Here is a 56,350-nt window from a genome sequence, read left to right as displayed (position 1 = left end):
GTGATGACCTGATGGCGCAAAATATTCCGGTAGTGCTCTGTCCCCGGCACCTGCCCCACCACCGCCATATGCGGCCTGCCGGAGCGCCAGAGATAGAGCGCCAGGGAGACCAACACGCCGGCGACCACCCCGGTCTCGACACCCAGCGCCAGCACACCGACAAAGGTGATGCCCCAGGCCGCTGCGTCGGCCTTGCTGTAGCGCCAAAGCCGCCGAGCGATGGCAAAATCCACCAGGCCCAGCACGGCGACGATGATGGTCGCGGCCAGAACGGCATTCGGCAGATAGCGGAACCAGTCGGTCAGCAGCAATGCCACCAGCGCCAGCAGCGCAGCCGTAACGACGCCCGCCAAGGGCGTGCGCGCGCCGGCGGCAAAGTTGACCACCGAGCGGGCAAAGCCCCCGGTGACGGGATAGCCGCCGCTGAAGGCCGCTGCCAGATTGGCTGTCCCCAGGCCGATCAATTCCTGGTTCGGCTCCACCTTCTCCCGCCGCTTGGCGGCCAGGGACTGCGCCACCGACACGCTTTCCACGAAGCCGACCAGACTGATCAGAATGGCCGCTGGCAGCAGGGAGAGCCAAAGATCGGTGTCGAAAGTCGGGACGCTAAACGGGGGCAGCCCGGCCGGAATCGCGCCGACCACCGCCACGCCCGCTTGCTCATCAAGCCGGAACAATCCCACCAGCAGCGTCCCGCCCACCACGGCCAGGATCGGCGCCACCCGCCCGGCAAGCTGCGCCTGCCCTTCGGAGACGCCCCAACCACGCAGCCAGGGAACCAGGAAGCGACGCGCGGCATAGAGAAAGGCGACCGCCCCCAGCCCGATAGCCGCAGTGACCGGATTGATCTCGCCGACCTGGTACAGCAGCCCCTCGAGAAGGCGGTCGATGCGTGCGCCCGACAGTGAGAGCCCCAGGATCTGGCCGAGTTGGCTGAAGGCAATCAGGAGCGCGGAGGCGGAGATGAAAGCGGAAACCACTGGATGACTGAGCAGATTGGCGAGGAAACCGAGACGCAGAAGTCCCATCACAGTGAGGACGAGGCCGGAGATCAGCGCGAGAATCAGCGCCGCGGCAAGCTGTTCCTCGAGGGTGTTCAGCCCCAGCTGGCCGATGGCAGAGGCGGTCATCAGGGAGAGCACGGCCACCGGCCCTACGGCCAAGGTACGACTGCTGCCGAAGAGAGCGTAGACGACAAGCGGAAGAATGGAGGCATAGAGGCCGACTTGCGGTGGCAGGCCGGCCAGCAACGCATAGGCCAGGCTCTGCGGGACCAGCATGACGGTCACGATCACCCCGGCAATAAGATCGCCAGACAGCTCGCTGCGACTATAGGTGCGCAACCAGATCAAGGCGGGGAAGTAGCGTTGCCACATAGCGCATCCTTCCGGGTAATGCGGCTGGGGATAATGACGGGCGAGCCGATGAGCCGATAGGGGGACGGCGAAACCTGCGACGCTTTGACAGCATCCAACCCATGGTAATCTGGGGCTGGTGACCGCACATAGCCACCAACGCAGATTACATTTGATCGAAATCGCTTTGCGAACAGTCCAGGGACTTTTTGGGCGCGACAGTCCGCCGGACGAAGGAAAGGAGCAACGATGTCTACAGCCGCAGAGATCCGCAAACCCAGCGTTCATGCGCATTTCGACGAGGGAACCAACACGGTCAGCTACATCGTGGGCGATCCAGAAAGCGCAACCTGCGCGGTGGTCGACCCCGTTCTGGACTTCGATCCCAAGGCCGGGCGCACTTCCACCGCATCAGCGGATGCGGTCGTTGAGAAGGTGCGCGAGCTCGGCTGGACCGTCGAGTGGATCCTGGAGACTCATGCCCACGCCGACCACCTCTCGGCTGCGCCCTACATCAAGCAGCACCTGGGCGGAAAAATCGCAATCGGCGAGCACATCCGCGAAGTGCAACAGGTGTTCCGGGACATATTCAACCTGGAAAAGGAATTCCTGCCCGACGGCCGTCAGTTCGATCATCTCTTCGCCGAAGGCGACCGCTTCACGATCGGCAAGATCGAGGCCTCGGTGCTGCACACCCCCGGCCACACTCCGGCCTGCCTCACCTACGTGATCGGTGATGCGGCGTTTGTGGGCGATACACTTTTCATGCCGGACTACGGCACCGCCCGCTGCGATTTTCCCGGCGGCAGTGCGCGCCAGCTCTATCGCTCCATCCAGAAAGTTCTGTCGCTGCCGGACGAAACCCGCATCTTCCTCTGCCACGATTATCCGCCCGAAAGCCGCGAGCCGACGTGGGAGACAACCGTGGCCGAGGAAAAGGCCAAGAACATCCACGTGCATGAAGGGGTGACAGAAGAGGAGTTCGTGCAGATGCGCGAGACCCGCGATGCCACGCTCAGCATGCCAACTCTCATCCTGCCCTCGATCCAGGTGAACATCCGCGCCGGCGAACTGCCGCCTCCGGAAGACAACGGCACGCGCTACATGAAACTGCCAATCAATCAGCTATAGCTGCCGAGGACGCGCGAGCAGCGCCCACAGAATACGTCTGCCTTCGGACGATTTCCCCTCGTCACCTGTCATTTCTCCGCTACACTTCGACACCAAGAGCGCGGGGGATGGCATGCACGAGCGACGGGAGCGGCTTCCCTGGAGAGTGGCCGGCTTCTATGCCGGCCTTAGTCTGCTGTACATCCTGCTATCCGACTGGGTCGTCGAATCCAGCATGGCGCCCGATTGGCGTCCCAGCCTCAACACCTTCAAGGGCGTAGCTTTCGTTCTGGTGACGGCTGTCATCATCGCCTTGCTGATCCGGCGCGAATTGCACCGTCACGACCAGATGGAACGCGCGTTTGTCAGGGCGCAACGCATGGAGGCGGTGGGGCAACTGACCGGCGGTCTTGCCCATGATTTCAACAACCTGCTTACCGTTATCCTCGGCAACCTCGAACTGATCCAGGACACTGTAAAGCCTGGAAGTCCGACGGCGGCACGCGTCGAGAATGCCCTGCTTGCCACGGAGCGCGGATCCGATCTGACCCGCCGACTGCTCGCCTTCTCGCGGCGTCAGATTCTGGAACCGAGGCTCGTGAACGTGAACGCGAGCCTCAGGGACATGGAACCCCTGTTGACCACCTCTCTGGGTGAAGGCATCGAGATACAGTTCCATCCGGCGGCCGATCTGCCCCTGATCCGGGTCGACCCGGGCGAACTAGAGCCGGTCGTCTCTGATCGGATTCGCGGAGCGATCCGAACAGAGACGTGAATCGGCTCTAGCACTTTAATTTAGACCGGATTCACGCATTTAATCCGAACCCGGAGTGGTTCAGATTAAATGCGATCCGGTCTAGAAAGCGCCATCCTGAACCTCACGATAAATGCGCGCGACGCGATGCCCGAGGGCGGCGCCATCTCCCTGACCACCAACGCCATCCACCTGGCGCGGGTCTACGCGGAAGGTGGATGGCAGATCCCCGCCGGGCACTACGTCATGATCGCGGTGAACGATCAGGGCCATGGCATGTCGGAGGATGTGCAGAACCGGCTGTTCGAGCCCTTTTTCACCACCAAACCGGAGGGCAAGGGCAGTGGACTGGGACTTCCCATGGTCCATGGCTTCGTGCGCCAGTCCAACGGCTACATCATCGTCTACAGCACTGTCGGACATGGATCGACGGTGAAACTCTATTTCCCCTCGGCGCATAAGAGTCCCGCCGAAACGCCCGCAGCGCGATCGAAGCCGCAGCCGAGCAAGGGCCATGAGGCCGTACTTCTGGTAGAGAACGACCGCGGCGTACGCGACATAATGCAGGCCTTCCTGACTCCGCTTGGCTATCAGGTGCTGACCGCCGAGCGGGCGGCCCAGGCACTCGACATCCTGGACCAGCAGAAGCAGGTGGACCTGTTGATGACCGACATCATTCTCGGCGGCCGGCGCACGGGCATCGAGCTTGCCCAGGAAGCTGGCAAGACTCATCCCGATATCGCGATTGTTCTGGTTTCAGGCTACGCAGACCCCACAATCACCGGCCAGCTTGCCGGACTGGCACGCATCGGCTGGCTCGCCAAACCCTTCGGCCAGGATGCCCTTGCGGAGCGGGTCCGCGCGGTGCTCGACAGCTAGACCAGGCAATATCGTCGACCAGTCAGGCAAGGACGTTCTCTGACTCCACCTACTCGCGTTCGTGCCGGCCTTCCTCGATCTCCTCGATGATCTTCGCCGTGAAGGCGTCGAGATCATCCGGGTTCCGGCTCGTCACGATTCCGTTGGAGACGACGACTTCCCGGTCCACCCAGTTGGCGCCGGCATTCTTCACATCGGTGCGGATCGAGTGGTAGGAGGTCATCTCACGCCCCTCGACCACGCCCGCCTCGATGAGGAGCCAGGGCGCGTGGCAGACAGCGGCGACGATGCGGCCGTTCTGCACAAAATCCCGAATGAGCGCAACGGCCATGTCGTTGACCCGCAGGAGATCCGGGTTGATCTGGCCGCCCGGCAGGACGAGTGCATCGTAGTCCGAGGCATCGACACTGCCGAGCGCCTTGTCGGCCTCTACCTCGGAGCCCCAGTCGGTCTTGTCCCATCCCTTGATGGCTTGGCCGTCGGGAGTCACGACATGCACCGTCGCGCCGGCGCTCCTGAGCTTGTCGCGCGGCACCTCGAGTTCGGATTGCTCGAAGCCGTGCGTTGCAAGGATGGCGATTCTTGCGTTGCTGATACTGGGCATCCTCTCGCTCCTTTCGCATGTTTCAGCCGCGTTGCCGCGGCGGTCACTGCTCAACGCGAGACAGCGCCATGCGTTCCGGATGCGGGTGTCTGAGCCCGCTCGCCCCGCAAGGGCGAAACAATAGCGCAACTGTGATACTAGGTTTGCGCCGGATGCCGCCTCCAGCGCTACTTCCCCTGCATGTCCTTGTTGAGTTCCCCGGCATACTCCTTGAAGTCGACCTCCAACGTGTAGCGGGCGGCATTGAGATAACGCTTCGCGACATTGCCGCGATGACGTTCGATCTCCTGGTCCATCTCGTCCTTGGGCGGCAGAGCAATCTCGCCGGACAGGACCTTGGCCATCCAGCGCGCCTGGATCTCGACCAGAGGAATCGTAGGCCCGACCGGCTGGACCAGGCCCGCGAAGAACAGCCCCGGATGATCGCGCGAGACGATCCGGCGATAGAGGGCCGGCGGGCGCGTATCCTGGATGCTGAAGACCTCCGGATCCAGGAAGGGAAAGGTGGTCTTATAGCCGGTGGCGTAGATGATTGCGTCGACCTGCTCACGCGTGCCGTCGGTGAAGAGCACCTCCTCTCCGTCCAGCAGTTCCACGTTCGGCTTCATGCGGATCCAGCCATGGCCGAGGTAGGACAGCAGATCCTGGCTGAGCGTTGCGTGCTCGCGCCAGATCGGATGCTCCGGCCGCGGCACGCCGAAGCGCTCCTGGTTGCCGATCGCCAGGCGGGCGAAGTGACGCAGCACCCCACGTGCCATCGGCACCGGCATCTTCAAACGCCGCACCAGGAACCCCAACCAGCGATCGGTGGGCAGACCGGCGATATACTTCGGCATGATCCAGGCGCTGCGTCGCGTGGAGAGCAGCACCTGGCGAGCCCGGCGCGCCAGATCCACGGCGATGTCCACCGCCGAGTTGCCGATTCCGACCACGAGCACGGTCCGATCCTCATAAGGATCGGCCTTGCGGTAGTGATGCGAATGGGTTTGCGTCCCGGAAAAGTCGCCGGGGAAATCGGGATACTTCGGATCCGACAGATGGCCGTTGGCGATGATCACCGTCCGATAGCGGCGCACCTCGGCGGGTGCATCAGGGGCATCGACCGCCCGCAGATGCACGTTCCATCCCCCCTCGCCGTCCGGTTCCACCCGCTCCACCCGCGTGCGATAGCGGATGGCATCATGGAGACCAAATGTGTCGGCATAGCGCTCCAGGTGCTCCAGCACCTGCCCGTGCGACAGGTAATCCGGCAGGTGATCGGGAATCTGGAAGTCGGGCCAGGCGAGGCTCTGGCGGCTGGAATCGATGTGAAGGCTGCGGTAGGCAGACGAGGTGCCGCTGTCATTCTCGTAGCGCCACATCCCGCCCATGTTCGACCCGAGATCGTAGCAGTCGTAGGCAACGCCTGCGTCCTTCAGGGCCTTGCCCGCCGTCAGTCCGGACACGCCGGCGCCGATGATGCAGATGTCGGCCGCTGCGGACTCACTGGGCATCACTGACACCTGATCACGACTGTTGAGACCCTCCATCGGCTCAATCACTCCCAATGCCAATAATAAAAAATACTCTTCGTTCAGTGGCCTCAGGCCCGCACATGGTCGCAAAGAATGCTGTCGAAATCAGGATCCGGCAGGAGGGGTGGGGCCAGTTCGACCTCGCTCACGAATTCTCGCGGCCAGCTCGCAACCACGCGCTCGAGTGCCGGGTCGGGCGCCACGGTCAGGCGTTCGGCCGCCTCGGTTCCAGCGACCCGCCCCAGGGCGGCAGCGATATCCGCGACCGAGACCGTCAGACCGGGCTGGTTGACCGCCCGGCCTTCGCTGAAGGCCTCCGCCGGCACATCATGGAGACGCAGCAGGTTCTCCGCCACCCGGCCTGCAGAGACCACGGGAAAGCGCGTATTCCAGCCCAGCGGCGAGGTGATGGCGCGACCGGCCAGGGGTTCGCGGGCCAGGGCACCGATCAGGTCAGACACGGCACCGCTGTGCATGCCGCCGCCAGGCTGGCCCGGCCGGATCATCACCACAGGCAGCCGCAATGATCTGCCGTCCACCAGGCCGTGGCGCGAGTAGTCGTTGATCAGGAGCTCGGTAATCGACTTGGCGGTGCCGTAGGAGGTTTGCGGTCGCTGCGCCTGCCAGTCGTCGACCCGCTCAGGCAGCCGGCCGCCGAAGACGGCGATGGAACTGGCGTAGACAAAGCGCGGCCTCGCACCCTGCCGACGGCAGGCCTCCAGCATGCGGAAAGGCAACAGCATGTTGACCGCCCAGCCGGTATCGAAATCCCGTTCGGCATCGAGCGTCAGCGTGGCTGCCAGATGAAAGACGCTGTCGACACCGCCCGCGAACAGCCCCTCCACGAAATCCGTATCACGCAGGTCACCGGCCCGACTTGTCAGCTTGATCGACGCATTGGTCTCGGAAACGAGCTTCTCGAGCACCGCCGCGTCCCGGTCCACCAGCAACAGTTCCGTAATGGCGCGCGGCGTACCCTGTGCATCCGCCAGCGTTCCCTGCTCCGCCAACCGGGTCACTAGCCGTCGGCCAATAAAGCCCCCGGCGCCTGTCACCAGCACCCGCATTTCCACCTCCTGATTTGACGATTGTCGCACACCGGCCAGGGGCCCGATCGCATGGGCATGCGGGCGCGACTCTGGTGGCCGGAGGGTGCCAGCAGCCCCCCCGATGGGCAAGCAACCAACAGGCGCAAAAGCCATTCGCCTTGCGAAGCCTGCCATGGTCCACTGAACTTTCGTTTCAGGGCCAAATTTTCTCAGGAAGGTCTTGCAAGGCACGTCCGGCCCGGCTATCTCAGGCGCCACAACGGCCATGGGTCTCAGCACCCCAGACGTCCCCTTCGTCTAGAGGCCTAGGACACCGCCCTTTCACGGCGGCAACAGGGGTTCGAATCCCCTAGGGGACGCCACTTCTTGGATCGTTTCTTCCAAAAAGCAAATATACCTCCAAACGAAGGAGGTCTCCGCTCGTGTCCAGAGGGAGGATTATTGTGTGCCTGGAGCAGCAGCACGCATTCGATTCTGAGATCTTGTGGTCCAGATTGCGTGCGATCCGGTTTGGATGCCGCTGCCGGTGATCAACCTCCCAAAGGGGCTCATGGGACCGAGGTTGTGGTTCCAAGCTGACTGCAGCGCCTGCTATAAGGGTGGCCGGCGCGGTTCAAGGCGCCCGTACAAGGAGGCTGCTTGATGGAGCTCTTCGTCGGCGCGCTGATCGTCGCCGTGATCCTTATCGCTTATGCTTGGTATGTCGTCTTGATCCGGCGGCGCAACCGGGCGCTCGAAGCGCTCTCTTCAATCGACGTGCAGCTACGCAAGCGCCACGATCTCTTGCCGAACATCCTTAAGCTGGCCCAAAGCTTCATGAGCCATGAGCGCGACCTCTTGACCCGGGTCACCGAACTGCGCAACGAAGCGCGCAAGACCTATGATGCCAGCAACCCTGAAGCCGTGCGCCAGCATCTCGAGGCAGAAGGCAAGCTGCAGTCCAGCATGCGCCAGCTCTTCGCTCTGGCCGAGGGTTATCCAGAGCTGCGCTCCAGCCAGACGATTCTCGAGGCGCAGCAGAGCTTCGCCTCGGTGGAAGGTCACATTGCCGCAGCGCGGCGCTTCTACAATTCAGCCGTGACCGAGCTCACCAACGCCGTGCAGATCTTTCCCGGCTCGCTCATCGCGCGCCAGGCGGGCGTTCAGCCCCTACCCTTCTTTGAACTCGAGGATGCGCATCTGCGCGACCCTGTCGATGCCGGCGATTACCTGGCTGTCCGCTGAAGCTGTTGCTCATGGAAGACTATGAGAGCTTCTACGAAGCCAGCATTGCGCCTGAGATCCGACAACTTGAAATAGAGCGCCGGCGAACGCTCAAGAGGGTTTTCGCACTCGGTGCAGTCGTGCTGGCCGCGATATTTGTCTTCGTCTTCCACACGCCAATCTCCGTCTCTGCCGGAGTCAGCGAAGATTTTGTGATGATTGCAGCGCTCGTTGCCGGCTTTGGCGCAGTCGCCCCGATCTTTCACCTTAAGGGCAGGATGCGTCGGAAGCTCAAGACGGCGCTGGTTGAGCCCACCTGCCGCTTCCTCGGCCTCGATTACAGCCTCGATGCTGGCAGTTTCCCCCTACCCCGCTTCGTGGATGTGAAGATTCTCCCCGGCCATGACCGCGTTCACCTGCAGGATCACATCCGCGGAGCGCATGCGGGGGTGGACTTCGAGCTCTGCGAGGCCGTGCTCACCAAGCGGGTTGAAAGAAACGACGGGAAGGGGGGAACGAAGACGGAGAATCAGACGGTCTTTCAGGGGCTGCTGCTGAACTATCGCTTCCCCAAGCCCTTCACCGCGCGCACCCTCGTGCTTCCCGACAGAAGCTGGCTCGGAAACAGGATCGCCGGTTTCAGGCATGGAGAGCGAGTCAGGCTGGAGGATCCGCGATTCGAAAGGATCTATGAGGTCTTTTCAGATGATCAGGTGGAAGCACGCTACCTTTTGACACCCGGCTTCATGGAACGCCTCACGGACTTGGCGGATCATCTCGGCGCCTCGGGCGCCCTTTCCTTTGCCTTCGAGGCGCAGAACCTTCTGATCGCCTTCAACAGCAAGCAAAAGCAATTCGAAGGGGGCAGCCTCTTCACCCCTCTGGAAACGCCCGAGCGAGCAAAGGCGCTGCTGCAGGAACTGAAGCTGATCTATGAACTGATCGAGCGGCTCAAGCTCACCGACCGCAGCCATCTCTAGAGTAGAGTCCCCTGCTGCTCGCATCCCATCGGCAGCCTCATGATCGACGTGAGACCTCGGCAGCACTCGGCAGGCCCAGGCGCCGCGCCACCACCTCGAGGAGCGCGCAGAGAAGAAAGCCAATCGACAGACCCGAAGCGTTGTAGACGAGGTCGATCCAGGTGGCGCTGCGCCAGGGCAGGAAGAACTGCACCGCCTCGATGACCAGACCGAAGGCGAACAGCAGTCCAAACCAGAGCAGGCGTCCCCGCCAGGTCGGCGCCAGCAGGAAGACAAGACACTGCGCGCCAACGAAAGCCGCACCGTGGACCAGCAGCGAGCCACTTTGCCGCGCGAGAGCGGGCGGCTCGATGGCTGCACCGACCATCAGCGCCAGCAAATATCCCGCGAGCGCGAAACCGGCGACAACCCGGAGCCGCCCGGCTTGGCCCATACCCTGGGATCGGCCGGACCGGCCGTCGTCTCGTCCCGCCTCAGCCATGCGCAATCGCGGTACGCCGCCAAAAGGCTGCGTCACTGCGCATCAGGTTCGCTCTGTACGAGCCGGGCGGGTATGAGATCGAAGGGTGCATAGGCGTCGCTCTGTTCGGGGTGAAGGCGGCGGGCATAGACCGCCGCAACCTCGATGACGACCTTTACATAGTGGCGGGTCTCGTCGAAGGGAATGAGTTCGATCCAATCAAGCAGACCGATCTCATCGCGACGGGGGTCGCCATGGGCGGACAACCAGGCATCCACCCTCCCCGGTCCGGCGTTGTAGGCCGCCAGCGCCAGGGGAAGGGAACTGCCGTAGCGCTGCAGCATCTCTTCCAGATAGGCGCGGCCCAGGCGCAGATTGTAGGCCGGGTCAGCGGTCAGGCGGGCGGGATTGTAGGCTTCGCCCAGTCGGGCAGCCACTTCGGCCGCGGTCCCGGGCATGAGCTGCATCAAACCCCGCGCCCCCACCGGACTGACCGCTTCCGGATTGAAGGAGCTTTCCTGGCGGATCAGTGCCAGCAGCAGCGGCCGGCGCCGGTCAACCGGCAGCCCCATGCGCGGAGTGGGATAGAGCAGGTCCGGGAAGGTCCAGCCGGCAGAGTACGCCGCCCGCGCGGTGCGGATCGCTTCATCATGCCGACCGATCTCCTGCGCCAGGTCACCCAGGAGATGCCAGGTCCCGGCTTCCTCCATGCCATTGCTGCGCAGATGCCGGAAGAAGGGCGCGACGAGATCCCGGCGCCCGGCCGCTGCCAGGCGGCGAATCACCCGCACCATAGGGCGGGCATCGAAAGCCGAACGAGCTGCCTGGCCGACCTCCCAAGCGTCGCCGTCCGCCTCGCGCCATTGACTCGCATCGCTGCGCAAGGCCCCCATCAGTCCGTAGAAGGTGCCGCTGTACTGCGCGGCCACGTCGAACCACTGCTGTGCCCAGTCCGGGCGCTCACTGGCCAGTGAGGCTTCTCCGCACCAGTAGGCCCCGCGAGCAATGGCGCCGGCGCCGCTGCCCTGGTGAAAGAGGCGATCGAAATGGCTGTAGGCCGTGTCCGGATCGTCCAGCCGGCGCAGTGCGATCCATCCGGCGAGAAACTCGGCCTCGTCATAGGCCCGCCCCTCCGGGATTCCGTGACGCGCCGCGATCCGGTAGGCCGCGTCTGCATCATCCGTCGCCAGCAGACGACGCACCGCGCGCCGGCGCACCTGCCAGCGGTCCGCCGCCTCGCGGGACAGGACCACAGGCGGCGGATCGAGCAGGTCCATGGCGGTTTCCTGCGGATCGCGCTGCATGCGGTACCAGGCCAGATCGAAGATCAACCCGCTCTGCCGCAGCACCTCTCCCGGAATAGCTTGAGCGAGTCTCTCTCCGTCGTCGTCGAGAATCTGTAAGAGCACCCGTGCCCTGAGGAGACGATGCTGTTCTGCATCGATCGCACCGACAGCACCGGCGTCGTCCAGAGCCACCAAGGCGGCGTCCTTCTGGTTCGCCCGCAGCAGCCGCTCGACCCGGATGCGGTGATCCACCGATTCCAGGTGCCCCCCGTACTCGGCCAGAATTGCAGCATCACTCACGGCGTCGGGATCCAGGTCGCGCCAGGCCCGGCGCGCCTCGGCAATGGCGGCCGCGTCTTCTCCCGACCGGCGCAAGGCACGGGCATAGGCCAGCGCCGCCTGCGGTGTTACGGGCGCGAAGTCCGCAAACCACGCCAAGGCCGCACGATCACCGAACTCGGCCGGCAGTCGCTGTTCGACCGCTTGCTGCAGCCGCTCCGCATCCGGCCAGTCAGGATGGCGGCGCAGGAAGTCCTCCAGCGTGGAGCGCTCCACCGCATCCGGTCGGCGGGTCAGTAGGCGCCAGAGCGCGATGCTGCGGTCGAGCGGATCCAGTTGTGGCAGACGTGCCTCAAGCGCATCGCTGCGCCCGGCCTCGGCGAGCGCCAGAGCCTCTGCCAAAGCCTGGCCCGATTGCTGCGCCGAGACTGAGGCCGGCAGGGCGCCGGCACAGGCCAACCCCAGGACGAAAAGCAGCACCCGGCGGAAGGAACCGCGGTGGCTGCCGACTTCATCAGAGACCAACCCAAGCCTGATCACGCGGCCTCCTCCCTTAACACGCTGACGTTGGCGACAGTGCATCGCGCAGCTTCGCACTGCTGTGGGTGCGGAACCGAATGTCCGGCAGCGCCCAGGCCCGCAGCGCTCAGGCGTCCGTGCGCCAGCTCTGCGCCACACCCAGCGCCAGCAGCACCAGCCAGGTGACGGTCACGGCAGGAAGCTGCAGGCTGAAATCACTGAGCGCATGCACCCCAACAAGCAGGCTGGCGGCCACAGCGGTCAAGGGATAAAAAGCGTCGCGGCGGCGACCCAAAACGGGTGCCGCCGCGAAGGTATCCAAGACTTTTGGGTTCGACCAGTGTTCTTTAGAGATGCCCGGTTATCGTAAACATAATCTGGTTGGACCTGTACTCTCTTCCGCTTCGATTGCTGTTCTTTCTTCTATGCGAAGCGGACAACTCAGCGGTCAAATTTCTATTCCACAGATATGTAACACGCGGCCCTGCCTCAAAATAATCATCCGCTATGTTCACGCCATTATATTTATAATGTGCATACTGGCCGTAGCCACCAATCAGCAGGTTTCGGAGTAGCTCATGGTCAACCCGCGCATGTACTGCACTCCGGGTGTAGCTGGACGCAGCTGCGTTCTGTGTTTCGAAAACGCCACGGTCGAGATTCAGTTCGAATGAGGTCAAGCGGGTGACGTTCCAGAGCACATTCCCGCCAAACCAAGGCCCGCTTACACTATCCTGTCGGTTTGACGCGTAATCTTGGTTCATATACCCGGCATAGACTGATCCGGTGATGATGCCCCCCGCGTCAAACCCGGTTCCAATCGCAACCCGATAGCCATGGGAATCGCGATTTCCACCGGCGTGCGTATCGTAGCGGCGGACGTTGTATCGCGCCTCAACGTAGGGGATGACGTTGGGCAGAAGCTCATAGGCGACGCGCGTATGTGCCTCATACACATTATGATCGCGCTCACTTTGACTCAGGGTTCCGCCACCCGATAGATCAACCGACCGATAGTCGTAGCGCGTATAATCTGCCCCGACACGAAGGGAGAGTCGGCCAGCACCGCGATAGGCGCTGATTCCAGTGTTGTATTGGTAGTAAACTGAGGGCTCGTCGTTCGCCAAAGGCACATCCGGATCACCCCGGCCCTCATGCCGCCTTTGTACCGACATATGCCCTTCCAAAAAGGTCTCCCGGAGCAAATCAACGCGCCCGGCGAGACCTAACTGGCCATCCACGTAGTTCTCTTTGCTGTTATCAAAATAAAACCCTGCTTCCGCCCCGACATCAAGCGACAACGCATGCCGCGACCAGTCTGATTGTACAGAAACATTTGGACTTACCCGGGAAATAAAATCACTTTCCCTGTTATTCTTTGTTGCATAAATGTTGTCGTTATACTCGCCGCCCATGCTCAAGCTTGGGCGGATCATAAAGGATCCTGCACGCAATCCCAGCGGCTCCAACTCCGGCCTCGATCTTTCGTAAATCGGAACACCGCGCTCATCTTCTATGTCTTCTTCCTGAGCTGAAACAGTATCGCACAAGAAGGCCAACACTATCGCCGAAAGCACGCTGGCGCCAACAGTCACCCTGATGCGAGAAGTTGTCACTGCACTCTACCTCCCCTCTCAACTCGATGCTCATCTCGGCAAGCGTTTCATTGGCAGCCTCGACCGAAATAATGCCAATAAGTTCCGGACCCCGCTACCCAGTATGGCGAACTTGCGGTACCCGCATTACCCGCTTCCGATCGTTGCCCTGAATCCTCGGCTGCCCCGTGCACCTTGAGGGCAGCATAAGCGCGAGTAGCATCGCCGCAACAACCCATACGGTATAGCATACTCAGCAAGGGGTACCATTTTATGGAGATTTCCTCACTTATTTTTTTTTGAGGCAAACTGTCTCCTCGCCCGTCACCTCAGAACGCAGAAAGCCCCTCGGACCTTCGTCCGAGGGGCTGAGTACCGTGCGTTAAACGTCAGCGATGTTGTTGAAGCAACAAACTACACTGACAGCGAAGCCATGGCTTAGGTGGGACGTACTCTACCCCTCCGGCTCCTCATAATCCGGCATCGCTTCGATCTCTTCCTCGGTGAGATCGGTGGAGTACTCGTCGTCGTCATTCTGGACCAGCTCCACCCGATCGAAACCGACTGCGACCTCCTTCTCCATGAAGCCCAGGAAGCCGCCGAAGCCGACCAGCAGACCTTGCGGCTCACCGTCGGAGTCGATCAGGAGGTCGTTGATCGTGGCGATGCGTTCGCCGTCCGGGTTGACCAGATGGCCACCGACGATGTCTTCGGCCGGCACGCCTTCCACCACGATCCCTTCAGCATCGCCGCCGTGGGGATGCAGCTGGCTCAGGTCGACAGGCGCCGTGCTTTCCATGGCGCCGCTCGTGTCGGTGCTCGGGGCCTCGTCCATGGAGCTGTCCTCCATGTCCGTGTCCATCTCGGTGTCGGTATCCATGCCGGTGTCGGGCGCCTCGGAATCATCGGCGACAGGCGGAGCGGTGTCGCTATCCATGCTGTCCGACTCCGATATATCGGGGGACTCGCCGTTATCGGAGCCCTCCTCGGTCACGCCCATATCCTCGGTGGTCGTCTCTTCCATTGTTTCGGACGTGGCGGCCGGCTCTTCGTCGCTTTGCGCCAGCGCCGCGCCCGAGGCAAACAGGAAGGCCGATGCAGAAACCGCGGCTAACAGGGTCTTTTTCATCTTTACTCTCCACGTCCATTGACGGTCGGAAGCGGCAGGGGCCGGGACGGCGCACCTGCCGACGTTACATATCCCAAACCCTGAGCACCGCCTTCCGGTTCCAATCCGCTCCGCAGACAGTGCTGGCAGCCGCGAGGAAAATGCGGCCCGTCCCCTGCTTACCCTCTGGTAATTCACGCCAAAGCAAGTGATCATGGCCACCGTCGCGACAAGGCTGGCCGGCGGGTCGGCACAAGGGTCCGGACTAGGGGGAGGCACGATGCTTACAATTGCCGAGGAATTCCTGCTGCTCTCACATGATGAGCAGAGTGGCCGCATGCTCTATGCATCGCAGCCCATCACGCAGATCGCGCTGGTCGGCGCGGTGCTGATGGACCTGGCCATGCACGATCGGATCGACAACGATCTGGAAAAGCTAATGCTTGTCGATGCCACGCCGCTGGGCGAGCCGGCGCTCGACCACGTGCTGGCCCGGATCGCCGAAGAGAAGGACCAGGAGCGCTCGGTGCGGGACTGGATCGATCGGCTGGCACCGGAAGCGGAGACGATCCGGGAGCTCTCGCTCCAGCGCCTGATCGAACGCGGCATTCTGCGTGAGGAGGAAGGCCGCTTCCTCTGGGTCTTCTCCACCCGGCGCTACCCGCTGATCGACAACAAGGAGCAGACCGAGGTTAAGCTGCGCATCGCGCAGATCCTGATGACGGATGACATTCCCGACGCCCGGGACGTCGCTATCCTCAATCTGGCCGACGCTTGCGGCCTGCTGCACGAGGTCTTCAGCAGCCACGAACTCTCCCGCCTGGAAGAGCGCATCGAGCAGCTGACCCGCCTCGACCTGATCGGCCAGGCAGTCAACGCCACGATCGAGGAGCTGCGCGCCGCCCTGGTCACGGTCATGCCGCGCTGATCCATGCTGGCACTGCTTCTGGCCCTGCATGCCCTGGCCGCCGTTGTCTGGGTCGGCGGCATGTTCTTCGCCTATCTGATCCTGCGCCCTTCGTTGGGCACCTTCGAACCGCCCCAGCGTCTGCGCCTCTGGCACGGCGTTTTCGGGCGCTTCTTTCCCTGGGTCTGGGCCGCTGCGGGCATCCTGCTGGCCAGCGGCTATGCCATGATCTTCGGCCATTTCAGTGGCTTCGGCGGGGTCGGCGTGTCCGTGCACATCATGCACCTGACCGGCCTGATCATGATGGCGCTCTTCGCCCATCTGTTCTTCGCGCCCTGGCGCCGCTTTCGGCAAGCCGTGGAGCGGGAAGACTTCGCCGTCGCGGGGCAGCAGCTGAACGGCATTCGCCGGATCGTCGCCATCAACCTCGCGCTGGGTCTTCTGACCGTGATCCTCGGCGCCGGCGGTCGTTACTGGTAGGCGGCAGCGCATGACCGACAACGGCGACATTGCCGGGCACTACGCGAGGGGGGGACGCCTGAGCGAGAAGGTCCTGCAACTCGCGCGCCAGCACCGGGTCAGCCCCGAGGGGCCGCTGACCGTCGCGGACCTGGCAACCTTCGATCAGTTCCATCTGCGCGCACGGCAAGGGACCGCGGAACTCGCCGAACAAGCGCAGCCGGCGCCGGGCAGCCTGGTGCTCGACATCGGCGCCGGCATTGGCGGACCCGCGCGTCAGCTTGCCGAAAGCTGCGATGTCACAGTGGTCGCCCTGGACCTGACCGAAGCCTACTGCCGCGATGCCGCAACCTTGTCGGCGGCAGTCGGCCTGGAACGAGCGGTGCTGGCCTGCTGCGCGGATGCCGGGCGTCTGCCCTTTCCCGACGCGACCTTCGATCTGGTCTGGACCCAGCACGCCGCCATGAACATTCCCGACAAACAGGCGCTCTATGGGGAGGCCGCGAGGGTGCTCAAGCCAAGAGGACGTCTGGCGCTGCACGACGTCATGGCGGGACCGGCCGGGCCGCCGCACTATCCTACCCCCTGGGCCGGCCAAGCCGAACAATCCTTCCTCCTGCCGCCGGAGGATATCCGGGCGCTGATCAAGGGGTGCGGCCTGAGCGAGCTGTCCTGGGAGGATCGCACCGAGGCGCTGCTGGCCGAGGAGCGTGACCAGGCCGCGCGACAAAGCGGCGCAGCCCGGCCGCCAGGGCCCTATATGCTTTATGCGGGTTTTCTCGAACTGTCGCGCAACCTGCGCCGCTCCCTCGCGGAAAACCGCGTCCGCCTCGTGATGGGGCTTTTCGCCAAGCCGGTGTGATCCTGCGGTGTAGTGACCGCACGACGCCCCGCTCCTTGGAGCAGGACGCCAACCGCCGGCCGCTTTTCCCTTGATTTCTCCCCCCTAGTCCGTACATCAGAAACCGGACTGATTAACTCCGATTTAGGAGCGCCGGATGTTTCGGCTCAACCGCCTGACTGATTATGCCGTTGTGGTCATGGCCCGCATGGCCAACGACGGCTGCAAGGTGCGAACGGCGCCGCAGATCGCGGAAGACACCGGCGTACCCGTGCCGACGGTGTCCAAGGTGCTGAACGCCTTGGCCCGCGACGGGCTCATCGTGTCGCAGCGTGGCGCTGCCGGCGGCTATCGCCTGGGCGCGCCGCCGGAGCGTATCACGGTGGCCGCGATCATCCAGGCACTGGAGGGCCCCATTGCTCTCACCGCCTGCGTCGACGGACAGTCCGGGCATTGCGAAAGCGAGTCCCTCTGCCCCATGCGGGGCAACTGGGATCGCGTGAACAACGCGATAAGAGGCGCGCTGGAAGGCGTTACCCTCGAAGACATGACGGCGGGCCTTTTCGTCCCCATGGGCGAGCGACGGCCGCCGACCGCGCTGCAGCAGGCAAGCGGCAAGTAGAAAGGTCCGGAAGAACCCCCAGAGGGTCGAAAAGGAGAGATCATGGCGGCAAGTGTCGAGACCGTCGAAAAGGTACAGTCGCTGGGCGAACGCTATAAGCATGGCTTCGTCACCGACATCGAGATGGAGACAGCGCCGAAGGGTCTGAGCGAGGACACCGTGCGCTTCATCTCGGCCAAGAAGAACGAGCCGGAGTGGCTGCTGGAATGGCGCCTCAAGGCCTTCCGCCACTGGCTTGAGATGCCGGAGCCGCAGTGGGCCAAGGTGGACTTCCCGCCCATTGACTATCAGGACGCCTACTACTTCGCGGCGCCGAAGAGCGACGACGACAAGCCGAAGAGCCTCGACGAGGTGGATCCGAAGCTGCTTGAGACCTATGAGAAGCTTGGCATTCCCTTGAAAGAGCAGGAAATGCTGGCCGGCGTCGCGGTGGACGCCGTGTTCGACAGCGTCTCCGTGGCCACCACCTTTAAGAAGAAGCTCGAAGAGGCCGGCGTCATCTTCTGTGCCATCTCGGAAGCGGTGCAGAAGCACCCCGAGCTGGTGCAGAAGTACCTGGGGTCGGTGGTGCCAGCGGCGGACAACAAGCACGCCTGCCTGAATTCGGCCGTCTTTACCGACGGCTCCTTCGTCTACATCCCCAAGGGCGTGCGCTGCCCGATGGAGCTCTCCACCTACTTCCGCATCAACGCGGAGAACACGGGCCAGTTCGAGCGCACGCTGATCATCGCCGACGAAGGCAGCTATGTGAGCTACCTGGAAGGCTGCACCGCGCCGATGCGCGACGAGAACCAGCTGCACGCCGCCGTGGTCGAACTGATTGCGCTGGACGATGCGGAGATCAAGTACTCCACCGTTCAGAACTGGTACCCCGGCGACGAGAACGGCGTCGGCGGCATCTACAACTTCGTCACCAAGCGCGGGCTGTGCGCCGGGCGCAACTCCAAGATTTCCTGGACGCAGGTGGAAACGGGTTCCGCCATCACCTGGAAGTACCCGAGCTGCATCCTCAAGGGCGACAACTCGGTGGGCGAGTTCTACTCCATCGCCATCACCAACAACATGCAGCAGGCCGATACCGGCACCAAGATGATCCACCTGGGGCGCAACACCCGCTCGCGCATCATCTCCAAGGGCATCGCGGCCGGGCGTTCGGCCCAGACCTATCGCGGGTTGGTGAACCTGGGCGGTGGCGCGGAACACGCCCGCAACCACACCCAGTGCGACTCCCTGCTGATCGGCGACCGCTGCGCGGCCCATACCGTGCCCTACATCGTCAGCAAGAACCGCAGTGCGCGACTGGAGCACGAGGCAACCACCTCGAGCATTTCCGAGGATCAGCTCTTCTATTGCCGCCAGCGCGGCATCAGCGAGGAAGACGCGGTTGCCCTTGTGGTGAACGGTTTCTGCCGCGAGGTCTTGCAGCAGCTGCCCATGGAGTTCGCCGTCGAGGCCCAGAAGCTGGTGGGCATCAGCCTCGAGGGCTCGGTTGGATGATTGCGCGTTCCGCCAGGAGCGCCAAGATGAGTTCGCAGGTCAGGAAGAATTGCTAAATGCTTGAAATCAAGAACCTTCACGCCACAGTCGATGGCACGGAGATCCTCAAGGGTATCGACCTGTCTATCGGGGCCGGCGAGGTACACGCCATCATGGGGCCCAACGGCTCGGGCAAGTCGACCCTCTCCTATGTTCTCTCGGGTCGCGAAGGCTATGAGGTGACCGAGGGCGAAGTGCTGCTCAAGGGTCAGAACCTGCTGGATCTGGCCCCGGAAGAGCGGGCGGCGGCCGGCGTCTTCCTCGCCTTCCAGTACCCGGTGGAGATCCCCGGTGTGCCCAACACCACCTTCCTCAAGGAAGCGGTCAACGCCGTGCGCAAGTCCCGCGGCGAAAGTGCGCTCGACGCCATGCAGTTCCTCAAGATCCTTCGCGCGAAGGTCAAGGAACTGGGCATGTCCGACGAATACCTGAAGCGCGCTGTCAACGCCGGCTTCTCCGGCGGCGAGAAGAAGCGCAACGAGGTGCTGCAGATGGCCATGCTGGAGCCGGCGCTCGCCGTCCTGGACGAAACCGACAGTGGCCTCGACATCGACGCACTCAAGGCGGTGGCCGATGGCGTCAACGCACTGCGCACGCCGGAGCGCTCCATGCTGGTGATCACCCACTATCAGCGCCTGCTGGACTACATCGTGCCCGACCGGGTGCATGTGCTCTCGCAGGGCCGGATCATCCGCAGCGGCGGACCGGAACTGGCCAAGGAGCTGGAAGCGAAGGGTTATGCCGACATGGTCGAAGCGGCGGCGTAAAAAGGCAAAGGTTTCAACATTATGGCCACAGAGGCTTTGACAGTAAGTGAGATCGAGGGACGCTGGCGCGATCTCGCCGGAACGCTCCCCGGCGCGGGCATCGACTGGCTGGATGACTTCCGAGCCCAGGGGCTGGAACAGTTCCGTGCCAGCGGCCTGCCCGGCCCCAGACTGGAAAGCTGGAAGTACACCAACCTGCCCCGCGCCCTGCGCGATCGCAGCTACACACCGGCCGCGTCGGCGCAGCGGACCAGCCTCGATCGCGTTGCCTCGCTCCTGCCGGCGGAGAGCGCGCGCCTGCGGTTGGTCTTCCTAGACGGCCGCTTCTCGCCGGATCACTCGCAGCTCGCCGGTCTTCCGGATGGCGTCACCCTGGCACCGCTTTCCCAGGTCCTTCGCGACACGCCGCAGCGGCTGGAAGGCCTGCTGCAGGCGGCCGAGTATGACCGGGAGCGCACGCTGCAGGCTCTGAACGACGCCCTCTTCGATGAGGGCCTGCTGTTGAGCGTGGCGTCCGGCATTCAGCTCGACACGCCGGTGGAGGTGATCTTTGTCGGTGGCACCAGTGAAGCTGCGGTCGAGAGCCATCAGCGCCTGGTGGTCAGCATCGGCCGCGGCGCCCAGGCCACGCTGGTCGAGCATCATCAAAGTGTGGGCAGCGGCCATGGCCTGCTCAATCTGGTCTCCGACATCCATGTGGCGGCCGGGGCTGGCCTGACGCATCTGCGGGTCCAGGAAACCGGCAAAGAGAGCGTGCATCTGGCAGGCACCCACCTGCAGCTTGAGCGGGACGCCCGCTATCGCAGCCTGGCCTTCACCAGTGGCGCGGCCCTCTCGCGGCACGAGATCGATGCGACGCTTCTGGGCGAGAATGCCGACATCACCCTCGATGGCGCCTATCTGCTGCGCGGGCGCCAGCATGGTGACACCACCAGCGTGATCCGTCACACCGTGCCCCATACTGCTGCACGCCAGACCTACAAGGGAGCCCTCGACGACCGGGCCCGCGGGGTTTTCCAGGGTCGGATCGTCGTGGAGCAGGACGCTCAGAAGACCGACGGCCGAATGCTGAACAAGACGCTGCTGCTCTCGGAAAAGGCCGAGATCGACAGCAAGCCCGAACTGGAAATCTTTGCCGACGACGTGCAGTGCGCCCATGGCGCCACCGCCGGTGAGCTCGACGCGGACGCGCTTTTCTACCTGCGCAGCCGCGGGCTCAGCCAGGAAGGCGCTCGGGCCCTGCTGGTGGAAGCTTTTGTTGCTGAACTGATCGAAGACTTCCCTCTGGAAGCCCTGCGCCCGGCCCTGCTGGAACGGTTGCAGCACTGGCTTCTGGGCACGAACTGAGGCGAAGAGGAGAGAAGCCTTACATGTCGACCCTGACGCAGGCCGCGCCCGGCGGCAACTCGGTGAAAGCGCTGGATGTAGAGCGGGTGCGAGCCGACTTCCCGATCCTGGAGCGCGAGGTCTATGGCCGGCCGCTGGTCTATCTCGACAGCGCCGCCAGCGCCCAGAAGCCGCGCGCCGTGATTTCCGCCATGACCGGGATCATGGAGACCTGCTACGCCAACGTGCACCGCGGCGTGCATCGCCTCAGCCAGGAGTCCACGGACATTTTCGAGGGTGCGCGCACCAAGGCGGCGGGCCTGCTGAACGCGGCAAGCAGCGATGAGATCGTGTTCACCCGCGGCGCCACCGAGGCCATCAATCTCGTGGCCCACAGTTTCGGCAACGCCTTCCTGGAAGAGGGCGACGAGGTCATCATCAGCGCCCTGGAGCATCACTCCAACATCGTCCCCTGGCAGCTGCTGCGCGATCGCAAGGGCATCGTGCTCAAGGTCATTCCTCTGCTGGACGATGGCACCCTGGATCGCGAGGCATACAATGCGCTGCTTGGGCCGCGCACCAAGCTGGTCGCCCTCACCCACATCTCGAACGCGCTGGGGACGGTGGTGCCGGTCAAGGAGATGATCGCCGAGGCCAAGGCCCTGGGCGACATCACGGTGCTGATCGACGGCTGCCAGGCGGTGCCGCACATGGCGGTGGATGTGCAGGATCTCGGTGCCGATCTCTACACCTTTTCCGCCCACAAGCTCTACGGCCCCTCGGGCATCGGCGTGCTCTACGGACGCAAGGACCTGCTGAACGCCCTGCCGCCCTATCAGGGCGGCGGCGAGATGATCTCCTCCGTCACCTTCGAGAAATCGACCTGGAAGGCGGCCCCGCACAGGTTCGAAGCCGGCACGCCGGCCATCGTCGAGGCGGCCGGTCTGGGCGCGGCCATCGACTACGTGCAGGGCCTCGACTACGCGGCCATCCAGGCGCACGAGCAGGGTCTGCTGTCCTATGCCACGGCCAGGCTCTCGGAAATCGAGGGACTGCGCATCTTCGGCACCGGTGCCGACAAGGCGGCGATTGTCTCCTTCACCCTGGATCAGGCCCACCCGCACGACATCGGCACGATCCTCGACCGCGCCGGCGTGGCGGTACGCGCCGGCCACCACTGCGCGCAGCCGGTGATGGACCGTTTCGACGTCGCCGCCACGGTGCGGGCATCCTTTGGACTCTACAACAGCGAAGCGGAGGTCGACGCCCTGGTCGCGGCCGTGCTCAAGGTTAAGGAGCTTTTCGGCTGATGCTCGAAGAACTGCGTGAACTTTACCAGGAAGTCATCCTTGATCACGGCAAGCACCCGCGGAACTTCCGACACCCGGATGACGCCAACCGCAACGCCCATGGCTACAACCCCATGTGCGGCGACACGCTCTTCATCTACCTGACGGTGGACGAGGACGGCGTGATCCAGGACTGCGCCTTCAAGGGCAAGGGCTGCGCCATCTCGCTGGCTTCGGCCTCACTGATGACGGAAACCCTCAAGGGCCTGAAGGAAAGTCAGGCTCGGGCACTGTTCGAACGGTTTCATTGGCTGTGCACTCACGACGAGCCGCCGGAGCATGAACCGGAGGATCTGGACGCGGACGCGATCGAGCGTCTGGAGGTTCTCGCCGGCGTGCGTGATTTTCCGGTGCGGGTCAAATGCGCCACGCTTGCGTGGCACACCATGACGGCCGCTCTCGACGGACAGCAGGAGGTCTCCACGGAATGAGCGAAGATCAACGCGACAAGCTGCGCAGCGACGGCCTGCCGGAAGACTTGCCAGCCCGCCCGCACTACAATCCATATCTGTGGGCCGGGGGCGGAACGGCTGAACAGGTGGAGGAAGGCTTTACTGCCCGTGCCGGCGAACCGCGGCAGGAAGGCGAGCCGGTTGCGACGCAGGAGCAGATCGTCGAGGCGATGCAAGACGTCTACGATCCGGAGATTCCGGTCAACATCTACGACCTGGGCCTGATCTACGACCTCACCATTGCGGCCAATGGCGACGTGGGCATCACTATGACGCTCACCGCGCCGGCCTGCCCCGTCGCCGGCGAGATGCCGGGCCAGGTGGCCGACCGGGTGGCGATGGTCGAGGGCGTTGGCCTGGTCTCGGTCACGCTCACCTGGGATCCACCCTGGGACAAGGACCGCATGAGCGAAGACGCCAAGCTCGCGCTGGGGATCTTCTAATCCGGCCTGGCAATGGTTACATTCGGGAGGAGCAGAAAGGACGAGTGTCTATGACTGGCAGCGTACTGACCTTGACGGAACGCGCCGCCGAGCGCGTCAAGCACCTGATGACCAAGAGCCCGGAGGACGGGGTTTTGGGACTGCGCGTCGGTGTGCGCACACGCGGCTGCTCCGGCCTGAGCTACTTCGTCGAGTACGCTAAGGAGCAGAAGAAGTTCGAGGACGTCGTCGAGGACAAGGGCGTCAAGATCTTCGTCGACCCCACCTCGGTCTTGTTCATCCTTGGCAGCGAGATGGACTTTGTCGAAGACAAGCTCGAGTCCGGTTTCGTCTTCAAGAACCCGAACGAATCGAGCCGCTGCGGCTGCGGAGAAAGCTTCGCGGTCTGACGTTCCGGCCGAGGCGGGACTTCACGCCTCGGCCCGTGCCTGGGATAGCGCCGCTCGCCAGAGTTCGATTCCGGCTCATCACCCCCTAATCCGGGGCTCGCGGGCGCGGCCTCTTCCCATGGTTATCGTCCCCGCTCATCTCCCAATCGAAGATTTCCTGGAAGCCTCCCAGTAACGGGTGTGCGGCGAATTTGCTGCGCATGCGTTCGCACCACCACGCGTCCGCTATTGCTTGATCCCTCGCGGTACTTGGGCAGACTGTGCCCACGCCGCCCCGGAAATCATCAAGAGGCGGACAGAACGCCGACACCCGATTGGGAGGAAATACCATGAAGAACCTGTTGCTGGGCACCGCGCTCGGCCTGCTGGCCGTGTCCACGGCCTCGGCCGACACCATCACGGTGGTTACGTCCTTTCCCCAGGACCTGACGGGGCCCTTCAAGGCTGCCTTCGAAGAGGCACATCCGGATCATGAACTGGAAGTGATCAACCGGAACACCAACGCCTCGGTTGCCTTCCTCCAGGAAACCCGTGACTCCAACACCACGGACATCTTCTGGGCCTCGGCCCCGGATGCCTTCGAGGTCCTGAAGTCGGAGAATCTGCTGGCTCAGGTCGACATCCAAGCCGAGGGCATCCCGCACGAGATCGGCTCCTACCCGATCAACGATCCGGATGGCTTCTATTACGGCTTCGCCGCCTCCGGCTACGGCATCATGTACAACACCCGCTATGTCGAGGCGAACGAGCTCCCAGTCGCTCAGGAGTGGGAAGATCTCATGCGCGCCGAGTACAACGGCCATGTAGCCATGTCCGCACCCTCGCGCTCCGGCACCACGCACTTGACCGTCGAAACCCTGCTGCAGGGTGACGGCTGGGAAGACGGCTGGGCCAAGTGGAAGTGGATCGCCGGCAACATGAACACCGTGACCGAGCGCAGCTTTGGCGTGCCTGACGCGGTGAATTCCGGCAGCGCCGGATACGGCATCGTCATCGACTTCTTCGGCCTCGCCTCAAAAGCCACGGGCTTCCCGGTCGAGTTGGTTTATCCCAGCGTGACCTCGATCGTGCCGGCGAACATCGGGGTCATCGAGAATGCGCCCAATGAAGAAGGTGCAAAGACCTTCGTCGAGTTCGTGCTGTCCCCCGAAGGGCAGCAAGTGCTGCTGAATCCCTCGATCATGCGCCTGCCGGTCAACCCGGAGGCCTATGCCAACGCGCCTGAGGGTTTCCCCAATCCCTTCGACGAGGATTTCGCGCCAGGCGCCATCGCCTTCGACGTCGACAAGTCCGGGGCGCGCTACAATCTGGTCAACTCGCTCTTCGACGTGATGATCACCTACCGCCTGGACGACCTCCGCGACGCAGTGTCAGCGGTGCAGGAGGCCGAAGCGGCGCAGGCCGACAGCGGCAACGAGGAAGCCCAGGCGCTGATCGCCGAGGCCCGCGCACTCATCGAGGCGCTGCCGATCACCGAGGAAGAATCCCTCGACCCCTCCTTCACCGGCGTCTTCCAGGTGGCCCGCAAGACGGAAGACACCGAAGTGGTGGGCCGTCAGGCCGAGGTGGAGCAGGAGTGGGACAGCTTCGCGGTCGATAACTACCGCAAGGCCAGGGAACTGGCCGAGCAGGCCGCCGCACTGTAAGCAGTCCTCCTGTCGGCCCGCCCTGCCCTCGCGGCAGGGCGGGCCCTTTTCTGCCGTGCTCCCGGAAGGCTGTTGATGAGCGCCACCTCAACCCAGTCGTCACGCTTTACCCTGTTCCCGCGCCTGTCCGGGGCAGCGGTGGCGGGCATCCTGATCGCCATCCTCCTGATGGCTTTTCTCGTCCTGCCGGTTGCGCAGGTGATCTACGTGGCCTTCCTGGACGCCCGGACGGGTGCGCTGACGCTCCAGAACTTCGAGGACTTCTTCAACACCACGCTGTTCCAGCAGAGCTTCGTCAATTCCTTCTACGTCTCTGCCATGTCGGTGGTGGTGGCGACCATCATCGCCTTGCCCCTTGCCTACATCACCACGCGCTTCAACTTCGCCGGCACGGCGATCATTCAGAGCCTCGGTTTCATCCCCCTGATCATGCCGCCCTTCGTCGGTGCGGTCGCCATGTCACTGCTCTTCGGGCGCAACGGCACGGTCAATCTGCTGCTTAACCAGTATTTCGGCTTTCGCATCCCCTTCATGGAGGGGCTGAACGGCGTCATCCTGGTGCAGTCGATCCACTACTTCCCTTTCATCCTGATCAATCTCTCTGCCGCACTGCGCAACATCGACCGCTCCATGGAGGAGTCCGCCCAAAACCTGGGGGCCTCGGGCCTGCGACTCTTCCGGCGCATCGTCTTTCCGCTCGCCATGCCGGGCTATCTGGCAGGCGCCGCCCTGGTCTTCATCAAGGTGTTCGACGACCTGGGCACGCCTCTGCTGCTGAACGTCAACACCATGCTGGCGCCGCAGGCCTATCTGCGAATCACGGGTGTGGGCATCAACGACCCCATGGGCTACGTGATCTCCTTCATCCTCGTGGCCTTCTCTGTCTTTTCCCTCTGGGCCTCCTTCCTCTTCATGCGCGGCAAGGACTACGCCACGACGCAGAAGGGCGGCGGCGGGCTGTCCAAGCGCGAGCTTTCGACCAAGGAGAAGATCCTGGCCTACGGAGTGATCTTGCTGATCCTGGCGCTGGTGCTTTCGCCGCACTTCGGCCTGGTGCTGTTGGCCTTCGGCACGATCTGGTCCTTCAGCCCCCTGCCCGACGGCTTCACGCTGCAGCACTTCCACACCGTCTTCACCGAGTCCGCGCAGTACATCTACAACACCCTGCTCTATGCCGGCACGGCGGCGATCCTGGACGTGGTGGTGGGCACCGCGATCGCCTACATCGTCATCCGCACCGGCCTGCCCGGCCGCAAGTGGCTGGACTACATGGCGACCGCTGCCCTGGCGGTTCCCGGTGTCGTGCTCGGCATCGGCTACCTGCGGATGTTCCACGGCATCCAGCTTCCCTTCGGTCTCGGCCCCATGGCAAGCTGGTGGGGCATCATCATCATCGCGCTGATGATCCGGCGCCTGCCCTATGCCCTGCGCTCCTGCATGGCGGCGCTGCAGCAGCTTTCGCTGGCTCTTGAGGAGGCCGCTGAGAACCTCGGCGCCAGCAAGTCGCGCACCATCCGCCGGGTGGTGGTCCCGCTGATGGCCGGCGGCATCCTTGCCGGCTTCGTCACCAGCTTTGCCACGGCCGCCGTCGAACTCTCCGCCACAATCATGCTGGTCAGCCGCGCCAGCGAGGCCCCGCTGGCCTACGGCATCTATCTCTACATGCAGTCCCCGGCCGGGCGCGGCGCGGGTGCGGCGCTGGGCATCCTCGCTGTGGTGATCGTGGCCCTGGGCACCTATCTCTCGCACCGCATCATCGAACGCGACCGCCTTCGCACCGGCCGCGGGGAGGCTGAGCAGTGACGGCTGGCGCGTCGAACAAGGAGAACAGCATGATCCGCGAGACCGCCAGGATCCGTATCGAGAATCTTCATCTCTCCTTCGGAACCACCAAAGTCCTGGCCGGTATCGACATGGAGATCAAGCCGGGTGAGTTTTTCGCCTTCCTCGGTCCCTCCGGCTCGGGCAAGTCGACCCTGCTGCGCGCCATCGCCGGCTTCGGGCCGCGGCCGAAGGGACGCATCCTGATCGGCGTTCACGACGTGGTCGACCTGCCGCCCTGGAAACGCAACGTCGGCATGGTGTTCCAGTCCTACGCGCTCTGGCCGCACATGTCGGTGCGCGCCAATGTCGCCTTCGGCCTGGAAGAGCGCCGCCTGCCCCGCCGCGAGGTCGGCCCCAAGGTGGAGGCAGCGCTGGAACTGGTGGGCCTCTTGGACCTGGCCGAGCGCATGCCCTCGCAGCTTTCCGGCGGGCAGCAGCAGCGGGTGGCGCTGGCACGCACCATTGCCATCGAGCCGCAGGTGCTCCTGCTGGACGAGCCACTCTCCAACCTCGATGCCTCACTACGCGTGCAGATGCGCCGTGAACTGCTGGCCCTGCAGCGCAAACTGCAGCTCACCACCATCTTCGTGACCCACGACCAGGAAGAGGCCAACACGACCTCCGACCGCATGGCGGTGCTCGACGGCGGCGTCATCCAGCAGATCGGCACGCCCCAGCATCTCTACGACCACCCCACCAACGGCTTCGTCGCCGGCTTCCTCGGCACGGCGAACATCATCGAAGGCCGGGTGCAGGACGGAAACTTCGTGACCAAGAGCGGCCATCGCCTCCCCGTCCCCGCGCCGCCCGAGGGCGCCGACCGCATCGTCCTGCGCCCGCAGAACATCACTCTGACCGAGGAGCGTGGCGAAGGCATCTTGCCGGGCCGCATCCGGCACCGCGAGTTTCTCGGCAGCCAGATCCGCTACCTGATTGAAACGGCCGACGGCACGATCATCGTCGATACCCAGCACGGCCCCGACACTGACGACCATCCGGCCGGAAGCGAAGTGGCCCTGCGGATCGATAGCCGCAACGCGCCGCTGCTCACCTGAGTGCCTGCCATGACCAGCATCATCTTCGACCTCGACGGCACCCTGATCGACAGTGCGCCCGACATTCACGCCGGCGTTGCCAAGCTGCTTCAGGAGGAGGGTCTGGCCCCGCTCGATCTGGCCACCGTGCAGAGCTTTATCGGCAATGGCGTGCCGGTGTTGATCGAACGGGTCATGCAGCACTGCTTCGGGTCGGTGGATCCGGCCAGGCGGGACAGCTTCATCGAGCGCTTCATGGCCCACTACAACGCCGCGCCGACCGCGCTCACCCGGCTCTACCCCGGGGTGAAGGGCGCGCTCATCCGGTTGCAGGATGACGGGCACGCGATCGGGCTGTGCACCAACAAGCCCGCCGCCATCTCCAAGGCCATTCTTGCCGGCCTGGACGTGGCGCAGCATTTCCGGGCCATCATCGGCGGCGACAGCGTCGGCGCAAAGAAGCCCGATCCGGCACCGCTGCACGCGGCTGTCGAGGCGCTGGGCGGCGGGGCGGCTATTTACGTTGGCGACAGCGAGATCGATGCCACCGCCGCAGCGGCAGCCGGCCTGCCCTTCCTCCTCTTCACCGAGGGCTACCGCAAGCGCCCGGCGGCCGAGATCGCGCATCTGGCGAGCTTTGCCGACTTTCAGGGCCTGCCGGCCCTGATCGACGCTGTTGCAGGTGAGCTTCGCGCGGTGGCGCCACAATAACGCAAGGCGCCCCGCTGCCCTCAGCCGACCTCCAGGCCGAAACGCTCGACCACCTGATCCTGGATCAGGCCGGCGTGGAGCATCAACAAGACCAGGCGCGCATCCAGACTGTCCCCCTGGGACAATGCGGTCTCGATCCGGGCTTCAACCGCCTCGAGGGCTGCCATGTCCTGGTCGGCAACGAAGCCCTGGGCGCCCAATTGGCAGTAGACCAGCAGGGCGGCGGCATGCTCATGCACCGATTCCGCCGGGCTGCGCTCACCGGTTGCTTCCTGCAGCAGTTTGAGCGTCGTGAGCTTCGCCGCATCGGGCATCAGACGCGGATGCAGCCCCTGCGCCCGCAGCGCCCTGTCCAGGCGCTGCAGGTCCTTCGAACGCCCGAAGAGTCCAAATAATCCAAGCATGCAGCCAGCATAGCAGAGGCCGGCGCTGCCGTCTCACCCAGCATGGCGCAAAGCCGACCCGCGTGGCGGGAGCTAAACCGCCTGGGTATAGAACTCACCGTCGCGTTCACAGACTTTATAGCGGGTGGTCTCCGACCGACCGTCTTCGAGGCGGATGGTCTGCTCCTGGACCTGGCAGCTGTCACCACTGTCCGCCACCTGCGACTGGGCGACCGGGCGGACGGTTCCCTTGGTGCCGGTTTCCGGGTTCTCCCAGGACTGGGACTCGCCGGAACGGTAGCTGTGTATGGTGGATTCCTCGGCCAGTTGCTTGTCGCGCTCATCCAGATAGGCGCCGATCTGCTGCCCGATCAGAACGCCCACGCCCGCGCCGACCCCCGTGGCGATCAGCCGCGTGGAGCCGCTGCCGATCTGGGACCCGATCAGTCCGCCGAGCAAGCCGCCGGCACCTGCGCCCACGGTCTGATTGGTGCTGCTGGGGCAACCAGCAAGGGCCACGCCTGCAGCGAGCAGCGTGGCGGCCGCGAAGGTTTTCATCATCACCCATCCTCCTCAGAACTTCAGGTCGATTTCGGCAGTGCTCTCGCTAGCGGAGCCTTGCATCATGCTGGAACGGTTGGCTTCGACCGTCTCCTCCAGGGCAAGGGGATCGGCAAGCCCGGTCAGGAGGCGCAGCGCTCGCCCATCCGGCCCGGCAACGATGAGGGCGAAGAGGGTCTCGGGGCAGCGGGCGCCGCTTAAGCCCGGCCCAATGAAGCCGCTCACCCTGAAGGGGAAAGCCCCGTTCTGCGAAATGGTGCGGGCTGCGCCGCCGGGATGGGCAGCGTGTGCCCGTGGCAGTTCGAGAGCCTCTTCCGTCCCCTGCCAGGGATGATGGTCCACTCGCCATTCCTGCCGCGCCAGCATCGAGAGACTGTTTTGGCAGCGGCGATCGGCCTTCTCGCGATCAGCATGCCAAGCGAGGAGCACGGCTGTTGTCGCGTCGGAGCGAATGTCCGCCCTCCCGTAATGTTTGGTCAGAAGTTCTTCTACGTTCGATAGCGGCGGACCGCTCGTCCCGAAATCAACCCATCGTGTGAGAGCCGTCACGCGCTCGGCAGCCGTTGGAGGTTCGCTATAGACCATCACCGCCTCCCGGCCATCGCCGGAGCGGACCATTAACGCTTCGTTGAAGGGGTCCCAGAGATTGCCCTCTTGTGCGGCGCTGCGTTCCGCACGCTCGGTGCGAAAAACCACTGCTTCGCTCAGTGCCTCGCTCAGCAGCGCGATCGCTTCTTCCAGAGGACTGCCGAGCGCTATGCCGAGAATGGAGAGCGGAGCCACCCGGTCTTCAACCTGCGTCGAAACAGCTTCGGCGTCGTGTTGATCCGCTGACCGCTCCGCCGACATGGCCGGCGCGTTCGGAGGTTCCTGCTTTCCGGGAATACCTCGGTAGAGCACACGTGCCGGATCGCGCACCGCCAAGGTTGCGCCCCGATCCAGCACTTCGAACTCCAGGACGCCAAGCTCAAGCCGTCTTGATGTCGCTTCCTCCACCACCACGCGTGCGCGCAGTGCGTATCTTGGATGGGACGCATTGGTAAGCTGCCATTGCCGAGCTTCCTCGGGCTCCATCGGGACGTCGAACTGCGCACGATCGGCAGGCGCCAGAGTGACGGTGCTTCCATAGCTGCGCTCATGGTCATCCAGGCTGAGAGAACGCACAGGGAAGCGCTCCGTGCCGAAGTCGTACTCGCCGAAAGTCACCTCGCCGATCACCCAGAAGCCTTCGCCTCCCGGGTCGAAGTTTCTTGCTTGCGCAACGACGTCCTCCGCGCGCTGGCGTCTCGTGAAGGCATCGAAGCGATTGCCAAAAGACTTGGAGAGCGCTTCGACGGCATCACCGTTGGTCATGCGTGCATGCAGAACAGCCATGTAGCCTTCCGGGGGAAACGCGATTGTTTCCGGCTTGGCATCCGGCCGTTCCTGGAACTCGGTGCGCGCCAATTCCTCGCCCGTCTCGCGTGCAAGCAGTCGCGCGGATTCCGGCTTGGCATCCAGAAGCAGGACCGAACGTCGGTTCAGTTGAACGAGGCGAGGGTTGGCGAAGGTCAGGTGCATCTGTGGCCGCACCACGAGGTTCGGGTTGATCTCCGTGCGATCAAACTGGATTGCATAGGAGTCCGCGGCCGCGGGCAAAACCAGAACCAGATGGTCCACCGGCAGGGGATGGTTCTGCCGGTTCGGGATCCGTTCCGAGTACAGATACTCTTGGGGAACGCCGATTTCCGCGGCGAGGTTGCGTTCATCGTTGCTTCTGTTGCCGTCCAGCAGCGCTAGGCGTCCCTCCGCCTGCTGCGCGGATGTCAGTTTCATCGGACCTGTTTCCAGACGTAGGGTTGCCGGCAGCGCCGCTGCCCGATTGCGCGTCCACTGCTCAAAGTGAGCCAGCAACTCATCGCTTATCCGATTTCCGGGATCGCCAAGGCCACGTGCCGCAATGCTGCCCCCGAAGAAGTCGGGCCAGTCTGCCAGGTCGTCTCCCGCTTCCATCCGCACCCTGGCGCCCGCCCACTGCCGCCATTCGTCAGGGGATGGCTCGACCAGCCCGGACTTCAACATCGTCAACATCAGGGTGGCGCTGTCGGTCAGGCTCGGAACCGCGAGCGGTTCTGCCGCCACCGAGGCAGGATCGTGCGCTTGGAAGTCCAGCCTGCGCAGAGGTGCCATTCGATCGCTATCGGTAGCCGAGAACAGGACGAGGCCTTCGGTCTTGATCTCCGCATTGAAGATTCGGCTATGGACACTCTGCTCCCGGGTTGGGGACACTGCAGAGATTGACATCTCGATGCCGAGGCGGGCCGTCGGCCGCCCGGAGACCACCCTGTTTCCGGACTGCCTCCGCTGTACCAGATGCTGGTCGCGGAAGGAGACCGCCTCATCCATGCTAACGGCAATGCCCACAGGCGTGCCATCCAAGGGGACAACCGTCCTAAAGCCGCTTTGGCGAAAGACATCGGGTTGGCTGCAGGAGCGCTCCAAAGGTTGGGAGAACGGAAAGAGCGATCGCTCGAAATCATACTCTGCCAAGCCTACATTGCAGTACAGCAGCAGGCGCAGCGGCAACTCGGGCGTCACCTCGAAAAGTTGCGCTGAAAAGTCCGCTCGGAAAGTTTGGAGGAGCCGTCGGCGCGCAAATTCGTCGAGATTGTATTGAACCTGCAATCCGACCCGGCTGCTTCTTCCGAAGATTGTCTCGTAATCGACACCCGCTGCTTCAGCCAGACGGCGCTTCTGCTCGCTGTTGAGTCGCTCCATGTAGGCGTAAGCGCCTTCATCGGTGTCCAGGATGCCAGGAGCCTCTGCCAGGGCCAGCATCGCGAGGTGATGCTCCAATCGCGCCCTGTCCTCACCCGCCCAGCGGCGCTCGTTCTTGACGATCAGTCGGCGCGGGTCGAGCGTCGGCCTGCCGGCCACAGCCTGCTCCGGTGCTGCGTCGAACGCGACCCGCAGCAGTTCGACCTGCAGCCCTTCGTCTTCGTAGAAAATGAGGGTTTCGGGTGAGAGCGTAAGGTCAAACGCGTTTTCCCGCCGCTCCTGCGGTGCAATGCCAACGACCGACGCCTCAACCGCTGTAAAGATACGATTTCCGCGACCGAGCCGAACGCGCAGCGCCTCGGCTTCCTCCGGCGTCTTGTCGATATGGGTGGGGGCATCGGTGAGGAAGAGTTCAGCGCGCACTCGCTGTGACTTGGTGTTCACATTGGCGCAGCTGTGCTCCAGAGAAAACCGCTGCTGCTCGAAGTCATAGTCTCCAAGTTGACCACCGCAGATGATCGCCACTGGCAGCGGCAGATCCGGCGCTTCGGCAACCAGCCTAGCCTGACCCTCGCTTCTATAGCCCTGCAACAGTCTCTGAAACTCGAACTCGTTGAACCCGAGTTGCCGCGCATCTCTGGCCATAAGGCGCCAGCCGCGATGCTCCAAGTTCTTATGCTGGAGTTCGGTCATCGCGGACAGGGCGTCCACGATGATGCGCCGCCGCAGCTCACGCGGCAGGAGATCGAGATAAGCTAGGGCCGTGTTGTCGTCAGCCGTGATCTCCGGTGCAGCACGCAGGGCCAGACGGTCCAGCAATCCGCCGGGCTCACTCTGCTTTACCTGCTCGGGCGCCCGGTGCCCGGCCGACAGCGCTACTCTTCCGTTGACCAGCACGAGATTGTGAGCGGCCGCAAACTCGCGGAGCTCGCCTGTCGCAGCTGCTGCAGTCGCTACAGGCGCCTCCGTCGGCGCTGTCGACGCGGACGGCGCCGGGGACGCCACGGGGCCCGCCTCAGCGACGGGCGAGATCGCAGCCGGCGGTCGTGTCGCCAGTTCGGCTAGCTCCGCTTCCGGCGCTTCGGAGGCTGCGCCGCGCTCGCGTCGCAGGGCGAGCAGCACGTCGGCTGACGGCGAATCGCTACCAGTCAGTCCGCGCGAAGCGCGCCAGGCGCGGATAGCCGCCCGGGTGCGCGGTCCTGCCATGCCGTCAGGTGAACCGGCGTCGAAGCCGAGGCTGTTGAGGGCGCTCTGGATCTCGAGGGTGCGCTGACGCTCGTCCAGCGGCACCAGATCGCCCTGAGCGGGGGTGGACAACACCCGCAGTTCTCCGGACGAGGCCCCAGCGGCCGCGCGCCAAACCGGCATGCCGCCGACCGTGCCGACCAGTTCGATTTCCCGCGCCTGCGGACACTCCAGCGGCAGCAAACTGCCCAGGATCGCCACGGCGCGGCGCACCTGGAAGGCATCGCCGGCAAAGCTTTCCCGGACAGGCGTACGCAGTTCGACGTAAATCCGCTCCGCACACCACTCGCCGTCGGCTACATGTGCTTCGATCGCCCCGTCCTGGAGCAGGCGGCGCGCCTCCACCGACCCGGGCAGCAGCGCAGCCAGAATGACGGGAAGTGCCAACATCGTCAGCAGACGCCGCATCGCCTCTCTCCGAACCTGCCTCAAGCAGGATCAGGGTCGGGCCAGCGGCGCGCAGGCACAAGCTATGCGAAAGGGGTATTACTCTGTAGCAACCGAGGGAACGAACGCGATCTTGCTCCCTTCGGTCGGACCGAACGGTCAATCGCCCTCGGCGATCTCGGTCAGGGCTTCAGGGTCCAGCAGTTCGATCCAGCCATTGCGCTCGGTCGAGATCAGGTGCTCGCGGCGCAGGCGGGAGAAGACGCGGCTCACGGTCTCCAGAGTCAGGCCCAGATGATCCGCAATGGCCTCACGGCGCATGGGCAGCCAGAGATAGGTGGTGGAATCGCCGTTGCGGGCCGCCCGCTCGGAGAGCTCCAGCAGGAAGGAGGCGACCCGTTCCACGGCGGTCTTGCGCCCCAACAGCAACTGGCGCCCCTGCACCGCAGAAAGTTCATCACTGAGGTGGGACAGGAGTCCCTGGCCGAAGCCCGGCAGGCGATCGTTGAAGTCGGACAGGGTTCGCCGGGAGAAGCGGCGCAGGACAGCGTGCGTGGCTGCCTCGGCGGAACAGCTATGCCGTGCTCCGAAGGTCAGGCCGACGAGTTCGCCCGGATAGTGAAAGGCGGTGATGATGCGTCGGCCATCCGGCATCATCTTGTATTCCTGCACCACGCCGGCCGCGACGATATAGATGTTTGCGGCATCCTCGCCCTCCTCGAAGACAAGAGTGCCCGCCCGTCGCTCGACCGGTGCGCCGTGCGACTGCAACCGACGACGATCCTCCAGACCCAATCCACCATAGAGCGCACAGCCCGCTTCGGCATCGGTGCGCTGGGACACGCTTACCTGGGGCAGTGATGCGGCGGGAAGAGGGTCAATCTCACTGGCACTGACGCTGGCAAGCTGTATAGCCATGGTGCTGGTCCTCTTCCCGTTGGGCGTCTGGCTGCATGAGCATCGTCAGGGATAACCAGGGAGCAGACCATGCCGATAGTTGGGAATGCCCACTAAGGGTTTTCCCTTAGATGAGTTCGCCACCCTGCCCAGCAGGCGCCCCCGCGAGGCCCGTGAACAGCCTGCGGAGCATTGTCGCTTCCGGGCAAGCCGCCTATCGTGGCATAGCAAGCCCCAAACGAGGGAACGCCTGCATGGGCCTGTCATATGAGCGCACACACGGCTGGCAGTCCAAACCCGCCGTGGTTGCCGGACTGGCAGGCTTGGCGCTGCTGGTCACTTTCGTTTTCGACCTTTTGTCGGAGATGGGTGTGGCTGTCGGCGTGCTCTATGTGCTGCCGGTGATGCTGGCGAGCCTCTTGCCCTGGCGGCAGGCCACCTTTGCCTTCGCTGCCACCGCCTCCGTGCTGACTATGGTCGGCTACTTCGTCATGGCGGCAGCGCCGGAATCCACGTCGGCAACCTTTCTCGGCCTCAGCAATCGCCTGCTGACGCTGGTTGCCATCTGGTCAACGGCCACACTCGGCCTGCTCTGGACGCGCAAGGACGAGCGACTGCGCGAAGAGCGGGCGCGCCTGGAGGCCGTGATCGGCACCTCGGCCGATGCCGTCATCACCATCGATCAGAAAGGCATCGTCCAGTCCTTCAGCCGCGTGGGCGAGAAGCTGTTCGGCTACCGCGCCAGCGAAGTGATCGGCCACAACGTCAGCATGCTGATGCCCTCGCCAGACCGCGAGAAGCACGATGACTATCTCGAACGCTACCTGCGCACCGGAGAGAAGCGCATCATCGGTTTGGGACGCCAGGTGGACGCCCGGCGGAAGGATGGCAGCGTTTTCCCAGTCCACCTCATGGTGGGCGAGGTGACCCAGGCCGGGCAACGGCTCTTCACCGGCTTCATTCATGACATGAGCGAACGCGTGGCCGCCGAACGGGCCGTGGCGAGCGAACGCAACTTCATCGCCGCGATGCTGGACACCACCCAGGCCCTGGTTGTCGTCCTCGACCAACAGGGCCGCGTGGTGCGCAGCAATGCCGCCTGCCAGCGCCTGTCCGGCTACAGCGCCGGCGAGCTTGTGGGCCGCAGCATTCTCGAATTGATCCCCGACGCGAACACCAGTTTGCACGGCCTGTTGCAGAGCGGCCCCTTCGACGCACAGGTGCCCAACCGTTGGGAGGGCAGCCTGCTCCGCAAGGGCGGCGAAGTCCGGCTTGTCTCCTGGTCCACCGCCGCCATTCAGGACGACATGGGCGTTTCTCACTATCTCGTGACCACCGGCATCGATATAACGGAGAACCGCCGCAGCGAAGCCCGGGCGCAGGAGTTGCAGCACCACCTCTACCGCATTGGCCGCATCAGCGAACTGGGCGAAATGGCCTCCGCCATTGCACACGAACTCAACCAGCCCATGACCGCCGTGGCCAACTACGTGAATGCCAGCCGGCGCATGCTGGACGGCGTGGAGGACGAGAAGGCCGAGCGGATCATTGGCCTGATGAACCGGGCCGTGGAACAGACCGACCGCGCCGGGCAGATCGTGCGGCGCCTGCGCCAACTCATCGGACGGGGGCAGAGCGAGCTGCAACCGACCGATCTCAACGCCGTGGTGCGCGAAGCCTCCGGCCTCGCCCTGATCGGTGCGCGCGAGGAGGAGATCGAGGTCAGCTTCGACCTGCAAGAAGACCTCCCGCCGGTCCTGGCCGACGCAACCCAGTTGCAGCAGATTGTCCTCAATCTGGTGCGCAATGCCGTCGAAGCCCTACAGGCGGTGGACCATCGCCGTCTCCTGGTCTCGACCGGCACCTCAGCGGATACGGTGGAGCTCAGCGTGAGCGACAACGGGCCCGGGCTTGATCCCGAGGTGGCCGAACAGCTCTTCATGCCCTTTGTTTCGACCAAGGCGAACGGTATGGGGATTGGCCTGTCGATCTGCCGCTCCATACTGGACGCACACCAGGGGCAGATTCGGGCGGAACCGGTCGAGGGAGGCGGCACACGCTTCCGCGTCTCCCTTCCGGTAATGGACAAGCGGGCTGCGGCGTATGACTGACCATCCCATCTACATTGTCGATGACGACCCGGCGGTGCGGGATTCGCTTGCCGTGCTGCTCGAGGTCGAGGGCTACACCACCATCGGCTTTGAATCGGCCGAGCTTTTTCTCGACGCCTGGAGCCCCGCCCTGCGCGGCGGCCTGCTGCTCGACGTGCGCATGCCGGGCATGGACGGGCTGGAACTGCTCGACCGCCTGCGTCAGCAGGGGTCGGAGCTCCCAGTCGTGGTGATGACCGGCCACGGCGATGTGCCCATCGCGGTACGTGCCATGAAGGCAGGTGCGCTTGATTTCATTGAGAAACCGCTGACGGAGTCACTCCTGCTGCAGGCCGTACGGACCATGATGGCCCATGAGGAGGAGCGCCAGGGACGCGCCCAAGAGCGGGCGCAGGTCGCGGAGAGACTGGACAGCCTCACGCCGCGCGAACGCGATGTGCTGGAGCAGCTTGTTCTCGGGCAGCCCAACAAGGTGATCGCCTTCGAACTGGGCATCTCGGCACGTACCGTGGAGGTGCACCGCAGCCGGGTTATGGACAAGATGGGCGCGAAAAGCCTGTCCCACCTGGTGCGCCTGGCGCTGCAGGCCGGCATCGAGGTGTGAGCAGGCAGCAGCATTCTCGCTCAGGCACCGATCCAGTCATGCCGATTTACCCGGCTGGGCTTTTGCGCGACACTCGCACACAAGAGCAAAACAACCCTGGGAGGACCCTTGGCCATGGGTGAGTTCGACGACGTGCATGCCCGTTCCCTGCGCGACCCGGAGGGCTTCTGGGGCGAGGCCGCGGAGGCGCTGGAATGGGAGAAGCGCTGGGACCGGGTGCTCGATGACAGCGACGCACCGCACTATCGCTGGTTCACTGGCGGCCGCATCAACACCTGCCACAATGCCCTGGACCGTCATGTGTCAGCCGGCCGCGGTGAGCAGTGCGCCCTGATCTACGACTCCCCGGTCACCAACACCGTGGCGCACTTCACCTATCGCGAACTGCGTGACCGCGTGGCGGAGCTGGCAGGTGCGCTCAAGGCGCGCGGCGTGGGTACGGGCGATCGCGTAATCATCTACATGCCGATGATCCCGGAAACGGCCATGGCAATGCTGGCCTGCGCCAGGCTGGGGGCGGTTCACTCGGTCGTCTTCGGCGGTTTCGCCGCGCATGAGTTGGCCAAGCGCATCGACGACTGCGCGCCCAAGCTGGTGCTCTCCGCCTCCTGCGGCATCGAAGGGGAGCGGGTCGTGGCCTACAAGCCGCTGCTCGACCGGGCGATCGAGGAAGCACGGCACAAGCCGGAGAGCTGCCTGATCTTCCGCCGCCCGCAGCAGGACTGTAGCCTGCAGCCAGGGCGCGACGAGGACTGGATGGAGGCGGTCAGCGGCGCCACCCCTGCCGACTGCGTGGCCATCGAGGCCACCGACCCTCTCTATATCCTCTACACCTCAGGCACCACGGGCCAGCCCAAGGGGATCGTGCGCGACGCCGGCGGCCATGCCGTCGCCCTGCCCTGGTCCATGAAGAACATCTACAACATCGAGCCGGGAGAGGTTTACTGGTCTGCGTCCGATGTCGGCTGGGTGGTCGGCCACAGCTACATCGTCTACGCCCCGCTCCTGCACGGCGCCACAACCGTTCTCTATGAAGGCAAGCCCGTGGGCACGCCGGATGCCGGCGCCTTCTGGCGGGTCATTGCCCAGCACGGCGTGGTCACCCTCTTCACAGCGCCCACGGCGTTCCGCGCCATCCGCCAGCAGGACCCGCGGGGCGAACTCATCGGCAAGCACGATCTCTCGCGCTTCCGCGCCCTCTTCCTGGCCGGCGAGCGCTGCGACCCCGACACCCTGCTCTGGGCCCAGGACAAGCTGCAGGTGCCAGTGATCGACCACTGGTGGCAGACGGAAACCGGCTGGCCCATCGCTGCCAACTGCATGGGCATCGAAGCGCTGCCGGTAAAGCCGGGCTCCCCCACCCGCGCGGTGCCCGGATGGGACCTGCGCGTGCTCGACCCCGAGGGCAAGGAGGTCGCGGCCGACACCATCGGTGCCATCGTCGGCAAGCTGCCGCTGCCGCCGGGCACCTTCCCGACGCTCTGGAACGCGCGCGAGCGCTTTGAACAGACCTATCTCTCGACCTATCCCGGCTTCTACCAGACCGGCGATGCGGGCTACCTCGACGAGGACGGCTATGTCTTCGTCATGGCCCGCACCGATGACATCATCAACGTCGCCGGCCATCGCCTCTCTACCGGTGCGATCGAGGAAGCGCTTGCGACCCATCCCGACGTCGCCGAATGCGCGGTGATCGGTGTGCACGACAGCCTCAAGGGGCAGCTGCCCGTAGGCTTCCTGGTACTCAATGCCGGCTGTGATCGTCCGGAAGAGGAGATCGTCACCGAAGCCATCAAACTGGTGCGCGAGCAGATCGGCCCCGTGGCGGCCTTCAAGTCGGCCACCGTGGTCCAGCGGCTGCCCAAGACGCGATCAGGTAAAATCCTGCGAGCCACCATGCGCAAGATCGCCGACGCCGAAACCTATACGCCGCCGGCCACCATCGACGACCCGGCAATTCTGGGTGAGATCGAAGTGGCGCTGCAGACGCTGGGCTATCCCCAGAAGTCCTGAGGCGCCGCCTGGGCCATGGCCGGAATGACGTCGTAGGCCGCCAAGGGCAGGACATCCATTCCCGCCAACCCCAGGTCGCCCCGGAGCGGCGCAAGAGCCGGGTCAGCAAAGGCGGTCGCCAGGCCCCGACGCAAAGCTGCGCATTCTGCGGCATCGGCCGTGGCGCGGGTGATGAGCGGCAGGCCCGGTGCCGGTGCCGACCAGGCCAGCTGGCACAGCCCTTCGGTCTCGGCGGGCGCGCAGCGTTTCAGCAGCGCAAGCGTGACGCAATCCACCGCAGCCACATCCGCTTCCCCCGCCCGCAGCGCGGCGAGGGAGGCGCGGTGACTGCCGGTGACCCGCACGTCGCGAAAGAACGGACCGGTTCCCGCATGGGGCAGGAGACTGTGGCGCAGGGCATTCATGCCCGACTGAGAGTGCCAGTCGTTGAGCGCGGCCCGGTGCCCTTTCAGGTCGGCCAGTCCCGTGATCCTCGCATCCGCACACACCAGGATGGCGCTGCGATACCAGGCACCTTCGCAGCCCGGCGCGTCGTAACAGGGTGTCGCCACATAGCGCACGCGGCCCGCCAGGGCATTGGTCAGGGGATAGCCGCAGGTCTGGGTGACCGCCAGATCCTGCGCCAGCCACAGTTCCTCCGGCGCATCCGGCCGGCAGGGTCGCTCAGGCAGCCCCCTCAGCCCCGCGGCTTCCAGGTGGCGCACCAGCCCGAGCCACCAGGCATCGGTCTGCGCGACCAGTTCCGGCAGATCGTACATGGGCAACCCGCCGCTGCGGCGTTCAGGCATCGGCAAGCGGCTCACGTGCTGGCGACACACAGCCCGGGCAGGCTTTCGTCGGGCGCCCCTGCGTGATGTGGCAAGGTATCGGTGATCTCATAGTAGTCGCCCTTGGCGGCGACGAAGATATGCGCTTCCGCCCTCAAGTCCGTAGGTTCCTCCAGGGTGCCGGCCGCGAGGGAAATGTAGTTCGCGCCCGCCGGCTCCCAGAAAAGGCTCGCGCCGCATTCGCCACAGAAGCCGCGGCGTGCGTGCCTGGTGGCAGCATACCAGCGCAATCCCCGACTCTCCACCAGGCGAAAAGCGGCGCGCGGCGTGGCACTGTAGGCGGCAAAGTGTCCATGGATCCGGCGGCACTGGCGGCAGTGGCAGTAGACCACCGGGCGCAAGGGCCCTTCCGTTTCATAACGAACGGCACCGCAGTGGCAGCCGCCGCGATGACAATGCGCTTCAAGCGTCATCGCTTCGCCTCCTTGCGCTTGCTGCTCTTGTCCAGATCCTGCAGCAGATCGCCGAGGAATCCCTTCACTTCCGTGGGCTGCACCACGGCGGCACGGATCAGGTCATCGAAGTGGCGCGTCAGCACACGGATCTGCTCGGTCGCGTTGAAGACGAAGAACATGTCCCCGATGTAGAGCGTCGCCCGCTTCGGCCCGAAGACATTCATCGGTGCGGCATAGCGCCGGCGCCCATCGTAGAGGAACCAGCGGAAGGTCGGGTAGAGCTCGTCCACCAGTCCGATCATCTGCACCAGCTGTTCGCGCCGCTCTTCCACCGGCAACTCGCGCCAGATCATCTCGCCGCGGGCGAAGGCCTCCAGGGTCTGCAGGGCGCAGCAGGCCTCCATCTCGGTTTCCGGGCGGCGGCTGTAGGCGAGCCGCGCCTCGGCATGCTCACGCTGGCGGTCGTGCACCAGGCCGCTTTCCTCCCCCACCTCATAGCGAATGACCGCTTGGGTCTTCAGCAGGTCGGGCAGCGTGGTCGGCACATAGCGGATCTTGTAGCCGGCGGCCTCCGCGTGCCAGCGCTGCAGCCGCGCATCCAGCGGGCTCCCGGCGCCGGCCTCGATCTCCATCGCGGCCTGGACCAGTTCGGCGCCGGGCCGCGCGTCCTGGGTCACTCCCAGCAGCCAGTCACAGCTGACCTGGGACTGCCGGGCGATGGCCACCACGGTGTCCGCTCTCGGCAGACGCTGGTTCTCGGGCGAGAGCAGTTGGGTCAGCGTCGACCGGTCGAGGCCGATGCGCTGCGCGAAGGCGGCCCGGTTCAGCCCCGATTGCTCCAGAACTTCGAGCAGTCGCAGGCGAAACTGCTCGACCGTTTCTTCTCTTTCCATCAGCTCCGCCCTTGAAGGCTCGTCCTCACACCGGACCAGATGACTCCGAACACCAACCCATACCGCAGCACAGAACATCCCCTGCTCCAAGCCGGCGAACAGCAGCGCGCTCTTGCACGCCACCACCTTATGCGGTATATAATCAACATACGCTGTACTTATTCAACAAACCGGCAATTTGTCTCCTTGCGTAGCCAATCATGAACATCGCGGCACATTCCTTGCCATCAGTCAGGCGGCAGTCTGACAGCCCCTCCAGCACGCACCGCCCCTTCGGCTGGCCGACGCTGCTGGTTGCGCTGGTGATCTACGGCGGCTTTGGGCTTGTGACCTGGTTTCATGACTCGCTTCCCCGGTGGACCTTGGCGCTGCTGGGCGGATACCTGGTTGCCTGGCAGAGCTCGCTGCAGCATGAGGTCGTGCACGGCCATCCCAGCCGACATGACACGTTCAACCGGCTGCTGGTGCTGCCCAACCTTGGCCTCTGGCTGCCCTTCGATATCTATCGCAGCAGCCATATCCGCCACCACCATGATGAGCACCTAACCGACCCGCTAGACGATCCGGAATCCTGGTATCTGACGCCAGAGCGCTGGGCCAGTGCCGGCAAGGCGCGGCAGGCGCTGCTCTGGATCAACAACTGCCTGCTGGGCCGTCTGGTTCTCGGGCCGCCACTGGTGATTGGGCGTTTCCTGTGGGGCGAGCTCCTTGACCTGGTCGGCGGTTCGCTGCGGTGGCGCGGCTGGCTGTTCAATCTGCTTGGCAGCGGGCTGGTTCTGGGCTGGGTCGTTGGTGTCTGCGGCTTGTCGCCACTCGGCTACCTGCTGCTCTTCGTCTATCCCGGCACAGCGCTCATGCTGCTGCGTTCCTTTGCCGAGCACCAGGCAAGTCCCACGGTGTCCGAACGCAGCGTGGTCGTGGAGGCCTCCGCGCCCATGGCGCTGCTCTATCTGAACAACAACCTACACGTTCTGCACCACGCCCAGCCCAACGAACCCTGGTTCCGCCTGCCCGCGCTTTGGCGCCAGGAGAAGGCGCGGCTGCTGGCAGCCAATGGTGGCTATCGCTTCTCCGGCTATGCCGAGATTGCGGCCCGCTACTTGCTCTGGCCGAAAGAGCGGGTCGTGCACCCCGGACAATTTGACTTGGCACCGCTGCCGAGTTCGAGCGAGACCGTCGGTGCGGCCTCTGCCCTGCCGCGGCCACCGTTGCAGTCACACCCCCGATAGCGCATCCGCGCCGCCATCACAGCGGCGGGGCACCGCCCTCGCGCTTGCGACGCTGCACGAAGGCCTCCAGTTCCTCTGCGATCGCAGGATCCAGCGGCGGCGGCTCGAAGTCAGCCAGAAGCTGCTTGTAGAGGCGGTGCGCTCGCTGGGTGGCATCCTGCGCCCCGGCCTCACGCCAGGTCTCGAAGTTGCGCCAGTCGCTCACCATGGGCGCATAGAAGGCCTGCTCATAGCGAGCCAGGGTGTGCGCCGTTCCAAAGAAGTGGCCACCCGGCCCGACATCGCGCACAGCATCGAGCCCCAACTCCTCTTCATTGACCGCAAGCGGCTGCAGGAATTCGGCCATGTGCTGCAGCATCTCGGCATCGAGCACCACCTTCTCGAAGGAGGCCACCAGTCCCCCTTCCAGCCAGCCGGCGGCGTGCATCACCATGTTGCTGTGCGCGAGCGTCACCGGCCAGAGCGACATCATCGACTCGTAAGCTGCCTGGCCGTCGACGCAGTTCGAGGCATTCACGTTCGAACTGCGGTACGGCAGGCCATAGCGCCGTGCAAGCTGACCGCCCACCAGCACGGCTTTGCCATATTCCGGGGTGCCGAAGGCCGGTGCGCCGGACTTCATATCCACGTTCGAGGTGAAACCGCCGTAGACCATGGGCGCGCCTGGATTGGCCGCCTGGGCAAAGGCAATGCACCCCAATGCCTCGGCATTCTGCAGCGCCAGCGCGCCGGCGAGGCTGGCCGGTGCCATGGCGCCCGACAGCGTGAAGGGGGTGAGCACCACGGGCTGGCCGAGACGCCCCATCTCGAGCATGCCCTCGATCATCGGCCCGTCGAGTCGCAAGGGCGAGGAGGAGTTGACCACAGTGAAAAGGCTGGGTTCGCGCGCAAGCTGCGTCTCATCGACGCCGCGCAGAATCCGGGTCATCTCCAGCGCATCGAGAATGCGGGTGCGCCCTAGGGAATAGGCGTGGAAGACCTTATCGGAAAGCGTGCCAAGGGCCTGCAGGGCGTCGAGGTGCCGGGTTTCCGGCGGCAGATCCTGCGGCTCCACCGGGTAGCCGCCGAACAGGTGCACGATGTTGAGTGCCTGCATCAGGCGCACCAGATCGCAGAAGTCTTGATAGTTGCCCGGCCGGCGCCCGCCCACCAGGTCGCTCACATTGGGTGCACTGGCCACGGAGCAAAACACCATGGCCGAACCGCCTATCTGGAGATTGTGTGCCGGGTTGCGCGCGTGCAGACGAAAGCGCGCGGGCGCCTTGGCGACCAGTTCCTCCACCAGTGCCGGATCGAAACGCACCCGCTGGCTGCCGGCCTCGCAGTCGGCCCCGGCCTCCTTGAGGATGGTGAGTGCCTCCGGGTGCAGAAAGTCCAAGCCGACCTCGGCCAGAATCTCCAGCGACGCGGTGTGGATGGCCTCCAGCGCTTCCTGGTCCAGCAGATCCATCGGCGCCAGACGATTCTCCAGCGCGCGCCAGGGAAGCTGATTGATCCCGCCAACAGTTCTGCGTACGCGCGCTCCCTCGCGCCGTCTGCCTCTTGCCTGCGTCATGCACGCCCTCCCCTTGATGCCGGTCTCTGCTGGCCGGTCTGTCTTCTTCACAATCGCTCTATCAGTAATTTCGCAGCCTGCCCACAGGCTGCTTGCCTGCCTGCGACGCCTCGCGGTTTTTGTTTCAAGGATCGCTGCAGTGACCAAACGCCCTGCGCTTGCAACGAACCGCACAAAAGAAAAGGCCGGGCATCACTGGGATGCCCGGCCGGCAAGGCTTGGGGAGGGTTGCTCGGGGTGGGCCGACGCGCTGCGCCGGCCCAGAACGATAGGGAAGATTAGGCCGCCTTGTTCTCCAGCACCTGCGTGCGTCCGGCAGGCCCGGCCGATTCGATGGAGATGGTGCGCGGCTTCATGGCCTCGGGCACCTCGCGCACGAGATCAACGTGCAGCAGGCCGTTCTCCAGCTTCGCGCCGGTCACCTTAATGTGATCGGCCAGGCGGAAGCTGCGCTGAAAGGCCCGCTCGGCGATGCCTCGGTGCAGATAGTTGCACTCTTTGGCCTGGTCGCGCTCCTTCTTGCCCTCCACCGTCAGGGCATTGTCCTGCACGGTGATGGAGAGATCCTCTTCGGAAAAGCCGGCCACAGCCATGGTGATGCGATAGTCATCCTCACCATGCTTCTCGATGTTATAGGGCGGATAGCTTGGCGCCTCGTCGAAGCGAGCCGGATTGTCGAGCATATCCATCATCCGCTCGAAGCCGACGGTGGCACGCAGAAGGGGGGAAAGATCAAAAGTACGCATGAGTCCATATCCTCCTTGAGCGATACAGAAATGTGCGGGCGCATCTATGGGATCGCGCCCCGTCCCCTGTCGTGCGGACCCGGAACCGGCCTCCGCCGGGGACGTCAATGAGGTGGTTTTTGCGAACCGGCCTGTCAAGAGGCTGCCCGGGCCTGTGAGGGCGCCAATGGAAAGGTCCAGCACACCCGCAAACCGGGCTCCGCTGCCTCGAGGCGCAGGTCGGATCCATGCAGCCGCGCCACCGCCGCCACCAGGCTGAGACCCAGCCCACTGCCCGGGAGCGAGCGCGCCGCATCCAGGCGCACGAAGCGCTCCAAAACGCGCTGGCGCGCCTCCTCGGGAATGCCGGGGCCATGGTCCCGCACGGTCAGTTCCGCCCGCCCGTCCGTGCACGCCAATGCCAACTCGATCCGGCCGCCATCGCCGGCATACTTCACGGCGTTGTCGATCAGGTTGGCCAGCGCTTGCGCCAGGAGCTGGCGGTGACCCATCACATGCACCGGCTCCAGCGTGCCCACCTCCAAGGTCAGCCCTGCCTCCTCGACCACCGGGCTGTAGAGCTCGGCCACATCCGTGACCATCTCGTCCAGCGCCAGGGACTCGAGACGGGTGCGCGAAGCTCCGGACTCCGCCTCGGCGATGGCGAGAAGCGCGTTGAAGGTGGACTGGATGATGTCGATCTCGGCCAGCGCCTGCTCCAGAGCCTGACGATAGGCCTCGGGATCGTCCGGCCCCAGAAGGGTGAGCTCGATCCGTCCCTTGAGTCGGGTCAGCGGGCTGCGCAGATCATGCGCGAGGCTGTCGGTGACCAGCCGCATCCCGTTCATCAGCGCCTCGATGCGCTCCAGCATGCGGTTCAGGCTCTCGGCCAATCGGTCGAGTTCGTCGCCGCTGCGATCCAGCGGCACCCGCTGCGTGAGGTCGCCATCCATGATCCGACGGCTGGTCTCGGTCACTGCATCCACCCTCCGGAGGAGGCGCCGGCTGACGAGAAAGCCGCCCGCCAGACCGATGACCAAGGTGAGGCCCAGCGTGATCGCCAGGTTGCGAAGCAGCGTCGTCTGAAAGTGCCGCCGCGCCTCCATGTCCCGCCCGACCAGAAGACGCGAGCCGTTGGGCAGATGGAAGGCCCGGGCACCGACGAGCACCGGCCCGCCCTCCTGGTCGCGGCGGTAGAGCTGAAGTTGCACCCAGGAGCCGTCCGGCACGGCCTCTTCCGGCCAGTTGCGCAGATTGCCGGCCAGCGGCTGCAGCCCCGCATCGGCCAGCAGGTAGACGCTTTCCGGGTCGGCGCCGGCGGCGCTGCGCTGTTCGATCGCAAGCTGCAAGCCCGACATGCCCTCGCTGCGGTAGCGGTCGGAAAGTGCGCGCAGCTCGGCGGCCACCGTGTCCGCCACCTGGCGCTCGATCAGCGCCGCGGTGGACCAGTAGAGACCGCCGAAGAGCAGCAGCGCCGCAAGCCCGAAGAGCAGCGCATAGAGCAGCGCAAAGCGGAAGGTACCGCTGCTGGAGAGTCTATGCGTCTGCACGAAGTGCATATCCGGCGCCGCGGACCGTGTGAAGCAGAGGCCGCTCGAAGCCCTTGTCGATCTTCTGCCGCAGGCGGCTGATGTGGACGTCGATCACGTTGGTTTGCGGGTCGAAGTGGTAGTCCCAGACCGCCTCCAGCAGCATGGTGCGGGTCACGGTCTGCCCGGCATGGCGCATGAGGTACTCCAGGAGCCGGAACTCACGCGGCTGAAGGTCGATGCCCTGCCCGGCGCGCGTCACCCGCCGCGCCAGGAGATCCATTTCCAGATCGCCCACCGTTAGGCGCGTCTCCACCGCCGGGGCGTTGCTGCGGCGCACCAGCACTTCGAGCCGAGCCATCAACTCGGAGAAGGCAAAGGGCTTGGTGAGGTAGTCGTCGCCGCCTGCGCGCAGTCCGGCCACACGGTCGTCGACCTGGGCCAGGGCGCTGAGGATCAGCACCGGGGTTTCCGCCTTGGCCGCGCGCAGCGCCTGCAGGACGCCGAGGCCATCGAGCTTCGGCAGCATCCGATCGAGAACGATGGCATCGTAGGCGCCCTCGGAGGCCAGGAAGAGGCCTTCATGCCCGTCGCCGGCCCGGTCCACCACATGCCCGGCCTCACTCAGGCCCTTGACCATGTAGTCTGCCGTCTTCTCGTCATCCTCCACCACCAGCACACGCATTGCATCACCTCCAAGACCAGCATAGCACAGCCACCCGCCCAGTCGGCCCCATGCTCTCGACAGAAAAAAAGGAGGCCAGCCCGGGGGTAAGACTGGCCTCCTCCAAGGAGTTTGGAGAGCTAGCGATGAGGCATCTCGCTTGGGGGAAAACCACGCCGCTGATCCCCGTTTCTAAGGCAACGGCGATTACCGGCCCGTGGCGGCCAGATTACAAAATGTTCATGTCGGCGGCAGGCGCGCGCTCGAGCCTAAAGAGGTGCGCCATAGACCGGACCCGCCAGCCCCTCTTGGCGTGCCTTGATCTGCAGCGCGAGAAACTTGGAGAAGAAGCGGCTGAGCGCCAGATTGCCGCCGTGGAACCAGAGGTTCTCCTGCGCAACCGGTTTGTACATGTTGCGCAGTTCGCCATGCCAGGGGCCGGGGTCGTTGCGCGTGCCGGAGCCGAGGCCCCAGCAGGGGCCGATGCGGTCCGCAGTTTCCCGGTCCACGATCTGTGCGACCACTTCGTGCATCGAATGAAAGCCGGTCGACTGGATGACCACGTCGGCCTCGATCTTGCTGCCGTCGCTGAAGGCAACAGCGGTTGGCGTCAGGCGCTCGATCTTGACGCCCGCCTTGATCCGGATGTGCCCATCGATGATGAGCTGTGAGGCCCCGACGTCGATGTAGTAGCCGGAGCCGGTTCGATAGGCCTTCATCATCAGACCCGTCTCGTCGGGGCCGAAATCCAGCAGGAAACCGGCCTCTTCAAGCTGACGGTAGAAATCCGCGTCATACTCCCGGATGCGATCGTACAAGGCCTTCTGCGAGGGCGGCAGCAGGGCGAAGGGCGTTGCCGCAGCGATCAGGTCAGCGATATCGACATCGATGCCCTGCGCGACGGCCTCCTCGGAATAGATGTCGAAGGCGAACTTCATCAGCGTTTCCGAGCGCACCACCGTGGTCGGCGAACGCTGGACCATGGTCACCTCGGCGCCGGCTTCCCAGAGGTCGACCGAGACATCGTGGCCGGAGCTGGCCGCCCCAATGACGACGACCTTCTTGCCCGCATAGCCGGAACCGTCGCTGTACTGGCTTGAATGCAGGACCTCGCCCTGGAACTCTTCCTGTCCTGGCAGTTGCAGCCGTTTCGGCGGACCGTAGGCGCCGGTTGCGAAGACCAGCTGCGTCGGCCGAAGCGTGACCGGGCGACCATCGCGCAACAACTCTACGGTCCAGCGCTGCTCGGTCTCGTCGAAGCGCGCGGAGACGCACTCCGTTCCGCCCCAGTACACCAGTTCCATCACCTTGGCGTACATCTCCAGCCAATCGCCCATCTTGTCCTTCGGGGTGAAGACAGGCCAATGGTCCGGAAAGGGGATGTAGGGAAGATGGTCGTACCAGACAGGATCGTGCAGCACGAGCGAGCGGTAGCGATTGCGCCAAGAATCGCCGGGCCGCGGGTTCTTCTCGACGATCACCGTCGGCACGTTGAGCTGGCGCAGCCGGGCCCCCAGCATGATGCCACCCTGCCCGCCCCCGATGATCAGGCAGTAGGGATCCTGGCCCGTTTCAAAGCCGGAAAGTTCAGCGGCGCGCGCTTCGGCCCAGGTGGTGCGGTTGCGGTCCGCGCCGTGCCGAACGCCCAGCGGGCGGGTCGAGCCCGTGGCCTCCTCATGACCGTCGAGCGATTGAAGCGTGGTCAGGATGCTGCGGCACAGGCCGTCGTGTAGTGTTGCAATGCCCAGCCCCTTGCCGACAGCCGTGGTGAAGGTGAACCAGAGCCGGGTGTCCGTTGGAGAAACCGTCTCCGCATCGGTGATCTGCCAGGCCGAGGGGGTGGTGTGCGCCAGGCTGTGTCGCAGCATATCGGCAAGAGCTGCTTTGCCCTCTACTGTCTTTACGTTCCAGGTGAAGGCCACGAAATCGCGCCAATAGCAGTCGTCGTGGAACAGTGCGAGTGTGGCGTCGACATCCCCCCGCGCAAGGGCATCGCCCACACCATTGAGCCAGCGCGCGGCCTCGCTGCCATCCACCCTGTCATGCATTGCTTCCCCTCCGAGCTTTTTGAACTGGGCAGTTTGTGGGGGACCACCGGGTCAGTCGCCCAGCGGCTCCAGCACCTTGCCCTGGCGGTGATTGAGAACGGTGTACTTGATCCGGCGCAGCGTCTCGCGCGCATGCGGATCGAGCCGGTAGCCTACGGCCGTCGAAACCAGATCGATGATGGCAAGGAAGGCATAGCGCGACGCGGTCGGCTTCAAGGGATCGGGATACTCCGGAATATCCACCGTCAGGGCGACATCGGCCGTCGAGGCGAGATCCGTGTTGGGCGCGGTGATCGCCAAGGCACCTGCGCGATAGTGCTTGGCGAGCGCCACCGCCTCCACGACCTCCCGGGTGCGACCGGTGCCGGAGATCGCAATGACCAGGTCGTTCCGCTTGAGCGTGGACGCGGTCATCTTCATCACATAGGGATCGGAATGGGCCGCAACGGTGACGCCGTAGCGGAAGAGGCGGTTTTCCGTTTCCAGGGCAAGAAAGCTCGAACTGCCGCCAAGGCCGAACACCAGGACCTTGCCAGCCCTGGCGATCATGTCGGCCGCCTCGAGCACGGCACGAGGGTCAATGCTGTGCTCCACGGCGCTCAACGCATTGCGCACTTCCTGGAACACCACGTTCCACAAGGGAGAGCCGTCTTCTCCGGGTTCGCCCGGCGCCACCGGTGTCAGGTAGAGGCGCCCCACCACGACGCTTTGCGCCAGCTTCAATTTGAAATCGCGCACCCCGTCACAACCGATCGCGCGGCAGAAACGGGTGACCGTCGGCTCGCTGACATCGGCGCGCCGTGCAATCTCGGCATTTGATGCGCCGACACTGAAGGTGACATCCGCCAGCACCGCATCGGCAACCCGTCGTTCGGCAGGTCGCAACTCGGCGTAGGAGTCCTTGATCAGGGAGAGAATATCCGGGATCGGTTTCCCATAGGCCTCCCCTTGACCGTTCTCCGGCAATGGCCCGTTGAGCTGCTCCTCGGTGGTACTCAAAGTGGCTCCCTTCTCAGCCGCTCAAACCCGCTTGACCGCTGTGAACACACGGCGCCACAGGTGCGCCGATTTATGCAGAATGTAGGAAACCTACAAACTAGGCAAGACCGCAAACCTCAGAAAATTGCGGAAATAGCCCCATAGTCCCAAGATCGCTTGACTCGGAAAGTCGGATAGTTACAGACTGATTTCCGAACGATGACCGGCGCGAGATCGCCCTGGAAAAGGGCAAGCCGCGCACGGCTGAGCAGGGCAGCGCGAGGGACCATGGCCGCGAGGGATTCCCAACTCCCCAAACTGAACGTGACGGAAGCCACCAAGGTTTACCAAACGCGCTCGGGTGACCTCCTGGCGATCGACCGCTGCTCCCTGGCCGTCGAGGAAGGCGAGATCGTCTCGATCGTCGGCCCCTCGGGCAGCGGCAAGACTACCCTGCTCTGGTCGATGTCCGGCCTGCACCACCTGACCAGCGGGGAGATCGCGCTGGACGGTCAGCGGGTCGACGGCCCGCATCCGGACATCAGCATGGTGTTCCAGGATGCCAACCTCCTGCCCTGGCGCACCATCGACGCGAACATTCGCTTTCCTTTCGAGATCAAAGGCGCGAAGCCGGACACCGCCTGGATCGACCAGTTGATGCATCGCGTGGGGCTGGAGGGCTTCGGCCAACGCATGCCGCGTGAGCTGTCCGGCGGCATGCAGCAACGCGTGGCGCTGGTGCGGGCCCTTTCTTTCAAGCCTTCCGTGCTTCTGATGGACGAGCCTTTCGGTGCACTCGATGCCTTCACCCGGGAAGAGATGAACCATCTGATCGAGGAGATCTACCTCGACACCCGCACCACCATCGTGCTGGTGACCCACTCCATCGACGAGGCGATCTTCCTGTCCGATCGGATCGTGGTGATGAGCGCGCGTCCGGGGCGGATCGCGAACATTCATCGGGTTCCCTTCGAGAGACCACGCTCGCTTGAGATCATGGGCACCAAGGAGGTCTTCGACCTGACCCACACGATCAAGAGCGAGATCGTCGGCGACCAGATCAGCAAGGCGCGAAACCGCAAGAAAGCGGCGAACCTGTCCAAGGCCTCTTGAGGAAGCGATTGATGGCAAGCAGCGACGCAATACCCGATTTCAAGCAGTCCCCGGATGGCGGCGGAGAGGTCGGCGTTGCCAACATGTCGGGACTGGCTGCGGGCCCGGGCATCAAGTCCGCGCGCGAGGTCGCGATCATTGCGCTGGTCGCTGTCCTCGTCATCGGTGGTGCGGAACTGCTCTTGCTGGCCTTTGGCGTGCCGCAGTACGTGCTGCCGCGTCCCAGCGAGATTGCCTGGGCCTTGGTGACCGACTTTCACCTGATCGCCCCACACCTGGGCCACACCTTGGTCGAGCTGATCTCGGGCTTCACCATCGGCGCAACGGTCGGGCTCATTCTGGCCGCCGTTATCACCCAGTTTCCCTTCGCCGAGAAGATCATCACGCCCTACATTCTGCTGCTCGTCACCACGCCGATGCTGGCCCTGGTGCCGCTGCTGATCCTGCGTTTCGGCTTCGGCTACGAGCCTCGCATCATCGCGGTGGCGCTGGCATCGGGCCCCATGGTGATGATCAATGCCACAACGGGCTTCCGGCGGGTCGACAGCGCGAAGATCGCGCTCGCGCGCTCCTATGGCGCCTCCACGCTGCAGATCTTCTGGAAGATCCGCGCGCCCATGGCGCTGCCGATGATCTTTGTCGGCCTGATGGTCGGCTCAATCTTCGGGCTGCTGACCGCAGTGGGCGCGGAAATGGTCGGCGGCGGGTTCGGCCTCGGCAACCGCCTGACCTCCTATTCGTCGATGATCCAGATGCCGCAGTTCTTTGCGGTCGTGTTGATCCTCTCGTTCCTGGGAATCCTGATCTACATGATCTTTTTCCTTCTGGCCAAGCGCTACGCGAGCTGGGAGGCGTAACGACAACCTGACGGAAGAACAGGCGGCCCGGTGCGCGGGCCCTCCGCAAACAACCACCTGACAGGGGGATAACCGATATGAAAAAGCTTCTGATGCCCGGCGGCATGGGCCGCCGCACCTTCCTGCAAGTTTCTGCCGGTGGTCTTGTCACCGCCTCTGCACTGGGCCGCTTAAATCCGGCCTCGGCGGAAAACTACGACGGCTTCACCTGGATCTCGCCCCGCGGCTCACTTGAGGTGCTCGACGACTACGGTCTCTGGGCCGGCAAGAAGATGGGCTACTTTGGTGACCTGGAATTCGATACCCAACCCGGTCCGTCGGACGGCACGGCCACGGTGAAGTTCGTGGACGTGGGCCAGGCCGACATGGGCTACCCCTCCCCCGGCATCTTCTCCTTCGCCATCGAGAATGGCATGGCGTTGAAGTCGGTGTTCCACATGGGCGCGCGGGACACCTTCAGCCTCGCCTTCCGCAAGGGCGAGGGCTCGAACGACCTCAAGGACCTGGAAGGCAAGACCATTCTTCTGGGCTCCGCGGCCTGGCAGTCGATCGTCGATCCCATGCTGGCGGTGCAGGGTGTCGACATCTCGAAGGTGGAGTACGTCGAGGCGGGCTGGCCGACCTGGGCCACGGCCCTGCAGGCGGGCCAGGGCGACGCGGCCCTCAGCTGGGAAGGCCTGCGCGCCGAGTGGATCGCGACGGGTCTGGACTTCGAGTATTGGCTGGGTGTGCAGCACTCACCCCTCTTCGCCAACTCCTTCGTTGTGCGGGCGTCCGACCTCGAAGACCCGGACCGCCGCGCCTTCCTTGTGCAGTACCTGCGTGGCTGGGCCATGGGCCTGGAGTTCGCCTACCACAATCCGCGGGCCGCCGTGGAAAGTGTCTTCGAAGAGTTCCCGTCGCTTGCCAGCAACCTCGGCCCGGAGCTCGGCACCACCTCGATCGTGCAGCAGATCAACGTCTATCGCGGCGACATGGACCAGCGCGCCGGCTGGGGCGATCACGACGTGGAAGCCTGGCAGGTCTTCTTCGACACAATCCACGAGCTTGGTCAGATCTCCAGCGCCGTGAGCGCGGAGGACTACGTGACCAACGAGCTGATTGCCGAAGCCAACGACTTCAACAGAGACCAGGTGAAGGCCGATGCCGAGGCCTACACTCTGTCGGAAGAGTTGGAGGCCGTGGATGTCGAAGAGATCCAGGCTCACCTCTTTGACCAGGCCGTGGCCGATTAATCACTGCGACAAATGAGGACGGCGGGCGGCCCCGGTCGCTCGCCGTCACAGAACCCAAAGAGTTTCCAGGGAGGAATGCATGGCCGAAAAGGTGAGAGTCCTGGTTGTCGGGCTCGGCAACATGGGGGCGTCCCACGCCAGCGCCTATCACCGCAATCCCGGCTTCGAGATCGTCGGGCTGATGAGCCGCACGATCAAGTCGAAGCAGATCCCGGAAGAACTCCAGGGCTACCCTCTCTTCGAGGATTTCGAGCAGGCACTGGCGGAACTCAAGCCCGACGCCGTATCGATCAATTCCTGGCCCAACACCCACGCCGAGTACGCCATGAAGGCGATGAATGCCGGCGCCCATGTCTTCATGGAGAAGCCGCTGGCCACGAACATCGAGGATGCCGAGGCGGTGGTTCGGCTGGCCCGGGAGAAGAACCGCAAGCTCGTGCTCGGCTACATTCTCAGGGTTCATCCCAGCTGGACGAAGTTTATCGAACTGGGCAAGACCCTGGGCAAGCCGCTGGTGATGCGCCTCAACCTCAATCAGCAAAGCAGTGGCCCTGCCTGGGCTTGGCACAAGAACCTCATCGACAGCCTGATCCCGATCGTCGACTGCGGCGTCCACTATGTGGATGTGATGTGCCAGCTCACCGGCGCAAAGCCGGTGCGGGTGCATGGCATCGGCGCCAAGCTCTGGGACGACGCGGCCCAACCGAACTACGGCCACCTGCACGTCACCTTCGATGACGGATCGGTCGGCTGGTACGAGGCCGGATGGGGCCCGATGATGAGTGAGGTCGCCTTCTTCGTGAAGGACGTGGTCGGTCCAAAGGGCGCGGTCTCGATCGTGCCGGATCCATCCAAGGCCAAGGCCGAGGAGGATGGCGTGTCGGATTCCGCCGATATCGACCGCCACACCACGACGGATGCCATCCAATACCATCACGCCGAGTTGGACGCGGACAAGAACTTCGCCCGCCAGGACGAGGTCTTCCAGATGGCCGACGAGCCCGGCCACCAGGAACTCTGCGATCGCGAACAGGCGCTGTTCCTGCGCGCAATCCAGGAGGACCTGGATCTGAGCGAGTTCATGGACGCTGCGGTCAACAGCCTGCGGATCGTGTTGGCGGCAGAGCAGAGCATTGAGGAGAAGCGCGCGATCGACCTGACGTGACCGCCAGCGTACTCGCGCAGGAGGGTGGGTGCGCGGTTTTCCGGCCCTGCCCTTCCTGACACCAAGCGGAGACAATGCCATGAGCCAAGCGGCAGGCGCGGCGCCATTCGACCGCGTGCTGAAGGGTGGTCGCATCCTCGATGAACGCCACGGCCTGGACGAAATACTGGATGTGGGAATCAAGGCCGGACGCATCGCAGCCTTGTCCCCCGCCCTCCCCACGGAGGGCGCTCAGGTCGAGAATGTCGCCGGGGCGCTGGTCGTTCCGGGACTGATCGACATCCACACCCATGTCTATCACAAGGCCACGTCGCTGAGCGTCGACCCCGGCCTGATCGCCCGCCGTTCGGCCACGACCACCCTGGTCGATGCCGGCAGCGCGGGTGCCGGAAACTATGACGGCTTTCGCGACTACGTCATGGCCCATTCGCCCTACCGCATCTTCGCTTTCCTGAACGTCTCCTTCCCCGGCATCTTCGGCTTCGAAAAGGGCGTCTCCATCGGCGAGGCAACCCTGCGCGAAATGCTGCCGGTCGACCGCTGTGTGGCGAAGATCGAGGAGAACCGGGACCGCATCGTCGGCGTGAAGGTGCGCATCGGCGGTCCTGTCACCGGAGACCTGGGCCTGGGTGCGCTCGAGCTGGCATTGGAGGCGGCCGAGGCCGTGCAACTCCCGCTCATGGCCCACATCGGCACGGCGCCGCCAAGCTACGCCGAGGTCGTATCCATGCTGCGCCCCGGCGACATCCTGACCCACTGCTTCAGGCCGGAACCGAACTCCGCACTTGCGCCGAACGGAGACCTGCTGCCGGAGGTGCGGGCGGCGCGCGAGCGCGGCGTGCTCTTCGACATCGCGCACGGCATGGGCGCCTTCGGCTATCGCTCGACGGAACAGGCACTTGAACGGGGCTTCCCTCCCGACCTGATCTCCTCGGACGTTCACGTCATCGCCATCGAGGGCCCCGGCTACGACCTGCTCCACACCATGAGCAAGCTGCTCAACTGCGGCCTGCCGCTCCCGGATGTGATCGGCATGTCCAGCAACCGGCCAGCACTGGCGATCAACCGACCCGAGTTCGGGCAGCTTGGCGTGGGCGCGCCGGCGGACATCACCGTGCTCAAGCTTGAAGCCAGCGACTTCCCCTTCCGGGACGTGGCCGGCGAGACCCGCCAGGGGA

51 protein-coding genes and 1 tRNA gene (2 of these 52 only partly in view) are annotated in these 56,350 nt (G+C 64.3%); 30 read left to right on the top strand and 22 right to left on the bottom strand.

Annotated features, from left to right (window positions below; genetic code table 11):
* On the bottom strand, positions 1 to 1,376 hold the 5' portion of the coding sequence (locus ABZ720_RS16195) for a SulP family inorganic anion transporter (protein WP_366556566.1). 358 nt of this gene lie to the left of the window's left edge; the window shows 1,376 of its 1,734 coding nt (coding positions 1-1,376); its start codon is at positions 1,374 to 1,376; its stop codon lies beyond the left edge, outside the window.
* A gap of 228 nt (positions 1,377 to 1,604) precedes the next feature.
* Between ABZ720_RS16195 and ABZ720_RS16190 the strand changes: the two genes are divergently transcribed.
* The 3 genes from ABZ720_RS16190 to ABZ720_RS16180 all read left to right on the top strand — a co-directional run bounded on the left by ABZ720_RS16190 (position 1,605) and on the right by ABZ720_RS16180 (position 4,098).
* The gene (locus ABZ720_RS16190) at positions 1,605 to 2,486 is read left to right on the top strand and encodes an MBL fold metallo-hydrolase (RefSeq protein ID WP_366556565.1); all 882 of its coding nucleotides are present in this window, start codon (positions 1,605 to 1,607) and stop codon (positions 2,484 to 2,486) included.
* A gap of 145 nt (positions 2,487 to 2,631) precedes the next feature.
* Positions 2,632 to 3,240: a histidine kinase dimerization/phospho-acceptor domain-containing protein gene (locus ABZ720_RS16185; RefSeq protein ID WP_366556564.1), complete on the top strand. Its 609-nt coding sequence runs from the start codon at positions 2,632 to 2,634 to the stop codon at positions 3,238 to 3,240.
* Positions 3,241 to 3,309: 69 nt separating this feature from the next.
* On the top strand, positions 3,310 to 4,098 hold the full coding sequence (locus ABZ720_RS16180; protein WP_366556563.1) for an ATP-binding protein: 789 nt from the start codon (positions 3,310 to 3,312) through the stop codon (positions 4,096 to 4,098).
* A gap of 49 nt (positions 4,099 to 4,147) precedes the next feature.
* On the opposite strand, the gene ABZ720_RS16175 is transcribed toward ABZ720_RS16180, so the two are convergent.
* From ABZ720_RS16175 to ABZ720_RS16165, 3 genes are all read right to left on the bottom strand, one after another.
* Entirely contained in the window at positions 4,148 to 4,702 is a 555-nt protein-coding gene (locus tag ABZ720_RS16175) for a type 1 glutamine amidotransferase domain-containing protein (RefSeq protein WP_366556562.1), read from the bottom strand.
* 167 nt (positions 4,703 to 4,869) lie between these two features.
* Complete coding sequence (locus ABZ720_RS16170; protein ID WP_366556561.1) at positions 4,870 to 6,195, bottom strand: flavin-containing monooxygenase; 1,326 nt, start codon at positions 6,193 to 6,195, stop codon at positions 4,870 to 4,872.
* Between the two features lie 89 nt (positions 6,196 to 6,284).
* Positions 6,285 to 7,283, bottom strand: coding sequence for an NAD-dependent epimerase/dehydratase family protein (locus tag ABZ720_RS16165; protein WP_366556560.1), 999 nt, complete (start codon positions 7,281 to 7,283; stop codon positions 6,285 to 6,287).
* Between the two features lie 268 nt (positions 7,284 to 7,551).
* Here ABZ720_RS16165 and ABZ720_RS16160 point away from each other — a divergent pair.
* The 3 genes from ABZ720_RS16160 (at position 7,552) to ABZ720_RS16150 (ending at position 9,448) form a co-directional block, all read left to right on the top strand.
* Positions 7,552 to 7,627 (top strand) — tRNA-Glu (locus ABZ720_RS16160).
* Positions 7,628 to 7,907: 280 nt separating this feature from the next.
* Positions 7,908 to 8,489 (top strand): LemA family protein, encoded by a 582-nt coding sequence (locus ABZ720_RS16155; RefSeq protein WP_366556559.1) that lies wholly within the window; start codon positions 7,908 to 7,910, stop codon positions 8,487 to 8,489.
* Positions 8,490 to 8,500: 11 nt separating this feature from the next.
* Complete coding sequence (locus tag ABZ720_RS16150; protein ID WP_366556558.1) at positions 8,501 to 9,448, top strand: DUF3137 domain-containing protein; 948 nt, start codon at positions 8,501 to 8,503, stop codon at positions 9,446 to 9,448.
* Between the two features lie 37 nt (positions 9,449 to 9,485).
* Here the strand turns inward: ABZ720_RS16150 and ABZ720_RS16145 are convergent, their stop codons facing one another.
* The 5 genes from ABZ720_RS16145 to ABZ720_RS16125 form a co-directional block, all read right to left on the bottom strand.
* Entirely contained in the window at positions 9,486 to 9,965 is a 480-nt protein-coding gene (locus tag ABZ720_RS16145) for a VanZ family protein (protein WP_366556557.1), read from the bottom strand.
* Positions 9,962 to 12,013: a lytic transglycosylase domain-containing protein gene (locus ABZ720_RS16140; RefSeq protein WP_366556556.1), complete on the bottom strand. Its 2,052-nt coding sequence runs from the start codon at positions 12,011 to 12,013 to the stop codon at positions 9,962 to 9,964. Before ABZ720_RS16140 ends, ABZ720_RS16145 begins: the two co-directional genes overlap by 4 nt.
* A 106-nt stretch (positions 12,014 to 12,119) precedes the next feature.
* Positions 12,120 to 12,314: a hypothetical protein gene (locus ABZ720_RS16135; protein ID WP_366556555.1), complete on the bottom strand. Its 195-nt coding sequence runs from the start codon at positions 12,312 to 12,314 to the stop codon at positions 12,120 to 12,122.
* Positions 12,315 to 12,339: 25 nt separating this feature from the next.
* Positions 12,340 to 13,608: an outer membrane beta-barrel protein gene (locus ABZ720_RS16130; protein WP_366556554.1), complete on the bottom strand. Its 1,269-nt coding sequence runs from the start codon at positions 13,606 to 13,608 to the stop codon at positions 12,340 to 12,342.
* A gap of 433 nt (positions 13,609 to 14,041) precedes the next feature.
* Positions 14,042 to 14,716: a PRC-barrel domain-containing protein gene (locus tag ABZ720_RS16125; protein ID WP_366556553.1), complete on the bottom strand. Its 675-nt coding sequence runs from the start codon at positions 14,714 to 14,716 to the stop codon at positions 14,042 to 14,044.
* A gap of 259 nt (positions 14,717 to 14,975) precedes the next feature.
* Between ABZ720_RS16125 and ABZ720_RS16120 the strand changes: the two genes are divergently transcribed.
* The 15 genes from ABZ720_RS16120 (at position 14,976) to gph (ending at position 29,001) form a co-directional block, all read left to right on the top strand.
* Positions 14,976 to 15,623, top strand: coding sequence for a GOLPH3/VPS74 family protein (locus tag ABZ720_RS16120; protein ID WP_366556552.1), 648 nt, complete (start codon positions 14,976 to 14,978; stop codon positions 15,621 to 15,623).
* A 3-nt stretch (positions 15,624 to 15,626) separates the two neighbouring features.
* Positions 15,627 to 16,082 (top strand): CopD family protein, encoded by a 456-nt coding sequence (locus ABZ720_RS16115; RefSeq protein WP_366556550.1) that lies wholly within the window; start codon positions 15,627 to 15,629, stop codon positions 16,080 to 16,082.
* A 10-nt stretch (positions 16,083 to 16,092) separates the two neighbouring features.
* Complete coding sequence (locus tag ABZ720_RS16110) at positions 16,093 to 16,923, top strand: class I SAM-dependent methyltransferase (RefSeq protein ID WP_366556549.1); 831 nt, start codon at positions 16,093 to 16,095, stop codon at positions 16,921 to 16,923.
* A 136-nt stretch (positions 16,924 to 17,059) separates the two neighbouring features.
* Entirely contained in the window at positions 17,060 to 17,524 is a 465-nt protein-coding gene (locus tag ABZ720_RS16105) for an SUF system Fe-S cluster assembly regulator (RefSeq protein ID WP_366556548.1), read from the top strand.
* A 42-nt stretch (positions 17,525 to 17,566) separates the two neighbouring features.
* The gene (gene sufB, locus ABZ720_RS16100) at positions 17,567 to 19,021 is read left to right on the top strand and encodes a Fe-S cluster assembly protein SufB (protein ID WP_366556547.1); all 1,455 of its coding nucleotides are present in this window, start codon (positions 17,567 to 17,569) and stop codon (positions 19,019 to 19,021) included.
* A 56-nt stretch (positions 19,022 to 19,077) separates the two neighbouring features.
* Entirely contained in the window at positions 19,078 to 19,827 is a 750-nt protein-coding gene (sufC, locus tag ABZ720_RS16095; protein WP_366556546.1) for a Fe-S cluster assembly ATPase SufC, read from the top strand.
* A 21-nt stretch (positions 19,828 to 19,848) separates the two neighbouring features.
* The gene (gene sufD / locus ABZ720_RS16090; RefSeq protein ID WP_366556545.1) at positions 19,849 to 21,174 is read left to right on the top strand and encodes a Fe-S cluster assembly protein SufD; all 1,326 of its coding nucleotides are present in this window, start codon (positions 19,849 to 19,851) and stop codon (positions 21,172 to 21,174) included.
* A gap of 23 nt (positions 21,175 to 21,197) precedes the next feature.
* Complete coding sequence (locus ABZ720_RS16085) at positions 21,198 to 22,463, top strand: aminotransferase class V-fold PLP-dependent enzyme (protein ID WP_366556544.1); 1,266 nt, start codon at positions 21,198 to 21,200, stop codon at positions 22,461 to 22,463.
* On the top strand, positions 22,463 to 22,933 hold the full coding sequence (sufU, locus tag ABZ720_RS16080; protein WP_366556543.1) for a Fe-S cluster assembly sulfur transfer protein SufU: 471 nt from the start codon (positions 22,463 to 22,465) through the stop codon (positions 22,931 to 22,933). The genes ABZ720_RS16085 and sufU overlap by 1 nt, the downstream gene beginning before the upstream one ends.
* Entirely contained in the window at positions 22,930 to 23,397 is a 468-nt protein-coding gene (locus ABZ720_RS16075; protein WP_366556542.1) for an SUF system Fe-S cluster assembly protein, read from the top strand. Before sufU ends, ABZ720_RS16075 begins: the two co-directional genes overlap by 4 nt.
* A 50-nt stretch (positions 23,398 to 23,447) precedes the next feature.
* A complete protein-coding gene (locus tag ABZ720_RS16070) occupies positions 23,448 to 23,786 on the top strand; it encodes a HesB/IscA family protein (protein ID WP_366556541.1) in 339 nt (112 codons plus the stop codon).
* 329 nt (positions 23,787 to 24,115) lie between these two features.
* Entirely contained in the window at positions 24,116 to 25,432 is a 1,317-nt protein-coding gene (locus tag ABZ720_RS16065; RefSeq protein ID WP_366556540.1) for an ABC transporter substrate-binding protein, read from the top strand.
* Between the two features lie 75 nt (positions 25,433 to 25,507).
* The gene (locus ABZ720_RS16060; RefSeq protein WP_366556539.1) at positions 25,508 to 27,235 is read left to right on the top strand and encodes an ABC transporter permease; all 1,728 of its coding nucleotides are present in this window, start codon (positions 25,508 to 25,510) and stop codon (positions 27,233 to 27,235) included.
* Between the two features lie 29 nt (positions 27,236 to 27,264).
* Positions 27,265 to 28,311 carry an ABC transporter ATP-binding protein gene (locus ABZ720_RS16055; protein ID WP_366556538.1) on the top strand — a complete coding sequence of 349 codons (1,047 nt, stop codon included), beginning with the start codon at positions 27,265 to 27,267 and terminating at the stop codon, positions 28,309 to 28,311.
* 9 nt (positions 28,312 to 28,320) lie between these two features.
* Positions 28,321 to 29,001, top strand: coding sequence for a phosphoglycolate phosphatase (gene gph, locus ABZ720_RS16050; protein WP_366556537.1), 681 nt, complete (start codon positions 28,321 to 28,323; stop codon positions 28,999 to 29,001).
* Positions 29,002 to 29,021: 20 nt separating this feature from the next.
* Here gph and ABZ720_RS16045 read toward each other — a convergent pair whose 3' ends face one another.
* The 4 genes from ABZ720_RS16045 to ABZ720_RS16030 all read right to left on the bottom strand — a co-directional run bounded on the left by ABZ720_RS16045 (position 29,022) and on the right by ABZ720_RS16030 (position 35,252).
* The gene (locus ABZ720_RS16045; protein WP_366556536.1) at positions 29,022 to 29,405 is read right to left on the bottom strand and encodes a hypothetical protein; all 384 of its coding nucleotides are present in this window, start codon (positions 29,403 to 29,405) and stop codon (positions 29,022 to 29,024) included.
* Positions 29,406 to 29,477: 72 nt separating this feature from the next.
* Entirely contained in the window at positions 29,478 to 29,945 is a 468-nt protein-coding gene (locus ABZ720_RS16040; protein WP_366556535.1) for a YMGG-like glycine zipper-containing protein, read from the bottom strand.
* A gap of 12 nt (positions 29,946 to 29,957) precedes the next feature.
* A complete protein-coding gene (locus ABZ720_RS16035; RefSeq protein WP_366556534.1) occupies positions 29,958 to 34,355 on the bottom strand; it encodes a peptidoglycan-binding protein in 4,398 nt (1,465 codons plus the stop codon).
* 138 nt (positions 34,356 to 34,493) lie between these two features.
* Positions 34,494 to 35,252, bottom strand: coding sequence for a helix-turn-helix domain-containing protein (locus tag ABZ720_RS16030; protein WP_366556533.1), 759 nt, complete (start codon positions 35,250 to 35,252; stop codon positions 34,494 to 34,496).
* 233 nt (positions 35,253 to 35,485) lie between these two features.
* On the opposite strand from ABZ720_RS16030, the gene ABZ720_RS16025 reads away from it, so the two are divergent.
* The 3 genes from ABZ720_RS16025 (at position 35,486) to ABZ720_RS16015 (ending at position 39,959) form a co-directional block, all read left to right on the top strand.
* The gene (locus ABZ720_RS16025) at positions 35,486 to 37,342 is read left to right on the top strand and encodes a PAS domain-containing sensor histidine kinase (protein WP_366556532.1); all 1,857 of its coding nucleotides are present in this window, start codon (positions 35,486 to 35,488) and stop codon (positions 37,340 to 37,342) included.
* A complete protein-coding gene (fixJ, locus tag ABZ720_RS16020) occupies positions 37,335 to 37,946 on the top strand; it encodes a response regulator FixJ (RefSeq protein ID WP_366556531.1) in 612 nt (203 codons plus the stop codon). Before ABZ720_RS16025 ends, fixJ begins: the two co-directional genes overlap by 8 nt.
* 114 nt (positions 37,947 to 38,060) lie before the next feature.
* A complete protein-coding gene (locus ABZ720_RS16015) occupies positions 38,061 to 39,959 on the top strand; it encodes a propionyl-CoA synthetase (protein ID WP_366556530.1) in 1,899 nt (632 codons plus the stop codon).
* On the opposite strand, the gene ABZ720_RS16010 is transcribed toward ABZ720_RS16015, so the two are convergent.
* The 3 genes from ABZ720_RS16010 to ABZ720_RS16000 are packed head-to-tail and all read right to left on the bottom strand — an operon-like array spanning position 39,941 to position 42,074.
* The gene (locus ABZ720_RS16010; RefSeq protein ID WP_366556529.1) at positions 39,941 to 40,747 is read right to left on the bottom strand and encodes a phosphate/phosphite/phosphonate ABC transporter substrate-binding protein; all 807 of its coding nucleotides are present in this window, start codon (positions 40,745 to 40,747) and stop codon (positions 39,941 to 39,943) included. The two genes, ABZ720_RS16015 and ABZ720_RS16010, sit on opposite strands and share 19 nt — an antisense overlap.
* An 11-nt stretch (positions 40,748 to 40,758) precedes the next feature.
* Entirely contained in the window at positions 40,759 to 41,199 is a 441-nt protein-coding gene (locus tag ABZ720_RS16005; RefSeq protein WP_366556528.1) for a GFA family protein, read from the bottom strand.
* Positions 41,196 to 42,074 carry a helix-turn-helix domain-containing protein gene (locus ABZ720_RS16000; protein ID WP_366556527.1) on the bottom strand — a complete coding sequence of 293 codons (879 nt, stop codon included), beginning with the start codon at positions 42,072 to 42,074 and terminating at the stop codon, positions 41,196 to 41,198. The genes ABZ720_RS16005 and ABZ720_RS16000 overlap by 4 nt, the downstream gene beginning before the upstream one ends.
* Positions 42,075 to 42,274: 200 nt before the next feature.
* On the opposite strand from ABZ720_RS16000, the gene ABZ720_RS15995 reads away from it, so the two are divergent.
* Positions 42,275 to 43,303, top strand: coding sequence for a fatty acid desaturase (locus ABZ720_RS15995; RefSeq protein WP_366556526.1), 1,029 nt, complete (start codon positions 42,275 to 42,277; stop codon positions 43,301 to 43,303).
* A gap of 16 nt (positions 43,304 to 43,319) precedes the next feature.
* Here ABZ720_RS15995 and ABZ720_RS15990 read toward each other — a convergent pair whose 3' ends face one another.
* From ABZ720_RS15990 to ABZ720_RS15965, 6 genes are all read right to left on the bottom strand, one after another.
* Positions 43,320 to 44,858 carry a trimethylamine methyltransferase family protein gene (locus ABZ720_RS15990; protein WP_366556525.1) on the bottom strand — a complete coding sequence of 513 codons (1,539 nt, stop codon included), beginning with the start codon at positions 44,856 to 44,858 and terminating at the stop codon, positions 43,320 to 43,322.
* A 278-nt stretch (positions 44,859 to 45,136) separates the two neighbouring features.
* On the bottom strand, positions 45,137 to 45,604 hold the full coding sequence (locus ABZ720_RS15985; protein WP_366556524.1) for an Hsp20 family protein: 468 nt from the start codon (positions 45,602 to 45,604) through the stop codon (positions 45,137 to 45,139).
* A gap of 134 nt (positions 45,605 to 45,738) precedes the next feature.
* Positions 45,739 to 47,133, bottom strand: coding sequence for a sensor histidine kinase (locus ABZ720_RS15980; protein WP_366556523.1), 1,395 nt, complete (start codon positions 47,131 to 47,133; stop codon positions 45,739 to 45,741).
* Complete coding sequence (locus tag ABZ720_RS15975; protein ID WP_366556522.1) at positions 47,120 to 47,797, bottom strand: winged helix-turn-helix domain-containing protein; 678 nt, start codon at positions 47,795 to 47,797, stop codon at positions 47,120 to 47,122. Before ABZ720_RS15975 ends, ABZ720_RS15980 begins: the two co-directional genes overlap by 14 nt.
* Before the next feature lie 248 nt (positions 47,798 to 48,045).
* Positions 48,046 to 49,824 carry an NAD(P)-binding domain-containing protein gene (locus ABZ720_RS15970; RefSeq protein ID WP_366556521.1) on the bottom strand — a complete coding sequence of 593 codons (1,779 nt, stop codon included), beginning with the start codon at positions 49,822 to 49,824 and terminating at the stop codon, positions 48,046 to 48,048.
* Positions 49,825 to 49,875: 51 nt separating this feature from the next.
* Positions 49,876 to 50,823: a MurR/RpiR family transcriptional regulator gene (locus ABZ720_RS15965; protein WP_366556520.1), complete on the bottom strand. Its 948-nt coding sequence runs from the start codon at positions 50,821 to 50,823 to the stop codon at positions 49,876 to 49,878.
* A 267-nt stretch (positions 50,824 to 51,090) separates the two neighbouring features.
* Here ABZ720_RS15965 and ABZ720_RS15960 point away from each other — a divergent pair, with 267 nt between their 5' ends.
* The 5 genes from ABZ720_RS15960 to ABZ720_RS15940 all read left to right on the top strand — a co-directional run.
* Positions 51,091 to 51,915, top strand: coding sequence for an ABC transporter ATP-binding protein (locus ABZ720_RS15960; RefSeq protein WP_366556519.1), 825 nt, complete (start codon positions 51,091 to 51,093; stop codon positions 51,913 to 51,915).
* An 11-nt stretch (positions 51,916 to 51,926) separates the two neighbouring features.
* Positions 51,927 to 52,772 carry an ABC transporter permease gene (locus ABZ720_RS15955; RefSeq protein ID WP_275824180.1) on the top strand — a complete coding sequence of 282 codons (846 nt, stop codon included), beginning with the start codon at positions 51,927 to 51,929 and terminating at the stop codon, positions 52,770 to 52,772.
* 77 nt (positions 52,773 to 52,849) lie between these two features.
* A complete protein-coding gene (locus tag ABZ720_RS15950) occupies positions 52,850 to 54,007 on the top strand; it encodes an ABC transporter substrate-binding protein (protein WP_366556518.1) in 1,158 nt (385 codons plus the stop codon).
* 79 nt (positions 54,008 to 54,086) lie between these two features.
* Positions 54,087 to 55,172, top strand: coding sequence for a Gfo/Idh/MocA family protein (locus ABZ720_RS15945; protein ID WP_366556517.1), 1,086 nt, complete (start codon positions 54,087 to 54,089; stop codon positions 55,170 to 55,172).
* Between the two features lie 79 nt (positions 55,173 to 55,251).
* A protein-coding gene (locus ABZ720_RS15940; protein ID WP_366556516.1) for an amidohydrolase family protein crosses the window boundary here: on the top strand, positions 55,252 to 56,350 show its 5' portion. The gene runs 104 nt beyond the window's last position; 1,099 of the gene's 1,203 nt are visible here — the first part of the coding sequence; it begins with the start codon at positions 55,252 to 55,254; its stop codon lies off the right edge, out of view.

The organism is Aquibaculum sediminis, from assembly GCF_040712085.1.
In the GTDB taxonomy this organism is placed as follows: Bacteria; Pseudomonadota; Alphaproteobacteria; order Kiloniellales; family DSM-21159; genus Aquibaculum; species Aquibaculum sediminis.
Note: the sequence above shows the minus strand (reverse complement) of the source record. Positions and strands in the feature narration are given on the sequence as shown.

What these genes read in the sequence shown, in the direction of transcription:
- ABZ720_RS16175 (WP_366556562.1), bottom strand. Translation starts at nt 4,702, where the DNA reads ATGCCCAGTATCAGCAACGCAAGAATCGCCATCCTTGCAACGCACGGC.
- ABZ720_RS16015 (WP_366556530.1), top strand. Translation starts at nt 38,061, where the DNA reads ATGGGTGAGTTCGACGACGTGCATGCCCGTTCCCTGCGCGACCCGGAG.
- ABZ720_RS15975 (WP_366556522.1), bottom strand. Translation starts at nt 47,797, where the DNA reads ATGCGTGTGCTGGTGGTGGAGGATGACGAGAAGACGGCAGACTACATG.
- ABZ720_RS16045 (WP_366556536.1), bottom strand. Translation starts at nt 29,405, where the DNA reads ATGCTTGGATTATTTGGACTCTTCGGGCGTTCGAAGGACCTGCAGCGC.
- ABZ720_RS15955 (WP_275824180.1), top strand. Translation starts at nt 51,927, where the DNA reads ATGGCAAGCAGCGACGCAATACCCGATTTCAAGCAGTCCCCGGATGGC.
- ABZ720_RS16105 (WP_366556548.1), top strand. Translation starts at nt 17,060, where the DNA reads ATGTTTCGGCTCAACCGCCTGACTGATTATGCCGTTGTGGTCATGGCC.
- ABZ720_RS16065 (WP_366556540.1), top strand. Translation starts at nt 24,116, where the DNA reads ATGAAGAACCTGTTGCTGGGCACCGCGCTCGGCCTGCTGGCCGTGTCC.
- ABZ720_RS16075 (WP_366556542.1), top strand. Translation starts at nt 22,930, where the DNA reads ATGAGCGAAGATCAACGCGACAAGCTGCGCAGCGACGGCCTGCCGGAA.
- ABZ720_RS16115 (WP_366556550.1), top strand. Translation starts at nt 15,627, where the DNA reads ATGCTGGCACTGCTTCTGGCCCTGCATGCCCTGGCCGCCGTTGTCTGG.
- ABZ720_RS15995 (WP_366556526.1), top strand. Translation starts at nt 42,275, where the DNA reads ATGAACATCGCGGCACATTCCTTGCCATCAGTCAGGCGGCAGTCTGAC.
- ABZ720_RS16005 (WP_366556528.1), bottom strand. Translation starts at nt 41,199, where the DNA reads ATGACGCTTGAAGCGCATTGTCATCGCGGCGGCTGCCACTGCGGTGCC.
- fixJ (WP_366556531.1), top strand. Translation starts at nt 37,335, where the DNA reads ATGACTGACCATCCCATCTACATTGTCGATGACGACCCGGCGGTGCGG.
- ABZ720_RS16070 (WP_366556541.1), top strand. Translation starts at nt 23,448, where the DNA reads ATGACTGGCAGCGTACTGACCTTGACGGAACGCGCCGCCGAGCGCGTC.
- ABZ720_RS15985 (WP_366556524.1), bottom strand. Translation starts at nt 45,604, where the DNA reads ATGCGTACTTTTGATCTTTCCCCCCTTCTGCGTGCCACCGTCGGCTTC.
- ABZ720_RS15960 (WP_366556519.1), top strand. Translation starts at nt 51,091, where the DNA reads ATGGCCGCGAGGGATTCCCAACTCCCCAAACTGAACGTGACGGAAGCC.
- ABZ720_RS16085 (WP_366556544.1), top strand. Translation starts at nt 21,198, where the DNA reads ATGTCGACCCTGACGCAGGCCGCGCCCGGCGGCAACTCGGTGAAAGCG.
- ABZ720_RS16155 (WP_366556559.1), top strand. Translation starts at nt 7,908, where the DNA reads ATGGAGCTCTTCGTCGGCGCGCTGATCGTCGCCGTGATCCTTATCGCT.
- ABZ720_RS16035 (WP_366556534.1), bottom strand. Translation starts at nt 34,355, where the DNA reads ATGCGGCGTCTGCTGACGATGTTGGCACTTCCCGTCATTCTGGCTGCG.
- sufU (WP_366556543.1), top strand. Translation starts at nt 22,463, where the DNA reads ATGCTCGAAGAACTGCGTGAACTTTACCAGGAAGTCATCCTTGATCAC.
- ABZ720_RS15990 (WP_366556525.1), bottom strand. Translation starts at nt 44,858, where the DNA reads ATGACGCAGGCAAGAGGCAGACGGCGCGAGGGAGCGCGCGTACGCAGA.
- ABZ720_RS16010 (WP_366556529.1), bottom strand. Translation starts at nt 40,747, where the DNA reads ATGCCTGAACGCCGCAGCGGCGGGTTGCCCATGTACGATCTGCCGGAA.
- ABZ720_RS15950 (WP_366556518.1), top strand. Translation starts at nt 52,850, where the DNA reads ATGAAAAAGCTTCTGATGCCCGGCGGCATGGGCCGCCGCACCTTCCTG.
- sufC (WP_366556546.1), top strand. Translation starts at nt 19,078, where the DNA reads ATGCTTGAAATCAAGAACCTTCACGCCACAGTCGATGGCACGGAGATC.
- ABZ720_RS16000 (WP_366556527.1), bottom strand. Translation starts at nt 42,074, where the DNA reads ATGGAAAGAGAAGAAACGGTCGAGCAGTTTCGCCTGCGACTGCTCGAA.
- ABZ720_RS16170 (WP_366556561.1), bottom strand. Translation starts at nt 6,195, where the DNA reads ATGCCCAGTGAGTCCGCAGCGGCCGACATCTGCATCATCGGCGCCGGC.
- gph (WP_366556537.1), top strand. Translation starts at nt 28,321, where the DNA reads ATGACCAGCATCATCTTCGACCTCGACGGCACCCTGATCGACAGTGCG.
- ABZ720_RS16055 (WP_366556538.1), top strand. Translation starts at nt 27,265, where the DNA reads ATGATCCGCGAGACCGCCAGGATCCGTATCGAGAATCTTCATCTCTCC.
- sufB (WP_366556547.1), top strand. Translation starts at nt 17,567, where the DNA reads ATGGCGGCAAGTGTCGAGACCGTCGAAAAGGTACAGTCGCTGGGCGAA.
- ABZ720_RS16150 (WP_366556558.1), top strand. Translation starts at nt 8,501, where the DNA reads ATGGAAGACTATGAGAGCTTCTACGAAGCCAGCATTGCGCCTGAGATC.
- ABZ720_RS16120 (WP_366556552.1), top strand. Translation starts at nt 14,976, where the DNA reads ATGCTTACAATTGCCGAGGAATTCCTGCTGCTCTCACATGATGAGCAG.
- ABZ720_RS15945 (WP_366556517.1), top strand. Translation starts at nt 54,087, where the DNA reads ATGGCCGAAAAGGTGAGAGTCCTGGTTGTCGGGCTCGGCAACATGGGG.
- ABZ720_RS15970 (WP_366556521.1), bottom strand. Translation starts at nt 49,824, where the DNA reads ATGCATGACAGGGTGGATGGCAGCGAGGCCGCGCGCTGGCTCAATGGT.
- ABZ720_RS16030 (WP_366556533.1), bottom strand. Translation starts at nt 35,252, where the DNA reads ATGGCTATACAGCTTGCCAGCGTCAGTGCCAGTGAGATTGACCCTCTT.
- ABZ720_RS16110 (WP_366556549.1), top strand. Translation starts at nt 16,093, where the DNA reads ATGACCGACAACGGCGACATTGCCGGGCACTACGCGAGGGGGGGACGC.
- ABZ720_RS16060 (WP_366556539.1), top strand. Translation starts at nt 25,508, where the DNA reads ATGAGCGCCACCTCAACCCAGTCGTCACGCTTTACCCTGTTCCCGCGC.
- ABZ720_RS16190 (WP_366556565.1), top strand. Translation starts at nt 1,605, where the DNA reads ATGTCTACAGCCGCAGAGATCCGCAAACCCAGCGTTCATGCGCATTTC.
- ABZ720_RS16180 (WP_366556563.1), top strand. Translation starts at nt 3,310, where the DNA reads ATGCGATCCGGTCTAGAAAGCGCCATCCTGAACCTCACGATAAATGCG.
- ABZ720_RS16025 (WP_366556532.1), top strand. Translation starts at nt 35,486, where the DNA reads ATGGGCCTGTCATATGAGCGCACACACGGCTGGCAGTCCAAACCCGCC.
- ABZ720_RS16125 (WP_366556553.1), bottom strand. Translation starts at nt 14,716, where the DNA reads ATGAAAAAGACCCTGTTAGCCGCGGTTTCTGCATCGGCCTTCCTGTTT.
- sufD (WP_366556545.1), top strand. Translation starts at nt 19,849, where the DNA reads ATGGCCACAGAGGCTTTGACAGTAAGTGAGATCGAGGGACGCTGGCGC.
- ABZ720_RS16165 (WP_366556560.1), bottom strand. Translation starts at nt 7,283, where the DNA reads ATGCGGGTGCTGGTGACAGGCGCCGGGGGCTTTATTGGCCGACGGCTA.
- ABZ720_RS16040 (WP_366556535.1), bottom strand. Translation starts at nt 29,945, where the DNA reads ATGATGAAAACCTTCGCGGCCGCCACGCTGCTCGCTGCAGGCGTGGCC.